The sequence below is a fragment of the Streptomyces sp. NPDC042371 genome, assembly GCF_056437465.1.
The window spans coordinates 1-54,132 of sequence record NZ_JBWKAP010000025.1 but is presented as its reverse complement, the minus strand read 5'-3'; the positions used below and the strand labels follow the sequence as shown (position 1 = coordinate 54,132).

The following is a 54,132-nucleotide window of genomic DNA, read 5'->3' as shown; positions in this document are numbered from 1 at the left end:
TGAGTCGGGGTATCAACATATCTGGCGTTGACTTTTGGCACGCTGTTGAGTTCTCAAGGAACGGACGCTTCCTTTGTACTCACCCGCAGAACATTCTCTGGGGCTTTCCTCCGGGCGCTTCCCTTCGGTGTTTCTTTTGTTCTTCGTTCTTGCGTTTCCAACTCTACCAGATCCGTTTTCCGTTCCGTTTCCGGTTCGGATTTCATTTCCGGTGGCCGTTGGGGGGCCTTTGCCTTTCGGCGTGTTCACTACTTTAGCGGATTCCCTCCGCAACTCATAATCGAGTTCTGCGAGTTCGAATTCGGGCATGCAAGCACGCCAAATAAGACCCCGCCGAGGGGAAGATGTTAGGTAGTGGTTGGCCGCTTCCGGCTGCTGGCAGATTGCCGTACCCGGTTCAAGCGACTCGGACTACATTACGGAGGCACCAACGCCGCGTCAAGTTCGTCGCTGCCGAGGCGTATAGGCCCGATAAGGGCTGACCGTAGGGTCGTTGGTCGTCCAGAAGCGCCATGGGTGAACGCCCCCCTCTCCCGCGACGCCCGTGCGAGGTCCGCTGCTGACCTGGTCGGACGGGACGGGAGCCCCGGTCAACACGGTGAAGGGGGAGGACGGGTCCCCGCAGACGTCGGCGCCGTCGAGCTGTCGGTCCACGTCGAGGGCGGTGGCCAGGCGTGCGGGGCCTTTGGCCAGTTCCTTGTCGTTACGGGCCGAGAGTCGACGTTTGCGGGCCAGCTCGGCCCCCTCCGTGATCTCTCCCGCGCGCAGCAGGACCGCACTGGCCATGCCCTCGGGCCCGCACACCAGGTTCATGCAGTGCCACATGCCGTAGGTGAAGTAGACGTACATGTGGCCGGGCTGTCCGAACATCACGCTGTTGCGGGCGGTGCGGCCGCGGTAGGCATGGGAGCCGGGGTCGACCTCTCCCGCATACGCCTCCACCTCTGTCAGGCGGACCTCGATCGGACCGTCCGGCGAGTCGCGTACGAGGATGCGGCCGAGCAGATCCGGGGCGACCTCCAGGACCGGTCGGTCGAAGAAGTCCCGGGTGAGAGGCGTACGGTCAGGGCTCGCGATCATGCCGTACGAGCGTAGTGCACATGGTCTACGTTCTCGGGGAGGCCCAAGGGCCGCTCGGTTGACCGGGGATGGTGCGGAACCGCGCACCGTTCCCTCGCGTATCTATCGATCAAGTATTCACGTCGAGACGAGCCACAGGCGGCGGCCTGGGGATGGAGTGTCATGGGGTTCAAGAAGCTGCTCGCGAGTCTGGGTGCCGGCGGCGCCTCGGTGGAGACCGTGCTGGCCGAGGTCAACGTGGTCCCGGGCGGCGTCGTCCAGGGTGAGGTGCGGATCCAGGGCGGTTCGGTGGACCAGGAGATCGAGGGTCTCTCCGTCGGTCTGCAGGCCCGGGTCGAGGTCGAGGGCAACGACCAGGAGACCAAGCAGGACATCGAGTTCACCAAGGTGCGGCTCGGTGGCGCCTTCACGCTGCAGGCCAACCAGGTGCACGCCGTGCAGTTCACCCTGGAGATCCCCTGGGAGACCCCGGTCACGAGCATCGACGGGCAGCAGCTGCGCGGCATGAACATCGGTGTGACCACCGAGCTGGAGATCGCACGCGCCGTGGACTCCAGTGACCTGGACCCGATCAACGTGCACCCGCTGCCGGCGCAGCAGGCCATCCTGGACGCCTTCATCCAGCTGGGCTTCCGCTTCAAGAGCGCGGACATGGAGCGCGGCCACATCCGCGGCACGCGGCAGAAGCTGCCCTTCTACCAGGAGGTCGAGTTCTACCCGCCGCAGCAGTACCGCGGGCTCAACCAGGTCGAGCTGAGCTTCGTCGCCGACGACCGCGAGATGGACGTCGTCCTGGAGATGGACAAGAAGCCCGGTCTGTTCAGCGAGGGCAGCGACTCGTTCCGTTCGTTCAAGGTCGGGCTGAACGACTTCCAGGGCACCGACTGGGCGGCGTACCTGAACGAGTGGCTGTCCCAGGTCGGCAGCAAGCGCAACTGGTTCTAGGCTCGGGGAGGATCACCGAGGACCAGCAATCAACCAGGAGGTGCCGACGTGAGCGAGCTCAAGAGGCCGCCGCTGCCCCATGACTTCCATCCGCCCGTGCCGTCGTTCACGGTCGTGAGCGAGGACTTCGAGCCGGGTGCGGTCCTCAAGGACGCTCAGGTCCACGCGGCCGGGAACACCTCGCCGCAGCTGCGGTGGGAGGGCTTCCCGCCGGAGACCAAGAGCTTCGCCGTGACGTGCTTCGACCCGGACGCCCCTACGGGCAGCGGGTTCTGGCACTGGACCGTCTTCGACATCCCGGTCTCCACGACCGAGTTGCCTGGCGGTGCGGGGAGCGGGAAGTTCGAGGGGCTGCCCGAGGGTGCGGTGCAGGTGCGCAACGACTTCGGGACGAAGGACTTCGGGGGTGCGGCGCCGCCTCCGGGCGACCGGCCGCACCGCTATGTGTTCACCGTCTACGCGGTGGACCAGGAGAAGCTGGGTCCCGACTCGGACGCCCCTCCCGCGTTCGTGGGCTTCAACCTCCGGTTCCACACGCTGGCGCGCGCCCAGGTGATCGCCGAGTACGCGGCTCCCGCGGAGAGCTGAGCGGCTCTCGAGTACTGAGCGTTCACCGATTGTTTGCCCGCCTCTGGTCATGGAAGTGATCAGAGGCGGGCATTTTTTATTGCGTTGTCCATCTCGGCGTGCCCGGCCAGAGTTGATCCCAGCCCGCCAGGCGGTGGGCCGGTGCATACGGGAGGTGGGCAGGTTGATGCGGGACACGCTGGTGCTGAACGCGAGCTTCGAGCCGCTCTCGACGGTGTCGCTCAACCGGGCCGTCGTTCTGGTGCTCCAGGACAAGGCCGTGGTCGAACACGCCCACCCCGGACTCCGTGTGCGCGCCGCGGCGATAGACATCCCCGTGCCCAGGGTGATCAGGCTGTGCAGATACGTGCGGGTGCCGTTCCGAAGACAGGCGCCGTGGTCGAGGCGGGGTGTGCTGGTCCGGGACCGGCACCGGTGTGCGTACTGCGGCAGGCGTGCCACGACGGTGGACCACGTGGTGCCGCGGTCGCAGGGCGGCGCCGACTCCTGGCTGAACACGGTGGCTTCGTGCGCGATGGACAACCACCGCAAGGCGGACCGTACTCCGGAGGAGGCCGGTATGCCGTTGCTGCGGCAGCCGTTCGAGCCGACGCCCGCCGACGCGATGCTCCTGTCGCTCGGCAGGGACGAGTTGGCCTCGCTGCCCGATTGGCTGGCCCAGCCCGCCGCGTAGTCGCGATGCCGGACGGCAGGGCGGCCGGTGGACGTACGACGAACCCCGCGTTCCTCCTCGGAGGGGCGCGGGGTTCGTCGTACGCCGGGTCGGACGTTCTGCGTATCAGTCGATCGGCGGCTGCTCGCGGCGCTCGGTGGCGGGGGCCGATCCGCCGGAGCCGCCGCCCAGCGGGCCGAAGTTGCCGAGCGCCCCGCCGAGGCCCTTGAGGGCGTCGCCGATCTCGCTGGGCACGATCCAGAGCTTGTTGGCGTCGCCCTCGGCGATCTTCGGGAGCATCTGGAGGTACTGGTAGGAGAGGAGCTTCTGGTCGGGGTCGCCCGCGTGGATGGACTCGAAGACCGTGCGGATCGCCTGGGCCTCGCCCTCGGCGCGCAGGGCGGCCGCCTTGGCCTCACCTTCGGCGCGCAGGATCGCGGACTGCTTCTCGCCCTCGGCGCGCAGGATCTCCGACTGCCGGACACCTTCGGCCTGGAGGATCGCCGCGCGCTTGTCACGGTCGGCGCGCATCTGCTTCTCCATCGAGTCCTGGATGGAGGTCGGCGGCTCGATCGCCTTGAGCTCGACGCGGTTGACGCGGATGCCCCACTTGCCGGTCGCCTCGTCGAGGACGCCGCGCAGGGCCGCGTTGATCTCCTCGCGGGAGGTCAGGGTCCGCTCCAGGTCCATGCCACCGATGATGTTGCGCAGGGTGGTGACGGTGAGCTGCTCGATCGCCTGGATGTAGCTGGCGACCTCGTACGTCGCGGCCCTGGCGTCGGTCACCTGGTAGTAGATGACGGTGTCGATGTTGACCACCAGGTTGTCCTGGGTGATCACCGGCTGGGGCGGGAAGGGGACGACCTGTTCACGCAGGTCGATGCGGTTGCGGATCGAGTCGATGAACGGGACGACGATGTTCAGTCCGGCGTTCAGCGTGCGGGTGTAGCGGCCGAAGCGCTCGACGATGGCCGCGCTGGCCTGTGGAATGACCTGGATGGTCTTGATCAGGGCGATGAAAACCAGCACCACCAGAATGATCAGGACGATGATGATTGGTTCCATCGTGGCTCCCCGTACCCTTCGTGCCTCGGTGTTCCCGGAAGATCCCGCGCGTCGCGAAGATCTTGCTGGTCGAGTCTGTCAGACCGTCGTACTGACCGTGGGTCATTCACATGACGACGGCCGTCGCTCCGTCGATCTCGACGACGTCGACCTCTTGGCCCGCTTCGTAGGCACGGTCGGTGTCGAGTGAGCGGGCCGACCAGATCTCGCCCGCCAGTTTGATGCGGCCGCCGGAGCCGTCGACCCGTTCGAGCACGAGGGCCGATCTGCCCTTCAGCGCCTCGACGCCCGTCGCCAGTTCGGGCCGTTGGGAGCGGTGCCTGGTCGCGACCGGGCGCACGACGGCGATGAGCGCCACCGAGACCGCGGCGAAGACCACGACCTGCAGCACGGTGCCGCCGCCGAGACCCGCGGTCACGGCGGCCGCGACGGCACCCACGGCGAGCATGCCGAGCTCCGGCATCGCGGTCAGTACGAGCGGGATTCCGAGCGCGGCCGCCCCGATCAGCCACCACACCCATGCGTCGATGTCCACGTGGTCATGGTAGGACCGCAGGTCCCTTTCGGGACAGGGCACCGATCAGCTGAGCGGAAGACCCGTGGCGGTCCAGCGGTCGTTCTTCTGCTCGACGACCAGCGGGAGGCCGAAGCAGAGGGAGAGGTTGCGGGAGCTGAGCTCCAGCTCCAGCGGGCCCGCGGCGAGGACCTTGCCCTGGCGGATCATCAGGACGTGCGTGAAGCCGGGCGCGATCTCCTCGACGTGGTGGGTGACCATGATCATCGAGGGGGCGATCGGGTCGCGGGCGAGGCGGCCGAGGCGGCGCACGAGGTCTTCGCGGCCGCCGAGGTCGAGGCCCGCGGCGGGCTCGTCGAGGAGCAGCAGCTCGGGGTCGGTCATCAGGGCGCGGGCGATCAGGGTGCGCTTGCGCTCGCCCTCGGAGAGGGTGCCGAACCTGCGGTCGAGGTAGTCGCTCATGCCGAGGCGGTCGAGGAAGGCGCGGGCGCGCTGCTCGTCCACGTCCTCGTAGTCCTCGTGCCAGCCTGCGGTCATGCCGTACGCCGCGGTGAGCACGGTCTGCAGGACGGTCTGCCGCTTGGGCAGCTTCTCCGCCATCGCGATGCCTGCGACGCCGATGCGCGGGCGCAGTTCGAAGACGTCCGTGCCGGGCTTGCCGAGGGTCTCGCCGAGGATGGTGGCGGTGCCGGTGCTCGGGTAGAGGTAGCTGGACGCGAGGTTGAGGAGGGTGGTCTTGCCCGCGCCGTTCGGTCCGAGGATGACCCAGCGCTCGCCCTCCTTGACCGACCAGGAGACCTGGTCCACCAGAGCCCGGCCCTCGCGGACCACAGATACGTCCTCAAGCTCCAGTACATCGCTCATGAGCGCGCTGTCTCCCATTGCAGTCTCGGTCGTCGCTCGCGCCTGTGGACGCGGCCCCCGGATAAAACCTACGCCACCGGCCGACCGTTCCTGTCGTGAGCCCGGTCCTTAGGCTGTGTGCATGCTCTCGGAACCACGCTCAGGACGCCTGGCCGCATGGGGAAATGCCCTTTTGGCCGGACTTGTTTCTCCGGATGACGCCGTGCTCGCGATGGTCGGCGACGACGCGGTGCACCGGGTCGAAGGACTTCCCGGGGAGCCGGGCCCGGTCGGGCTCACGCTCGCGATGGGGCGGCTGCGCTCCCTGGGGGTGACCGGTCTGCGGGTGGCGCTGCCCGCACCGGGGCATCCGCTGGGGCTGAGCGGGCCGCCCGAGTTCAATGCGCGTGCTCTGGACGCGGAGGAAGCCGTCGTCGGGTTCGGCGCGCCGTACGGGCTCGTGCCCGAGGTGTACGAGGCGGGGCCCGACGGCGACGTGCACGTGGAGGTCGTCTGGCACTGCCTGCCCGTGCGCGAGGCGCCGCCCGCCGATGTGCCCTCGCTCGGCGAGGCGGAGCGTGAGCTCGCGGAGGCGCTGCGGGAGGCGACGGAGGTGCTGTCCCGGCTGGACGTCGCGGGGTCGGGGCCGGTGGCCGAGGCCGCGCTCGACGCGTACCGGGCGCGGGCGGAGCGGGGGCGCGAGCTGCTGGCGCCCGGCTATCCGCCGCGCGCGGTAAGGGTGTTGGAGCTGGCTCAGCGGATCGGCCTGCTGATCTCACTGGCGTACGAGAACGGGCCCGGCGGCGCCGTGAGCGCGTCGGAGATGGCGGCGCGGGGCCAGGCGCTGCGGCCGGTCGAGCGGACGGCGCGGAGGGCGCAGGTGGCCGCGTACAACTCGAGCGTCGAGGAGCGGGAGCGGGGCGGGCGCTGAGGCCACTGCCGTGACCTGCTGGGCCTGGAACGGCGCGGGCCCCGCGGACCGGTGAGGTCCGCGGGGCCGTGCTGGGGCGTGTGCCTCAGTGGTTCACCGTGTGGTTGGCGAACGCCGGGTTGAGAACGCCGATGACGTTCACGCTGTTGCCGGTGGCGTTGACCGGGATGTCGATCGGCACCTGGACGAGGTTGCCGGAGCCGACGCCCGGGGAGTTCGTGGCGACGCCGTCGGCCTGGGCGTCCGAGGTGGCGGACGCGACTCCGGCGGACGCGCCCGCGGCGAGACCGGCGGCGACGACGGCCAGGGCGGCCTTCTTGGCGATGCTGTTCATGGGACGTGCTCCTCCTGCTGACATGGGCGACCCCGGGGATGGCGGGGTCAGGGGACGTGCTGCTCGCAGGATGCGATCAGAGGTTCTTGCAGACGTTGCCGAACACCGGGTTGAGGCCGCCGATGACGGTGACGGTGTTGCCGCAGACGTTCACCGGGACGTGGACCGGGGCCTGGACCAGGTTGCCGGAGACGACGCCGGGCGAGTTCTTGGCGACTCCGTCGGCGTGCGCGCCACCGTGGGCGGAAGCCATACCGGCACCGGCCGCAACCAGGCCACCGGCCACCATCGTGACGGCAGCGGCCTTCTTCAGGTTCTTCACTTCTACGATCCTCCTGAGCAGAAGCTGCGGCCAGCCGCCGCAGCACGCACTGGAGAACGCTCGACCGCCCCGGGGGATACGCCATCCGGGGGACATCCACACGACGGTATGAATCTCAGACCGCAAGTCGACGCTCCTGGCGCGCTCCGGAGCCGCCCCCGCACCGGGCTCGTGGCCTGCTCAGCCGGTCACACCGTGCCGTACGGCCCAGAGCGCGGCCTGGGTGCGGTCGGCCAGGTCCAGCTTCATCAGGATGTTCGAGACGTGTGTCTTGACGGTCTTCTCGGAGAGGACGAGGGCGCGGGCGATCTCCCGGTTCGAGCGGCCGTCGGCGATCAGGCCGAGGACCTCGCGCTCGCGCTCGGTGAGCGAACCGCCCCTGCCCTGGCCGCCGCCCGTCTCCTCCTGGGAGAGCAGCGCGCCCGCCACCTCGGGCTGCAGGAGCACGTGCCCCGCGTGCACGGAGCGGATGGCTCCGGCGAGGGCGTCCGGGTCGACGTCCTTGTACACGTACCCCGCTGCGCCCGCACGCAGGGCCGGGACGACCGTGCGCTGCTCGGTGAAGCTGGTGACGATGAGCACGCGCGCGGGGTTGGCCAGTTCGCGGAGCTTGCGCAGCGCCTCGACGCCGTCCATGCCGGGCATCTTGACGTCCATCAGGACGACGTCCGGCTTCAACTCCTCGGCCTGCGCGACTCCTTCGGCGCCGTCCGAAGCCTCCCCGACGACGTCGATGTCGTCCTGGATCTCCAGGAACGTGCGCAGGCCTCGGCGGACCACCTGGTGGTCGTCGACCAGCAGCACCCGGATCCCAGTCTTCGCATTGAGCACCGCGTCAGCCACCGGGGACCTCCATCTCGATCGTTGTGCCCTTGCCGGGCTCCGATTCCACGGTCAGCCGTCCGCCGACCCCGCTCGCCCGGTCCCGCATGGAGACCAGGCCGAGGTGGCGCCCCGCGCGGCGTATCGCCTTCGGGTCGAAGCCCGAGCCGTCGTCGACGACGCGCAGGGCGGCACCGGCGCCGCGCTTGTCCAGGAGCACGGCGACGTGCTCCGCGCCGGAGTGGCGCAGAGCGTTGTGCAGGGCCTCCTGGGCGACCCGCAGCATGGCTTCTTCCTGGGAGGCGGGGAGTGCCCGCACTCCGTTGCTCTCGAAGGTGACCCGGGCGGAGTGCGCGCGGTGCAGCACCTGGATGTGCGTGCGCAGGGTGGCCACCAGGCCGTCCTCGTCGAGGGCCGCCGGGCGCAACTCCACGACGGCCGCGCGCAGTTCGTCGGCGGCCTCGGCGGCGAGCACCGCCACCTGCTGCAGCTCGTCCTTGGCCCGGCACGGGTCGCGGTCCACCAGGGCCGTGGCGGCCTGTGCCGTCAGGCGCAGGGAGAAGAGCTTCTGACTGACGGCGTCGTGCAGTTCGTGGGCGAGGCGTGAGCGCTCCTCGGCGATCGTCAGCTCGCGACTGCGCTCGTACAGACGGGCGTTGGTGAGGGCGATGGCGGCGTGCTGGGCGAGGATCGCGAGGAGCTCCGCGTCGTCCTCGGTGAAGCCGCAGGTGCCCTGGATCTTGGGGCAGTTCTTGTTGGCGAGGAAGAGCGCGCCGAGCGTCTCGTCGTCGGAGCGGATGGGCACGCCGAGGAAGTCGGACATGTCGGGGTGGGCGGCGGGCCAGCCGCCGAAGCGGGGGTCCTCGCGCACGTCGCCGAGGCGGACGGTCTCGCCCTTCTGGAGCATCGAGGCGAGGATGCCGTGCTGCCGGGGCAGCGGGCCGATGGACTTCCACTGGTCCTCGCTGACGCCGTCGACGACGAACTGGGCGAAGCCGCCGTGGTCGTCCGGGACCCCGAGCGCGGCGTACTCGGCGTCGAGCAGCTCACGGGCCGAGGCGACGATCGTCTTGAGGACGTCGCGCACCTCGAGGTGCCTGCTCATGGCGAGGAGCGCGGAGCTCACCGCGGTCAGGCCGGATCGGGGTCCTTGACTCATGGTCACACGGTACCGGCGGGGTGTGACAGTGCGTATCCGACCTGTGGAGGCCTCCGCCTAGGGCCCGGGGCCTAGGTCGATGGTCCGGTACTAGGGCGAAGGGACCCGGGGAGTTGCGGCTCCTGTACGAGGTGTCAGGGGCGTGGGCGTTCCTTCGGTGGTGGTCCGGTCGAGCCAACCGAGGGGACGGATGTCATGCCGGTAGCAATCATCACGGGGGCTTCGAAGGGTCTGGGGCGTGCGTTGGGCGCGGCCCTCGCGGAGTCGGGATGGGATCTCGTGCTCGACGCGCGGAGCGCCGTGGTCCTGGAGGAGTCGGCGCGCGGGCTGCGCACGTACGGGACGCGTGTGGAGGCGCTGGCCGGGGACATCACGGATGCGGGGCACCGGGCGGACCTGGTGGCGGCGGCGCGGCGGCTCGGGGGTCTGGATCTGCTGGTGAACAACGCGAGCGCGCTGGGTGCGGAGCCTCTCGTACGACTGGACGAGCTCGCGCTCGACGGGCTGCGGGCGGCGCTGGAGACCAATGTGGTGGCGGCGCTCGGGCTGGCGCAGGAGGCGTTGCCGCTGCTGCGGGAGTCCGCGGGGGCGGTGGTCGACGTCAGCTCCGACGCGGCCGTCGAGGCGTACGGGACGTGGGGCGGGTACGGCGCGTCCAAGGCCGCCCTCGATCAGCTCTCCGCGGTTCTCGCCGAGGAGGAGCCAGAGGTCCGGGTGTGGGCCGTCGACCCCGGGGACATGCGGACGGACCTGTACCGGGCCGCTGTGCCCGTCGACGATCCGTCCGGGAGGCCACTGCCCGAGGCCGTGGCACCGGCCTTCCTGCGGCTGCTCGCCGAGCGGCCCGCCAGCGGGCGCTACACGGCGTCCGCGCTGCTGTCCGCGGGTGCCCTGTGAACGTCCTGGGCGCGCCGCTGTGCGTGCCGGACTCCCTCGTCGCCCGGGTGCCCGCCGAGGAGCGTGGTGCGGGGCTCGGCAGGGACGCGGTGCGGCTGCTGGTGTCGCGGGGCACCGAGGTCACGCACCGCACCTTCACGGAGCTGCCCGCGCTGCTGCGGGCCGGGGACCTGCTCGTGGTCAACACGTCGACGACGCTGCCCGCGGCGGTGGACGGGAGACTCGGGCACGCGCGCGTGGTGGTGCACTTCTCCACCCGGGGCGCGGACGGGCGGTGGGCGGTGGAGCTGCGCGATCCGGACGGGAAGGGCACCACACGCGCGCGTGGCGGTGGTCCGGCCGGTTCGGTGGTGCGGCTCCCCGGAAACGTACGCCTTGTATATGAGGAGCCGATGGCGGCTCAGAGCCTGCGGCTGTGGTGGGTGCGGGTGTCGGCCGACGTGCTCGCACTGCTGCGGCGGCACGGGCGTCCCATTCGTTACTCCTATACAGAGAGGGACCAGCCGCTCGCCGCCTACCAGACCGTGTTCGGACTGCCGTCGGCCGACGGGGCGGGGAGTGCGGAGATGCCGAGTGCGGGGCGGCCGTTCACGGCGTCGATGGTGGCGGAGATGGTGAGCAGGGGCGTGCAGTTCGCGCCGGTGGTGCTGCACACCGGTGTCGCATCGCAGGAGGCGCACGAGCCGCCCTACCCGGAGCTCTTCGAGGTGCCGGAGACGTCGGCGCGGCTGATCAATGCCGCGCGGGCGGGCGGGGGCCGGGTCGTCGCGGTCGGTACGACGGCCGTGCGCGCCGTGGAGTCCGCCGCGGGGGCCGACGGGGTGGTGCGGGCGGCGGCGGGCAGGACCGAGCTCGTGGTGACCCCGGAGCGCGGGGTGCGGGTGGTGGACGGCCTGCTGACGGGGCTCCATGAGCCGGAGGCGTCGCATCTGCTGATGCTGGAGGCCGTCGCGGGGCGGGCGGCGATCGAGCGGGGTTATGCGGAGGCGGTACGCCGTCTCTACCTGTGGCACGAGTTCGGGGACGTCCACCTCATCCTCCGGGATGAGGATCCTCACCGAGAGCATTGCGACGGCAACTCCTGGTGAGACTGTTACGTGTTCGATGTGAGCCCGCGCATAGGACGCACATCACGTACGAAGGTCCCTAGTGGATAAGAAATCCCTTTATGTTCGGGGGGTCCATGGCCATAAAGGGCACATCCCGACCCCCTGATCCACTATCCGGGTTCGTACGTCACGCCTTTGCCACAGAATTTTGCTGCCGCTAAGAATTGCTCCCGTCGCTCGGCGCCGCGGTCTCACCACCGCGGCGTTTGTGCCGGAGAAGCAACATGTCCCCCAGCCGGACCAGAGCGACCTCCGCTATTCGAAGAGGTCCAACTCGCATGTCCAAGCACACCTTTCCTGGTCATAGTCGCTCGACCGTGACCAAGACCCAGAAGCTCTCGATCGCCGGTGTCGCCACGCTCGGCGCCGCCGCCCTCGCGTTCTCCCTCGTGCCGGGCAATTCCGAGGCCACCACCCAGGCCGCGAGCGACGTCTCCCCCGTGGCCTTCGCCGCGGGCGCCAACGCGCAGCAGGCCGTCCACGCCAACGTCTCGAAGCAGCAGTCCAACGCCGACAAGCAGGCCAAGGACGCCGCCGAGAAGGCCGCCGCGGAGAAGAAGAAGGCCGACGAGGCCAAGAAGGCCGCCGACGAGGCCGCCGCGAAGAAGAAGGCCGAGGACGAGCGCAAGGCCGAGGAGGCCGCGAGCCGCGCCGCCGCCCGCAAGCCCGTCTACGCCAACAACCTCGACGGCTGGATCCGCCAGTCCCTGGACATCATGAAGTCCAAGGGCATCCCCGGCTCGTACGAGGGTCTGCACCGCAACATCATCCGGGAGTCCGCGGGCAACCCGCAGGCCGTGAACGGCTGGGACATCAACGCCATCAACGGCACCCCGTCGATCGGCCTGCTCCAGGTCATCCAGCCGACGTTCAACGCGTACCACGTCGACGGCACCTCGACGAACATCTACGACCCGGTCGCCAACATCACGGCCGCGGCCAACTACGCCGCCGACCGGTACGGCTCGATGGACAACGTGAACGGCGCCTACTGAGCCTTGATCGCCTGATCACTGGACCTCTTCAGCCGAAGCCGAGGTTCTCAAGACGCCGAAGGGCGGCACCCCACACGGGGTGCCGCCCTTCTCGTACGCCGTGACGCACTTACTTGCGCATGACCTCCGGCTCGTGGCGGCGCAGCAGACGCGCGACCGCGAGGCCGCAGATGACACCGAGCAGGATCAGGACCGTGATGTTCAGGCTCCACTGGCCGACCGAGTGGTCCCACAGCGGATCGAGGTCGCCCGGCTTCTTCGGGTCCCACGGCGGCATGAGGTGTGCCAGGTCGAGCGTGGAGCCCGCGCCCGCGATGGCCCAGCGGGACGGCATCAGCCAGGCGAACTGCTCCAGGCCCGGCGAGCCGTAGATCTGGAAGAGGACACCGGTGAAGACGACCTGGACGATCGCGAACATCACCAGGAGCGGCATGGTCTTCTCGGAGGTCTTCACCAGCGAGGAGATGACCAGGCCGAACATCATCGACGTGAAGCCGAGCGCGATGATCGTCAGGCAGATCTCCACGGCCGGAGGCATGATCAGGCCCTCGGCAGGCAGGTCACGCGGCGCGAAGCCGATGCCGCAGATGATGACGCCCTGGATCGCCGTGATCACGCCGAGGACGATGACCTTGGACATCAGGTACGCCGAGCGGGACAGGCCGGTCGCCCGTTCCCGTTCGTAGATGACCCGTTCCTTGATCAGCTCACGTACGGAGTTGGCCGCGCCGGAGAAGCACATGCCGACCGCGAGGATCAGCATGATCGTGCCTGCGTCGGCGTTGAACTTGACCGGCGGCTTCGGCGGACCGAGGCCGAAGTCGGCCGGGATCACGACGCTGACGATGCCGAGGACCGCGGGCAGGATCACCATCAGGCCCATGAAGCCCTTGTCGGAGGCGATCACCGAGACATAGCGCCGGATCAGGGTCCACAGCTGTGACCCCCAGCCCTGCGGTTTCGGCGGCCGCACCGCCTGGGGCGGCGCCATCTGTACGGACTGTGCGGCGACGGCGTCGATGTCCGCGGCGTACATCTGGTAGTGCTGCGAGCCCTTCCAGCGGCCCGCCCAGTCGTAGTCGCGGTAGTTCTCGAAGGCGGAGAAGACGTCGGCCCAGGTGCTGTAGCCGAAGAAGTTGAGGGCTTCCTCCGGCGGACCGAAGTACGCCACCGAACCGCCCGGCGCCATCACCAGGAGCTTGTCGCAGATCGCCAGCTCGGCGACCGAGTGCGTGACGACGAGGACCGTGCGGCCGTCGTCGGCGAGGCCGCGAAGCAGCTGCATGACGTCGCGGTCCATGCCCGGGTCGAGGCCGGAGGTCGGCTCGTCCAGGAAGATCAGCGAGGGCTTGGTCAGCAGCTCGAGGGCCACCGACACGCGCTTGCGCTGGCCACCGGAGAGGGAGGTGACCTTCTTCTCCTTGTGGATGTCCAGCTTGAGCTCGCGCAGGACCTCGTCGATGCGGGACTCGCGCTCGGCCTCCGTGGTGTCCGCGGGGAAGCGCAGCTTGGCCGCGTACTTGAGGGCCTTCTTGACGGTCAGCTCCTTGTGCAGGATGTCGTCCTGCGGGACCAGACCGATGCGCTGACGCAGTTCCGCGAACTGCTTGTAGAGGTTCCTGTTGTCGTAGAGGACGTCGCCCTGGTTGGCGGGCCGGTAGCCGGTCAGCGCCTTGAGCAGGGTGGACTTTCCGGAACCCGAGGGGCCGATGACCGCGATGAGCGACTTCTCCGGAACGCCGAAGGAGACGTCCTTGAGGATCTGCTTGCCGCCGTCGACCGTGACCGTGAGGTGACGGGCCGAGAAGGAGACGTCACCGGTGTCGACGAACTCCTCGAGCTGTCCGCCGACGAGGCGGAAGGTCGAGTGGCCGACGCCGACGATGTCGTTCGGGCCGATCAGGACCGTCGAGGACTTCGCGATCGGCTGGCCGTTGACGTACGTGCCGTTGTGGGACCCGAGGTCGTGGATCTCGAAACGGCCGTCGGGCGTCGCCGTGAACTCGGCGTGATGGCGCGAGACCTGCAGGTCGGAGACGACCAGCTCGTTCTCGAGCGCACGACCGATGCGCATCTTTCGGCCCAGAGCCAGCTGGTGGAACGTCGTCGGGCTGCGGTCGCCGTAGACCGGCGGTGCCCCCGCGGCGCCGCCGGAACCCGGAGCTTTCTGCGCGAACTGCTCGGACGGGCCACCCTGCTGCTGGGGCACGTGCGGCTGGTGCTGCTGCTGAGGCTGGTGCTGATGCTGCGGCGGCTGCTGTTGCTGCCAGCCCTGCTGCTGCGCCTGGTACGGGGCCTGCTGCTGGGGTGCCTGCTGCTGCGGGGCCTGAGCGGCCCAGCCGGGAGCTTCCTGCTGATGCTGCTGGGGCGCGTGTTGCGGCGCGGCCTGCTGCTGGGCGTGCTGCGGCGCGGAGACGGCCGCGGCCGCCGCACCCGCGGCACCACCGGATACGTTCACCAGCGGACCGTCGGTCGCGTTGCCGAGGTGCACCGCCGAACCCGGGCCGATTTCCATCTGGTGGATCCGCTGGCCCTGCACAAAGGTGCCGTTGGTGCTGCCGTGGTCCTCAATGACCCAACTGCGGCCGCTCCAGCTGATCGACGCGTGACGCCAGGACACCCTGGCGTCGTCGAGCGAGATATCCCCCTGCGGATCACGTCCGAGGGTGTACGGCCTGGACGCATCCAGCGTCCAGGTCCTGCCATTCAATTCCAGTACGAGTTCCGGCACTCCATGCCCCACTGAGTTGTCCCCCGAGCTAGCCCCCATCGATGGGGAGTCTAGGGATGTCGAACATCGGGAGGAACTATTTCAGGCGGAGGGCTCTGACCGAAAGTCGGGCCTTGTGAAGACTGCGTACGGGCGTGACGGGTTGCCCCGTTGACGGAGAAGAAATCGCCCCGGAGAGTAGTAAGCGCCCATCAGTGCATACGGATCATGCTCATTGAGAGCATTAAGTGCATTTGGGGCAACGCGCTGCGGTCCGGGGGGTCCTGATGCAGGCCGAAGAACACCACAGTGAGAGCCGGGGCGTGCGGTGGGGCGATGTGCTGCTCTCCGCGATCGCCGCGGTCAGCTGGGCACTGGTCGGCATGGCGGGGACGGCCGCGCTCGGACTGCATCTGCTCGGCGCGGACGCGGTCGGCGGGCTCGGCCCGATGACGGCGGCGACCGTCGCGCTGGGCGCGGGAGGCTCGGTCACGCCGTCCGGTGATGTCTCGGCGTTCGGCCTGGACGGCGCCGAGGCGACCACAGCAGTCGATATTGCGCCACTCGGTGTGGGTTTGGTCGGCGCACTGCTCCTCGCCCACTTCTTCCTGCGCTCCCTGCGCGGGGCGGGCGCCTTCATTCCGGTCGCCGAACTCTGCGCGCGCCTGGGCGCGGTGATCGCCCTCTTCCTGGCGATGCTCGCGGGGCTCGCCTGGGCCGGTCACGACATCATCACGATCGACGGCAAGCAGCTCGGCATCGACAAGGGCATCGGGGAGGGCATCGACCAGTTGCCGGACGGCATCACCGACAAGCTGCCCGGCGGCATCGGGGACATCGGCGGGCTGCTCCCCGACCGGCTCGGGGACCTGGCGAAGGCGAAGGCCTCGGTCGGGTTCACCGTCGACACCGGGCCGACGCTGCTCGGCGGTGCGGTCTGGGTGATCGGCGTGCTGCTCATCGCTCTCCTCGCATCACGGCGCACACCGCTGCCGCGCGCCCTCGACGGCCTGCACCGGGTGGTACGACCGGCCGTCTCCGCGCTGGTCACGGTGGTGCTGGTGGCGGTCGCCGCGGGGTTCGCCGCGGCGGCGTACGCGATGGTCGGCGACGATCACCCGAAGCGGATCGCGGGCGCGGCGCTGCTCGGGGCGCCGAACGGCGTGTGGCTCGGCATCCCGGTCGGGCTCTTCGTGCCGTGGGACGGCAGGGCGACGGGTGCGCTCACGCGCTTCCTGCCCGATCCGGTGGACGATCTCCTGACGGGTCCTTCCGACAAACCGCTCACGCTCGGGCGCCTGGCCGAACTCGACGGCAGGGTCTGGCTGTTGGGCGTCGCGGCGGCGGTGATGATGCTGTTCGCGGGGGTGCTGACGGCTGCGCGGACTCCCCGCGTCCGGGACGCGCTGTCCGCCTCTGGATCGTCCGCCTCTGAAGTGTCCGCCCTCGGGTTCGCGGGGCGGTGCGGGGTGCGGCTCGGGGTCGTGACGGCGCTCGGGCTTCCGCTCCTGGCCCGGCTGACCGAGGTGTCCGCCGACGCCTCGCTCTCCGTGTTCGGCTTCGACGCGTTCGGCGCGGGGGTCGAGCTGCACGGGCGGCTGGGGACGGCGGCGCTGCTCGGGGCGGTGTGGGGGTTCGGGGCGGGGATGGCGGGGGCGCTCCTCGCCCTGGCCACGGGGGCTGCGGGGAGCAGGGCCTCACGGTTCGCGCTGGCTTCCGGCGCGGGGGTCGTCCCTGCCGGGCCGGGTCCGGACGTGCCTGAACCTTCGGGGGCGGGACCATACGCCGCCGGGGCTCCGTACCGGCCGCCGAACCCCGACACGAACCCCTACCTGCGTACGACGGACGCGGCCCGCCCGCCCTCCCGGTCCCGGGACGACTCCCCGCCGCCCGACCGGGACGTCTCCGGCGCGCCGACGGTGATGGGCCCGGTGGCACCCCCACCCCCACCGAACCGCCGCCGCCCCCGCACGACCGACTGGCCACCACCACCGCCGCCGCCTCCCCCACCGCCCCCAAAGAAGGGCCCCTCTCGCTGACCCCGCGCAGCGAGAAGCCCCTACGGCAGGCAGACGTCACGAGGCAAACGGGTGTGGACGGGTGGGAGGAATCCGCCGCGATGCGGCGATACAGCAACCCAACGAGCCAGCAGACCGTAGGCACCAAGCCAGGGAACAACGGATGTCCGGCACTCGGACCGCAGGACACCCGCGCCAGGAGGGCGGATACCGTAGGGATCACCATGAGTGCTTCGCAGCCCCCTCAGCCCGCCGACATCCCGACGCTCCTCGTCAAGATCTTCGGCAAGGACCGCCCCGGCATCACCGCCGGACTCTTCGACACCCTCGCCGCCTACTCCGTCGACGTCGTCGACATCGAGCAGGTCGTCACCCGTGGCCGGATCGTGCTGTGCGCGCTCGTGACCGAGCCGCCCGCCGGTCTGGAGGGCGACCTGCGGGCCACCGTCCACAGCTGGGCGGAGTCCATGAAGATGCAGGCCGAGATCATCTCCGGCATCGGCGACAACCGGCCGCGTGGCCTGGGGCGTTCGCTCGTGACCGTCCTCGGCCACCCGCTGACCTCCGAGTCGACCGCCGCGATCGCCGCGAGCATCACCGCCACCGGCGGCAACATCGACCGCATCTTCCGGCTCGCCAAGTACCCGGTCACCGCCGTCGAGTTCGCGGTGTCCGGCACCGAGACCGAGCCGCTGCGCACCGCCCTGGCCATAGAGGCCGCGCGGCTCGGCGTGGACGTCGCCGTAGTCTCGGCGGGCCTGCACCGCCGCGCCCAGCGCCTGGTCGTGATGGACGTCGACTCGACGCTCATCCAGGACGAGGTGATCGAGCTCTTCGCGGCGCACGCCGGATGCGAGGAAGAGGTCGCCGAGGTGACGTCGGCCGCGATGCGCGGCGAACTGGACTTCGAGCAGTCGCTGCACGCCCGCGTCGCGCTCCTCGCGGGCCTGGACGCCTCGGTCGTGGACAAGGTCCGCTCCGAGGTCAGGCTCACTCCGGGTGCCCGCACGCTCATCCGCACCCTCAAGCGCCTTGGCTACCAAGTGGGCGTCGTCTCGGGCGGGTTCACTCAGGTCACCGACGATCTGAAGGAACGTCTCGGCCTCGACTTCGCCCAGGCCAACACCCTGGAGATCGTCGACGGCAAGCTCACCGGCAAGGTGACCGGCGAGATCGTCGACCGTGCGGGCAAGGCCCGGCTGCTGCGCCGTTTCGCCACGGAGGCCGGGGTCCCGCTGGAGCAGACCGTCGCGATCGGCGACGGCGCGAACGACCTGGACATGCTGAACGCGGCGGGGCTCGGTGTCGCCTTCAACGCCAAGCCCCTGGTCCGCGAGGCAGCGCACACCGCGGTGAACGTCCCCTTCCTGGACACCGTCCTCTATCTCCTCGGCATCACCCGCGAAGAGGTCGAGGCGGCGGACACGCACACGGACTGACCACCCCGCGCGCAGCGCGTACGTCGATCGCATACGTCAAAGGGGCCCGGCACCACTGTGGTGCCGGGCCCCTGACGGTGGACGGGGAGAGGAACTACTCGGACGGCGCCCAGTAGTCGACGAGGGTGGCCACGCCGGGCTCGAGCGCCTTCCACGAACCGGCGTACGTCAGAACGGCGAAGGCCGCGGTCGGGAAGCCCCTGCGGTTCAGCCTCGTTCTGGCGTCACCCTCGGAGTCCCCCGCGAGGACGTCGGCCAGACCCTGGACGCCGGGGTTGTGGCCGATCAGGACGAGGTTCTGCACGTCGTCCGGGATTTCGTTGAGCACGGCGATCAGCTCGCCGGGAGAGGCTTCGTACAACCGCTCCTCGTAGACGGTCTTCGGTCGCTGCGGCAGCTCCTGGACGGCGAGCTTCCACGTCTCGCGAGTCCGGGCGGCGGTCGAGCAGAGGGCCAGGTCGAAGGCGCTGCCGCTGTCGGCCAGCTTGCGCCCGGCGACGGGGGCGTCCCGGCGTCCGCGCTCGGCGAGCGGCCGCTCGTGGTCGGCAACCTGCGGCCAGTCGGCCTTCGCATGCCGGAAGAGGACAATCCTGCGGGGTTCTGCGACGCTCATGCATCCCAGCTTCGCATGAAACGCGCCACGGGGCGCAGGGAGTTGGCGCGGTCCCCCGGCGCGGGTGACGGAGCCTGCGGGAGCGGGGTCATCAGGCCGTGCGCAGGATCATCGTCTGTATGCGCTCCAGGAGGTTGGTGATCACCGGCTCGCTGGTCGCCGCGTGTGCGTCCGCCGGGTTCAGGATCAGCAGGAGCAGGGACGCGAAGGCGACGGCGGGAAGGGCGATCGCCCACCAGGGGAGCTGGACCTCGATGCTGCCCGACTTCGCCGGGTCGCGCAGGGTGTGCGATCGGGCCGACATGCCGCCTCCGTGGTCCTCGAGTGGTCGTGTCCGCGTCTTCGCGGCCACAACTCGAAGTTAGGCGATCGGCGACCCTCAACCCATCCGGAGATCCACCCACTTGACCCTGACACTGACCCCCTAGGGGATGGTGGGGCTAGCCCCACCATCGCTCCGTCGGGGGCCGGTTCACGGCAGGACGGTGCAGGCGGTCACGGCGAGGCGATGGAGGCGATGATGCCGATGATCACGGTGATGGCCAGCATCGCGCCGAGCACGATGAGCAGCTTCTTCTGGCCGTTCTGAGGGTTCGGATCGAGGACGGGCATACGGTCAGTCTCGCACCCTTTGCCCGTCCTCCCTCCGGCGGGGTCAGGCGGCCGCGGCCTTGGCGGCCACCTCGTCCTCGACCGTGCGGTTGCGGCCCGCGAGGGTGCCGATGACGATCTGCGGCACCATGAGGCCCGCCATGAGCGCGAGGGGCAGTCCCCAGCCGCCGCTGTGCTGGTAGAGCACGCCCACCAGGAGCGGGCCCGGGATGGAGATCAGATAGCCCGTGCTCTGCGCGAAGGCGGACAGCTTGGCCACGCCCATGCTGCTCTTCGCGCGCATCCCGACCATGGTGAGGGCGAGCGGGAAGGCGCAGTTCGAGATGCCGAGCAGCAGCGCCCAGGCCCAGGCGCCGCCCGCGGGCGCGAGGTAGAGGCCCGCGTACCCGGCGAGACCGCAGGCGCCGAGGACGATCACGACCGGGCCCTGGTTGGTCAGGCGCGTGGCGACCCGCGGGATGACGAACGCCAGGGGCACGCCCATGGCCATCGTGACGGCGAGCAGAACGCCCGCCTGGCCCGCGGGGACACCGGCGTCGCGGAAGATCTGCGGCATCCAGCCCATCGTGATGTACGCGGCGGTGGCCTGGAGGCCGAAGAACACGGCGAGCGCCCAGGCGGTGCGGCTGGAGGTGATGCGCAGCCCGTCGTCCTCGCGTCGCACGGCGGCGCTGACGTGCTCCGGCACCGCGGCGGCCGTGCGGCTGCGGTCGCGGACGAGCGGGATCCAGGGGATGACGGCGACGACGGCGAGCAGGGCCCACACGGCGAGGCCGGACTGCCAGCGTCCGCCGAGGCCGTCGGTGACGGGCACGGTGAGGGCGGCCGCCAGGGAGGTGCCGAGTGCGAGCGCCATCGAGTACAGGCCGGTCATCGAGCCGACCCGGTCGGGGAACCAGCGCTTGACGATGACGGGCATCAGGACGTTGCTGACGGCGATGCCCGCGAGGGCGAGGGCGGTGGCGGCGAGGAAGCCCGCGACGCCCCCGACGAAGGGCCGGAGCACCAGTCCTGCGGCGATGGCGACCATGCCGACGCAGACCACGGCGCTGGGCCCGAAGCGCTTGGCCAGGCGGGGCGCCATCACGCCGAAGATCGCGAAGCAGAGGGGCGGTACGGAGGTGAGCAGGCCCGCGAGGGTGCCGCTCATGCCGAGGCCGTCGCGCACCTCTTCGAGGAGGGCGCCGAGGCTGGTGATGGCCGGGCGGAGGTTCATGGCCGCGAGGACGATGCCGACGATGACGAGGCGCGTCGCCCACGCGCGCGTGGGGGCCTGTTTCTCCGGCGCCTCGGTGGGTGCGGGGGCTGTCGCTGTCGGGGTCATCGTCGGGGTTTTCTCACTAGCCATGGAGCCATCATAGAATCATGGGATGATTGGCTGTCCAATCCGATTACGTCACACTGCTCATCCGCACCGCTCATCCACAGGGCTCACCCCCAGGCCACGCACGAAGGAACGTCATGCCGCTGACCACCCCTCGCCGTTCCGCACTCTCCGAACAGGTCATCTCCGAGCTGCGCAACCAGATCTCCTCGGGCGAGTGGCCGGTCGGTTCCCGCATCCCCACCGAGCCGGAGCTGGTCGATCAGCTGGGCGTGGCCAGGAACACGGTCAGGGAGGCCGTGCGCGCCCTCGCGCACAACGGCCTGCTCGACATCCGGCAGGGCTCGGGGACCTACGTGGTCGCGACGAGCGAGCTCGCGGGCGTGATGCAGCGCAGGTTCGCCGACGCGGACCCGCGGCACATCGCCGAGCTGCGCAGCACGCTGGAGTCCAGCGCCGCCAAGCTCGCCGCCGAGCGCCGCACCGAGCGCGACCTCAAGCAGCTCGACGCGCTGCTGGTGCGCCGCGAGGAGTGCTGGGCGTCCGGGGACACCGAGGCGTTCGTGACGGCCGACGCGACGTTCCACATGGCCGTCGTCGCCGCCTCGCACAACGACGTCATGACGGCGCTCTACGCGGACCTCGGCGAGGTGCTGCGGGACTGGCTGCGCGAGGACATCGGCGAGGAGCTGACGCCCGAGGCGCACATGGACCACACCCGGCTGGTCGACGCGATCCGTGTGGGCGACGCGGAGGCCGCAGCCACGGAGGCGGCGGGCTACCCCTTCATGTGCCGCCCGGAGCGGCTCAGCAAGGGCGACGGCAGGGACCGGGCGCTCACTTCTGGTGGCTGACCCAGACCGAGCGGACCGCTTTCCAGCACCGCCCCGTGAGCCGCACCGTCATCGCGGGCCCCGCCTCGACGGGCCGGGAGTCGGTATCGATGTCCCACCACTGGTCGCACTCCACGTGGAGGCGGACCCGGTCGGTCTCGGGGTAGGGGTTGTGGCAGTACGCGACGACCTGGGAGCCCGCGACACCGGTGCGGCACTCCGAGCCGAAGGGCCGGGGTTCCTCCTCCTCCGCGCGCGCGGAGGAGGGACCCTGCGGCACGCCGCTCGGCGCGGCGACCACAAGAGCGAGAGCCACGAGCACCGCACCGGTAAGACGCACACTTCAGAGTGCGCGGCACTCCCCCGTCGCCGCCCGGCCAGGGGGCCGAACGGGTGAGGCCCCGCCACCCGCGCGCTGCGGGGGACGGGGCCTCGAAAACGTACCCACTGCCGGGGCGAGTGCCTGGTCAGGCACCCATCATGTGCACGCCGCCGTCGACGTGGATGATCTCGCCGGTGGTCTTCGGGAAGAAGTCCGAGAGCAGGGCGACGACACCGCGGCCCGCGGGCTCCGGGTCGGCCATGTCCCAGTTCAGCGGGGAGCGGGAGTCCCAGACCTCCGCGAGCTCGCCGAAGCCCGGGATGGACTTGGCGGCCATGGAGCCGAGCGGCCCCGCGGAGATCAGGTTGCAGCGGATGTCCTCCTTGCCCAGGTCGCGGGCGAGGTAGCGGCTGGTGGCCTCCAGGGCGGCCTTGGCCGGGCCCATCCAGTCGTACTTCGGCCAGGCGTACTGCGCGTCGAAGGTGAGGCCGACGACCGACGCCCCGCCCTCGAAGAGCGGGCGGCAGGCCATGGTGAGCGACTTCAGGGAGTACGCCGAGACGTGCATCGCCGTCGAGACGTCCTCGAAGGTCGCCTCAAGGAAGTTGAAGGCACCCTGCGGCGCGAAGCCGATGGAGTGCACGATGCCGTCGAGGCCGCCGAGCTCCTCCTTCACGACGCCCGCGAGGCGGTCCAGGTGCTCCTGGTTGGTCACGTCGAGCTCGATGACCTTGGCGGGCTTGGGGAGCTTCTTGGCGATGCGCTCGGTGAGCGTGGGCCGCGGGAAGGCGGTCAGGATGACCTCGGCGCCCTGCTCCTGGGCCACCTTGGCCGCGTGGAAGGCGATCGAGGCCTCCGTCAGCACACCGGTGACGAGGATGCGCTTGCCGTCGAGAATTCCGCTCATGTGATCAGTGACCCATGCCCAATCCGCCGTCAACGGGGATGACGGCTCCAGTGATGTAAGAAGCGTCGTCCGACGCGAGGAACTTCACCGCGGCGGCGATCTCCTCGGGCTGCGCGTAACGGCCGAGCGGCACCTGAGAGACGATGCCCTCACGCTGCTCGTCCGTCAGCACCTTGGTCATGTCGGTGTCGACAAAACCGGGGGCGACGACGTTGAAGGTGAGGTTGCGCGAACCGAGCTCGCGGGCGAGGGAACGCGCGAAGCCGACCAGACCCGCCTTGGAGGCGGCGTAGTTCGCCTGTCCGGCGCCGCCCGTCAGGCCCACGACCGAGGAGATGAGGACGACGCGGCCCTTCTTGGCGCGCAGCATGCCGCGATTGGCACGCTTGACGACGCGGAAGGTGCCGGTGAGGTTGGTGTCGAGGACGGACGTGAAGTCCTCCTCGGTCATGCGCATCAGGAGCTGGTCCTTGGTGATGCCCGCATTGGCGACCAGGACCTCGACGTTCCCGTGCTTCTCCTCGATCTCCTTGTAGGCCTGCTCCACCTGCTCGGCGTCGGTGATGTCGCACTTGACGGCGAGGACACCGGCGTCGGTGAGGAGCTTCGGCGGCTCACCCGAGCGGTAGGTGATCGCGACCTTCTCGCCGGCGTCGGCGAAGGCGCGGGCGATGGCGAGGCCGATGCCCCGGTTTCCTCCGGTGACGAGAACCGAGCGGCTCAACGGATCACCCTTTCGATAGCGGTCTGGTACCTCGAAAACCTATCGGTACCTGTCGCGATACGGAGAATCGACGACCGACAGTGGCGAAGAGGACTCCCTGTCGGATCCCTACAGAAAACCCTGGCCGCCGGGGCGTCGGGCGCGACATGATCGGACCTGACCGGAGCCGAAAGCAGGGAGACATCCGTGCCTCATTCCATCGATGAAGCCTTCACGGCACTGCCGCTGCGGGCTCTCGCCGACGCCGCGCTCGCCCGCGCGCGGGCGCTCGGCGCCGACCACGCGGACTTCCGCCTGGAGCGGGTGCGCAGCGCGTCCTGGCTGCTGCGCGACGCCAGACCGGCGGGCACCTCCGACACCACCGACCTCGGATACGCGGTCCGGGTCGTGCACGGCGGCACCTGGGGCTTCGCCTCGGGCGTCGACATGACGATGGACGCGGCGGCGCGCGTCGCCTCCCAGGCCGTCGCGATGGCGAAGCTGTCCGCGCAGGTCATCAAGGCCGCGGGCGCCGACGAGCGCGTCGAGCTGGCGCAGGAGCCGGTGCACGCCGAGAAGACCTGGATCTCCTCGTACGAGATCGATCCGTTCGCCGTGCCGGACGAGGAGAAGGCGGGGCTGCTCGCCGACTGGAGCGCGCGGCTGCTCGCCGCCGACGGGGTCACGCACGTCGACGCCTCGCTGCTCACCGTGCACGAGAACAAGTTCTACGCGGACACGGCGGGGACGACGACCACGCAGCAGCGCGTGCGGCTGCACCCGCAGCTGACCGCGGTGGCCGTCGACGGTTCGACCGGTGAGTTCGACTCGATGCGGACGATCGCGCCGCCGGTCGGCCGCGGCTGGGAGTACCTCACGGGGACCGGCTGGGACTGGGAGCGGGAGCTCTCCGAGATTCCCGAGCATTTGGCGGAGAAGATGCGGGCGCCGAGTGTCCGGGCGGGCGCGTACGACTTGATCGTCGATCCGTCCAACCTCTGGCTGACGATCCACGAGTCCATCGGCCACGCCACCGAGCTGGACCGCGCGCTGGGCTACGAGGCGGCGTACGCGGGCACGTCGTTCGCCACCTTCGACCAGCTCGGCAAGTTGGCGTACGGCTCCTCGCTGATGAACGTGACGGGCGACCGGACGGCCGAGCACGGGCTCGCGACGATCGGGTACGACGACGAGGGCGTGGCGGGCCAGTCCTGGGACCTGGTCAAGGACGGCACGCTGGTCGGGTACCAGCTGGACCGGCGCATCGCCAAGCTCACCGGCTTCGAGCGCTCCAACGGCTGCGCGTACGCCGACTCCCCCGGCCACGTCCCGGTGCAGCGCATGGCGAACGTGTCGCTCCAGCCCGACCCCGGCGGGCTCTCCACGGAGGACCTGATCGCGGGCGTCGACCGCGGGATCTACGTGGTCGGTGACCGGTCGTGGTCCATCGACATGCAGCGCTACAACTTCCAGTTCACGGGACAGCGCTTCTACAAGATCGAGAACGGCCGCCTCGCCGGGCAGCTGCGCGACGTCGCCTACCAGGCGTCGACCACCGACTTCTGGGGCTCGATGGCCGCGGTCGGCGGCCCGCAGACGTACGTCCTCGGCGGCGCCTTCAACTGCGGCAAGGCCCAGCCCGGCCAGGTCGCCGCGGTCTCGCACGGCTGCCCGTCCGCCCTGTTCCGGGGCGTGAACATTCTGAACACCACGCAGGAGGCCGGTCGATGAGCCGCAGCGCCACCAAGCCGCACGAGATCGTCGAGCGCGCCCTCGAACTGTCCACCGCGGACGGCTGTGTCGTGATCGCCGACGAGGAGTCGTCGGCGAACCTGCGGTGGGCGGGCAACGCCCTGACCACCAACGGCGTGACCCGCGGCCGCACCCTCACCGTCATCGCGACCGTCGACGGCAAGGAAGGCACCGCCTCCGGTGTCGTGACGCGCGCGGCCGTGACAGCGGACGACCTGGAGCCGCTGGTGCGGGCCGCCGAGGAGGCCGCGCGCGGGGCGGGGCCCGCCGAGGACGCGCAGCCGCTGGTGACCGGCACGGCGGCCTCCGCCGACTTCACCGAGGCGCCCGGCGAGACGTCCTCCGCGGTCTTCGCGGAGTTCGCCCCGGCGCTCGGCGAGGCGTTCGCCCGGGCCCGCGCGGGCGGGCGTGAGCTGTACGGCTTCGCGAACCACGAATTCGTGTCGAGCTACCTGGGTACGTCGACGGGGCTCCGCCTCCGGCACGACCAGCCCAACGGCACCCTGGAGCTCAACGCCAAATCGCCCGACCGCACCAAGTCTGCCTGGGCGGGACGCGCCACCCGCGACTTCAAGGACGTCGACCCGGCCGCCCTCGACACCGAGCTCGCCCAGCGCCTCGGGTGGGCGCAGCGGCGCATCGACCTGCCCGCCGGGCGGTACGAGACGCTGCTGCCGCCGACCGCCGTCGCGGACCTGCTGATCTACCAGCTGTGGCAGTCGTCGGCCCGCGACGCCGCCGAGGGCCGCACGGTGTTCTCCAAGCCGGGCGGTGCCACGCGCCTGGGCGAGCGGCTCGCCGAGCTGCCGCTGACGCTGCGCAGCGACCCGCACGAGCCGGGCCTGGAGTCGGCGCCCTTCGTGCTCGCGCACGCCTCGGGCGGCGACGCCTCGGTCTTCGACAACGGCCTGCCGCTGACCGCCACCGAGTGGATCCGCGCCGGTGAGCTCGCTCACCTCGCCACCAGTCGGCACAGCGCGGAGCTGACCGGGCTCCCGGTGACACCGGCCGTCGACAACCTCGTCCTGGACGGCGGCGGCGACCGCACGCTGGACGAGATGGTCGCGGCCACCGAGCGCGGGCTGCTGCTGACCTGCCTCTGGTACATCCGCGAGGTGGACCCGGCGACGCTGCTGCTCACCGGGCTGACCAGGGACGGCGTGTACCTCGTCGAGAACGGCGAGGTCGTGGGCGAGGTGAACAACTTCCGGTTCAACGAATCGCCCGTGGACCTGCTCGGGCGGGCCTCCGAGGCGGGCCGCACGGAGAAGACGCTGCCGCGCGAGTGGGGCGACTACTTCACCCGGGCCGCGATGCCCGCGCTGCGCGTCCCGGATTTCAATATGAGTTCGGTCAGCCAGGGCGTATAACCTCGGACCCTGCACCTACGTGCAACGTCTAAGCACACCCAAGGAGACACGAGACCCGTGACGGACATCGTCGACGAGCTGAAGTGGCGCGGGCTTTTCGCCCTGTCCACCGATGAAGACGCACTGCGCAAGGCGCTCGCGGACGGTCCCGTCACGTTCTATTGCGGCTTCGACCCGACCGCGGCGAGCCTGCACGTCGGGCATCTCGTGCAGGTTCTCACCGTCCGTCGGCTCCAGCAGGCGGGGCACCGCCCGCTGGCGCTGGTGGGCGGGGCCACGGGCCAGATCGGCGACCCGCGGCCGACCGCGGAGCGCACCCTGAACGACCCGGAGACGGTCGCGAACTGGGTGGCCCGGCTGCGCTCGCAGATCGAGCCCTTCCTGTCCTTCGAGGGCGAGAACGGCGCGACGATGGTGAACAACCTCGACTGGACCGCGGGCCTGTCCGCGATCGAGTTCCTGCGCGACATCGGCAAGCACTTCCGCGTGAACAAGATGCTGACCAAGGACTCCGTGGCCCGCCGCCTGGAATCCCAGGAGGGCATCTCGTACACGGAGTTCAGCTACCAGCTCCTCCAGGGCATGGACTTCCTCGAGCTCAACCGGCGGTACGGCTGCACGCTGCAGACCGGCGGCAGCGACCAGTGGGGCAACCTCACGGCGGGCATCGACCTGATCCACCGCCTGCAGCCGGACGCCACGGTCCACGCGCTCGGCACCCCGCTGATGCTCAAGTCGGACGGCACCAAGTTCGGCAAGTCCGAGGGCGGCGCCGTCTGGCTCGACCCGGCGATGACGACGCCGTACGCGTTCTACCAGTTCTGGCTGAACACGGACGACCGGGACATCTCGACGTACATGCGGATCCTCTCCTTCAAGTCCCGCGAGGAGCTCGAGGAGATCGAGAAGCAGACCGAGGAGCGTCCGCAGGCGCGGGCCGCGCAGCGTGCGCTCGCCGAGGAGCTGACCACGCTGGTGCACGGCGCGGACCAGTGCGCCGCGGTGATCGCCGCGTCCAAGGCGCTCTTCGGGCAGGGCGACCTGGCCGAGCTGGACGAGGCGACGCTGGCCGCCGCGCTCTCCGAGCTGCCGCGCGTCGAGGTCGCCGAGCTCGGCCCGGTCGTGGATCTGCTCGCCGAGGTCGGCCTGGTGGCGAGCAAGTCCGCCGCCCGGCGCACGGTGAAGGAGGGCGGTGCCTACGTGAACAACGTGAAGGTCGCCGCCGAGGACGCCGTCCCGGCCCGCGATGAGCTGCTGCACGGGCGGTGGCTGGTGCTGCGCCGCGGCAAGAAGAACCTGGCGGCGGTCGAGGTCACCCGATAGTCGTACCCGCACGTGAAAGAGGGGCCGGTCCACCAGGACCGGCCCCTCTTCGCGTCCTCGCGTCTTCGCGTCCTCGCGCGAGGCGGCTATGCCCTGCGTTTGTTGCCTCGGACCATCGTGTACGCCGCGTCACCGAGGCCGACGACGACGAGCGCCGCGACCAGCTGGAGCGCATGGCGGCCCCAGTCGATGCCCTTGGTCTCATTGATGCCGAACTTCGTCGCGAGCCAGTTGCCGAGGACCGCGCCGATGATGCCGAACACCGTGGTCAGCCAGAGCGGACTGTGCTGCTTGCCGGGCAGGATCGCCTTGGCAATCAGACCCAGCACGAATCCCACGATGATTGCCCACAACCAGCCCATAGCTGCCTCCTAGTCGGCTCTACACGAGCGTTACCGCCAGTGTCGACCCGTCCTCCATACGGCGCATGTCGGGCACCTCCATACGTGGCACGGCGCAGGCAGGGCACCGAGGTGAAGGCTCCCCCGGTCTCGTAGGCGGCGCAGCCGCGGCGTAACGTTGACCGGGCCGGACCGGGGCGCTCGACCAGGGAGAGTCCGGCACAGCGGACAGGGCGGTGGAACGTGATGCGGAAGCAGAGCAGCGGCCAGGTCTTCCGGATCACTGGGGCCCGGCAGGGTCTCGCGGAGGACGTGCGGGGCAGGCAGCGGCGTTATGTGATCTCTATGTCGGTCCGGACGGTGTCCGTGGTGGCCGCCGCGGTGCTGTGGAACGTCGAGCGACACGTCGCCCTCGTCGCACTGGTGCTCGGCATCCTCCTGCCGTACATCTCCGTCGTGATCGCCAACGCGGGCCGGGAGACGCCCCCTTCGCTGCCGTCGACGTTCACACCCGCTCCTTCTCGGCCAATGCTGGCGCCGCCCGCCGCGGCCGCCGCCGCGGAATCCGTCCCGGAAGATCCCCTGGGGCCCGCGTACGACCAGCGGCGCGGCAGTTCAAGCGGACAGAACTGACCGTCGACGTTGCGCCAAGCTCAAGAAAACCTCAGATCAATCATGTAGTTCCGGTGCCAGTAGCCGGGTCCCCCATGACATACTTCGTACGCGCTCCGCATCCCCCGTCGGAGCGACAGACCGACGCCGGGCAGCTCCCCCCGTGGCTGCTCGGCGTCGCCTTGTTTGCAGCACTTTGGACGCGACTGTGAGTGACGAAAACCCGATCTGTTCCGCCAAGGGCTGCCGCGTCGACGCGGTCTGGGTGCTTGCCTGGAACAACCCCAAGATCCACACCCCGGAGCGGCGCAAGACGTGGCTCGCGTGCGACGAACACCGCGAGCACCTCTCCCAGTTCCTGGGCGTACGCGGCTTCCTGAAGGACGTCGTGCCGCTGGCGGAGTGGCAGGCGCGCGAGACCCCGGACGCCTAGGGCCCTGCCCTAGCCGCCGATGGCCGACATCGGGCGCTCCGGCTGCAGGAACGACGGGTCGTCCAGGCCCGAGCCCGCCTTCTTGCCCCACATCGCGAGCTTCCAGATGCGGGCGATGGCCTCGTCCGAGCCGTCCGTGCTGTCTTCGGGAGCTGCACGCAGCGCCCCGCGCAGGTCGGTCTCCTCGGTGGCGAACAGGCAGGTGCGCACCTGGCCGTCGGCCGTCAGCCGGGTCCGGTCGCAGGCCGAGCAGAACGGGCGGGTGACGGAGGCGATGACGCCGACGCGGTGCGGGCCGCCGTCCACGATCCAGCGCTCGGCGGGTGCCGAGCCGCGCTCCTTGGAGCCCTCTTCGGTGAGCTCGAAGCGGGTGCGCAGGGACTGCAGAATGTCACCCGCGGTGATCATGCCGTCGCGCTTCCAGCCGTGCTGGGCGTCCAGGGGCATCTGCTCGATGAACCGCAGTTCGTAGTCGTTCTCCACGGCCCAGGCGAGCAGGTCGGGGGCCTCGTCGTCGTTCAGGCCCGGCATCAGGACGGTGTTGACCTTGACCGGGGTGAGGCCCGCGTCGCGGGCGGCTTCGAGGCCTTCCAGGACGTCCTTGTGGCGGTCGCGGCGGGTGAGCGTCTTGAAGACGTCGGGGCGCAGTGTGTCCAGGGAGACGTTGACCCGGTCGAGGCCTGCCGCCTTGAGTGCCTTGGCGGTGCGCTTGAGGCCGATGCCGTTCGTCGTCAGGGACATCCTGGGGCGGGGCTCCAGCTGGGCGCAGCGCTCGACGATGCCGACGAGACCGGGGCGCAGCAGCGGCTCGCCGCCGGTGAAACGGACCTCGGTGATGCCGAGCTGGGTGACGGCGATGCGCACGAGACGCACGATCTCGTCGTCCGTGAGCAGGTCGGGCTTGGCCAGCCACTGCAGGCCCTCTTCCGGCATGCAGTACGTACACCGCAGATTGCAGCGATCTGTCAGTGACACGCGCAGGTCAGTGGCTACACGGCCATAGGTGTCGATGAGCACTGCGGCCCCTCCCCGGCGGTTGGATGCAGATGGAACCGACTTGTTGTTCCAACTGCTTTCGACCTTACGTCAGACCTCTGACAACGCCATGGGCCATTTGCCACGAGGAACGGTGCGGCCGCGTCGTAGGACTCTACGACGCGGCCGCTACAAACGTGTGAACAATGCCCGATCAGTGGGCTCCGACGCCGGTGAGGGACTTGACCTCCAGCTCCGCGTACTTGCCCTTGTCCGGCTCCTCCTTGGAGAGGATCGAGCCGAGCCAGCCGAGCAGGAAGCCCAGCGGGATAGAGATCAGGCCCGGGTTCTCCAGCGGGAAGAAGTCGAAATTCGCATCGGGGAACATCGAGGACGGCTTGCCCGAGACGACCGGCGAGAACAGCACCAGGCCGACCGCGGCGATCAGGCCGCCGTAGATGGACCAGAGTGCGCCCTGTGTGGTGAACCTCTTCCAGAACAGGCTGTAGAGGATCGTCGGCAGGTTCGCGGAGGCCGCGACCGCGAAGGCGAGGGCGACCAGGCCTGCCACGTTGAGATCTCGGGCCAGGGCTCCCAGGGCGATGGAGACGATGCCGATGAACACGGTCGACCAGCGGGCCGCCTTCATCTCCTCCTTCTCGGTGGCCTTGCCCTTGCGGATGACGTTCGCGTAGATGTCGTGCGCGAACGAGGACGACGAGGCCAGGGTGAGTCCCGCGACGACCGCGAGGATCGTGGCGAAGGCGACCGCGGAGATCACCGCGAGCAGGATCGCGCCGCCGGTCGAGTCGCCACCGCCGCCGATCTCCATGGCGGCGAGCGGTGCCGCCGTGTTGCCCGCCTTGTTGGAGGCGATGATCTCGCCGGGCTTGAGCAGGGCCGCGGCGCCGAAGCCGAGGACGATCGTCATCAGGTAGAAGGCGCCGATGATGCCGATGGCCCAGTTCACGGACTTACGGGCGGCCTTGGCGGTGGGCACCGTGTAGAAGCGGATCAGGATGTGCGGCAGGCCCGCGGTGCCGAGGACCAGGGCGATGCCGAGCGAGATGAAGTCCAGCTTCGAGGTGCCGGAGGCGCCGTACTTGAGGCCGGGCTCCAGGAAGGCCGATCCCTTGCCGCTGTTGGAGGCGGCCGTGCCGAGCAGGTCGGAGACGTTGAAGTTGAACTTCAGCAGGATCAGGAAGGTGATGAGGATGGTGCCGGTGATGAGCAGGACGGCCTTGACCATCTGCACCCAGGTGGTGCCCTTCATGCCGCCGATGGTGACGTACACGATCATCAGGACGCCGACGAGGGCGACGATGAGGATCTTGCCCGCGTCGCTGGTGATGCCGAGCAGCAGCGAGACCAGGACGCCCGCGCCCGCCATCTGCGCGAGCAGGTAGAAGATCGAGACGACGATGGTGGAGGTGCCCGCTGCGGTGCGGACCGGGCGTTGGCGCATGCGGTACGCGAGGACGTCACCCATCGTGTAGCGCCCGGAGTTGCGCAGCGGTTCGGCGACCAGGAGGAGCGCCACGAGCCAGGCGACCAGGAAGCCGATGGAGTAGAGGAACCCGTCGTAGCCGAAGAGGGCGATGGCGCCCGCGATGCCGAGGAAGGACGCGGCGGACATGTAGTCGCCGGAGATCGCCAGGCCGTTCTGGAAGCCGGTGAACTGGCGGCCGCCCGCGTAGAAGTCGGCGGCGCTCTTGGTCTGGCGGCCGGCCCAGACGGTGATGAAGAGGGTCGCGACGACGAAGGCCGCGAAAAGGCTGATGATCAGCGTCCGGTGCTCGGAGGCGTCGGACGCGGCCGCCAGCTCGATGACGGCGGGATGCGCGGGGCTCATGCGTCGCCCTCCAGGCGGGTCTGCGGGCGGTTCTCCATACGGGACCTGATCGCCTCGGCCTTCGGGTCGAGCTTCGTCGCGGCGTGGCGCGAGTAGAACCAGGCGATGAGGAAGGTGGTCAGGAACTGCCCGAGACCGAGGACCAGGGCGACGTTGATGTTGCCGAAGAGCTTGGTGCCCATGAAGTCGCCCGCGTAGTTGGAGAGCAGGACGTACACGAGGTACCAGGCGATGAAGGCGACGGTGAGCGGGAAGGCGAACGAGCGGTGCGCGGTGCGCAGTTCACCGAATTCCGCGCTCTCCTGCATCTCGGTGAACTCCTCCGTGGAGGGCGCGTGGGGAGCGGGTTCTTTTCCTCCGCCGCCCTTCGGAGGGGGCGGTGCGTCGGTGGCCACGGAGTCTCCTCGTGGTGCGGGTGGGGTGGGGACGGACAGTTGTTCCATGGGCTCTCTGGTCTCACATCCAGCGTGACGCGGATCACGTGAGCCACGGATGGCGATGCTAAGGCCATGGGACGTGATCCGACAGGGGGTTGATGTTGCTTCCGTTGTCTGCTCAACGTCCCCACGACGTGTGCGACGTGGTCGAACTCCCCCATTTCTTCGGTAAGTCATTGCTGGCCTGGGAGCTTCGGGGTTAGCTTCACCCTGAACGGCCCGTCATGTACCTGCCCGAGCACCAGTCGTGTTCGGGCAGTTCCGTATGCAATTCCGCATACGGTTCCGTCTCCGGATGATGTGGAGATCCCATGGCTCATCTGCGTTCCAGACGTCGCGCGGCACTGATCGTGCCGCTCGGTCTCGCGCTCGCCGCCTCGGTCGGCTTCGTGCCCGGCGCCGCGACCGCGGCCACCGGCGAGTCGCCCGCCCCCGTGTCGGCGAAGGCCGCGGCGGACGCCCCCGTCTTCGCGTACGTCGTCAACACCCGCACGGACCGCAAGACGCTCGCGTACGTCAAGAAGGCGATAGCCAGGGCCGGTGGCTCTGTCGTCGTCACGCACGAGAAGATCGGCGTCATCGTCGCGCACTCGTCGAACCCCGATTTCGGCAAGCAGATACGTGACGTACGCGGTGTCCAGTCCGCGGGCGCGACCCACACGTCGCCGCTGAAGGCCGCGGGAACCACGGACGACGGCAAGGCGAAGCTGCTCTCGAAGGCCGAGGCCAAGGCCCTGAAGCGGAGCGCCGCCCCGGGCGCCGAGCCGATGGAAGCGGACCAGTGGGACCTGCGCGCGATAGGCGCCGACAAGGCCGCGAAGATCAACCCGGGCAGCAAGAAGGTCACCGTCGCCGTGATCGACACCGGCATCGACGACACCCACCCCGACCTCGCGGCCAACTTCTCGCCCTCGCAGTCCGCGAGCTGTGTCGGCGGCAAGGCGGACACCTCGGCGGGGGCCTGGCGCCCGTCGTCGAAGGACAGCTACCACGGCACGCACGTGGCCGGTGAGATCGCCGCCGCGCGCAACGGCGTCGGCGTCGCGGGCGTGGCGCCCGGCGTCAAGGTCTCGGCCATCAGGGTGGCCGACCCGGTCGACGAGCTGTTCTACCCGGAGAACGTGGTCTGCGCCTTCGTGTTCGCCGCCGAGCACAGCGTCGAGGTCACCAACAACAGCTACTACGTGGACCCGTGGCTGTACAACTGCAAGGACGACCCGGACCAGAAGGCGATCCTCGACTCGGTCAACCGCGCGCAGCTGTACGCCCAGAAGAAGGGCACCCTGAACGTCGCCTCCGCGGGCAACTCCAACCACGACCTGGACTCCGACGCGATCGTCGACGACTCCAGCCCGGACGACTCCACTCCGGTGCCCCGCACCATCGACCCGCACGAGTGCCTCGACGTGCCGACCCAGCTGCCGGGCGTCGTCACCACCAGCGCGACGGGTGTGCAGAACCTGAAGTCGATCTACTCCAGCTACGGCAAGGGCGTCGTCGACATCGCCGCCCCTGGCGGCGACAAGTTCCAGATCCCGGCCGACACCCCGTCGAAGAACGGCCGCATCCTCTCCACCATGCCGGGCGGCGAGTACGGCTGGCTGCAGGGCACCTCGATGGCCGCGCCGCACGCCTCGGGCGTCGCCGCGCTGATCAAGTCCACGCACCCCAAGGCGAGCCCCGCCGAGGTGCAGCGGCTCCTGAAGAAGCAGGCCGACAAGCTCGACTGCCCGTCCGGTCCGTACGACCCCGACGGTGACGGCGACGTCGACGCGGTCTGCCAGAGCGGCGGCAAGCACGACAACAGCTTCTACGGCAGTGGGCTCGTCGACGCGCTCGACGCCGTGAAGAAGAAGTGACGGGGAGACAGAACGTGAACAAGTCCCACATATCGGCGGCGGCCTTCCTGCGCTCGCGCCGCGCGCTGGCCCTGCCGCTCGGCGTCGCGATGGTCTCGGCCGTCGCCTTCCTGCCGGGGACGGCCTCGGCCAGGCCCGCGGCGATGCCGGACGCCCCTGCCTCCGCCTCGGCGGCCGCGGGGTCCACCGCATCGGATGCCGCGTCGATGAGCTACGTCGTGAACGTCCGCCCCGGCAAGGGGAGTTCGGAGCGCGCGAAGAAGGCCATCGCCAAGGCGGGCGGTGACGTCGTCATCGCGTACGACCGGATCGGCGTCATCGTCGTCCACTCGGCGAACCCCGACTTCGCGAAGACGATCCGCAAGGTCAAGGGCGTCGACTCGGCGGGCGCGACGCGGACTGCCCCGCTGTCGGCGCAGGCCGACGACGCCCTGGAGTCGGAGCGGCCGCTGACCGCCGATGAGGCGAAGGCCGCGGCGGGCAAGGCGTCGGCGGGCCAGGACGAGCTCGAGCCGCTGCAGTGGGACCTGCCCGCCATGAAGGCGGACAAGGCGCACGAGATCTCGCTCGGCAGCAGCAAGGTCACCGTCGGCGTGCTCGACTCCGGGGTCGACGACACGCACCCCGACATCGCGCCGAACTTCGACCGCCGGGCGTCCGCGAGCTGCCTGGGCGGCGTGCCCGTCCAGAAGGACGACGCGTGGCGTCCCGTGGCCAACGAGAGCGACCACGGCATGCACGTGGCGGGCACCATCGCCGCGGCGAAGAACGGCACCGGCGTCACCGGCGTCGCGCCGGGCGTCAAGGTCGCGAGCCTGAAGGTGGCCGAGCCCGCCACCGGCATGTACTACACGGAGGCCGTGGTCTGCGGCTTCGTGTGGGCCGCAGACCACGGCGTCGACGTCACCAACAGCAGCTACTACACCGACCCGTGGCTGTTCAACTGCAAGACCGACGACGACCAGAAGGCGCTGGTCGACGCGGTCGGGCGGGCCTCCAAGTACGCGGAGCGCAAGGGCGCGGTGAACGTCGCGGCCGCGGGCAACGCCAAGACCGACCTCGCCCAGGACGAGATCCTCGACGAGTCGAGCCCCGACGACACCACCCCGGTGCCGCGGACCGTCAAGACCAAGGACTGCCTCGACCTTCCGTCGCAGCTTCCCGGTGTCGTGACGGTCTCGGCCACCGGCGCGAAGGGCCTCAAGTCGTCGTACTCGAACTACGGCAACGGCGTCGTCGACATCACGGCGCCCGGCGGTGACTCCACGAAGTACCAGGCGCCGAACGCACCGGCCGTGGACGGCAGGATCCTGTCGACGCTGCCGGGCGGCAAGTTCGGCTACAAGGCCGGTACGTCGATGGCGTCGCCGCACGCCGCGGGCGTGGCCGCGCTGCTGAAGTCGACGCATCCGCACGCCTCGGCGGCGCGGATCAAGGCGCTGCTCTACCGCCAGGCGGACGCGATGGCGTGCACCGATCCGTACGACTACGACGGTGACGGCAAGGTCGACGCGGTCTGCGAGGGCGGCAGGAACAAGAACGGCTTCTACGGCGCGGGCATGGCCGACGCGCTGGACGCCGTGCGCAAGTAGCACCACGGCGCGACGGGTCGGGCCGGGCGGCTTGGGGGCCGCCCGGCCCTTTCCTGTCGCTCCACGAGAGGATCCTGTGTCATGTACGAGTACAGAAACTCCGAGTTCGTCGTCTCCGGCACGGAGCACTGGGTGGCGTGGCCCACCCGCCCCCGGTGGCAGCTGGTGACCCGGTTCGTCGGCACTGTGCTGCTCATGCCGTTCTGGGTCGTGTTCGGGATCGCGATGTTCCTCGGCACCCTCGCCATCGGCCTGGTCACCGAGGTGATCGCCGCGGTGAGCTCGTCGCACGAGAAGGCGTTCGACCGGTTCATGGACCGGACGCTGGGCCGCGTCTTCACCCTGCCCCGCTGGTGCGTGCTCTGGTCCGAGGTACGCCACGAGGGGGACGCCGACCACTACCGCGCGGAGGTCGACAAGCTGCTCGCCAAGTGGACGGCCAAGGCGACGGCCCCTCGCGTACCCAACAAGTCGATGCCGGTCTCCGAGTGCGAGATCCCGCGGCGCGCCTACCGGGGCTGCGGCGGGCACTACGTCGTCCAGGCCGCGACCGCGCAGGGATGGGAGCTGCGGCCCTCGGAGCCGGAGAAGTCGGTCAGGCTGTGGTGGTCGGCGAGCAGTTGACCCGAGAGGGACTCGGGTGGAGATGAGTGACTCGGTCCGATCGGAACACCTTTGCGCCAGTTGTCCCTCAGGACTTGCCCGCCGCCGGGAGCCCTGGTGAAGATCTTGTAGTGAGCCCCATACGACCGTCCGTCGAGCCCGGAGGCGATGCCGCGCCCGGTATACCGGCCACCGCCCCCGTCCCGCACCGCGCCCCGCGCCACCGCCCCTCCGTGGGCCGCGCCGCCGCCGTGCTCGTCCTCGTGGCCGTCGCCGCGCTGATCCCCCTGCTCGGCCCTTCGGTGGCGCTGCAGGGCACCGGTGAGGCCCGCGCGCCCGGCACGGCCGGGATCACGCTCCTGCGGGCGGTCCTGTTCGCCGCCCTGTGCGTGCAGCTGGGCGAGGTGTTCGCGACCCGGCTCGCCCGCCGGGTGCCGGGGGCGCCGCTCGACCGGGCGCCGCGCAGCTGGTCGTCGTACGCGGCCTGGGCGGGATGCGTCGCGGCGCTGGGGCTCGCGGCGATCGTGGCGAACGGCAACCTGGTCCCGCAGGAGCTCTCCGACCTGGACATCGGGCGGCTGTACGACACCCGGGACGGGCGGCTGGCCCTCCTGGAGGTCAACGCGTTCATCGTGGCCGCGCTGTGCGCCCGTTCACGGCGTCCGTCGGGGGCGGTGCTCCCGTTGGCCGCGGTGATCGTCGCGGAGGCGCTGCGGGCCCACCCTCCGGTGGAGGACAGCCCGCTCCTGGGCAGCGGTCTCACGCTCGTCCATCTGACGTGCGGTGCGCTGTGGGCGGGCGGTCTGCTGTACGTCCTGCGCATGCTGCGCCGGTGGCGGACGTCCTCTCCGGAGCAGGCCGTCGCGGTACTGGGGCTCTACGCGCGCGTGGCCGCCGTCCTGTTCGCCGCGATCACGGCGACGGGGGTGTGCAGCACGCTGCGCCGGATGCCCGCGAGCACGGTCGTCGACCAGCTCACCGGGACGGCCTACGGCCGCACCCTGCTCGCCAAGGTGCTGCTCGTGCTGGCCGTCGCGCTGCTCGCGCTGCTGGCCCGCCGCAGGCTGCGCCGCACGGCGGACCGCGTCTCCGCCTACGTTCCCGCGCGCGGGGAAGTGATCGCGCTGGGCGTCGTCGTGGTGCTGTCCGCGCTGCTCACCGCGGTGCCGGTACCGATTCGCTGGTGACCTCCGGCGCGGTCCGCCCGGCCGCCGCAAGCACTCCCCCGGACAGCAGGTACTGGGCCGCGATGTACGTGAGCATGATCGCGAAGTCGGGCCGGGGCAGCTGGGGCCACTCGGCGACGCCGGTCGCGATGAGGGTGTCCGAGAGCAGGAACAGCGCCCCGCCCGCGCCCGCCGTGGGTCCGAGCGTGGTCGCGCCGAACGCCATGGCGGTGAGCAGCAGGCTGTAGCCCGCAACGGGCCCCCGCATGTCGGCAGGGAGGTCGGGCCAGAGCAGCGCCACGGTGCCGATGAGCGCGAGGGCGTACACGGCCACGAGGCCCGCCCCACGCGCGCGGGGCGCTCCGGTTCCGTACCGCTTGAAGAGCACGAGGTAGCAGACGTGCCCCGCGGCGAACGAGCCCATCCCGGCCAGGAAGGCCGGCTCGGCGTCGAAGAGCAGGAAGGTGTCGCCGCCCCAGCCGAAGAGGAGGGCGGCGACGAGCAGCCGGGGCCCGCGCCGGGCGGCCACGTACGCCGCAAGGAGCGGCATGAGCAGCGGCTTGCAGACGGCGTGGCCGGGGCCGAAGTCCGCGAGGAGCGCGAGGAGGTCGCCGAGCGCGGCGACGCCGAAGGCGCCGAGGAGCAGCCGCGGCGAGGGCCGTCCCGTCACGCCGCGCGCTCCGGGACGGCCGCGTCGGAGGCGGGCAGGGCGGCCTGGGGCGCCTCAGGGGCCTCAGCGGTCGCGGGCGCCGCGGGCTGCCAGCCGGGGCCGCGGAAGATCCGTCCGGCCCGCTCGCGCCAGCCGGTGGCCGCCTTCAGGTCCTTGGCGATGGCGGCGTACTCGTGGGTCGCCACGCGCAGGGGGTTGTACGTGTGGATGTTCTTCGTGAGGCCGTACACGGGGCGGTCGGTCTCGGCCACCCACGAGCCGAACACGCGGTCCCAGATGATGAGGATGCCGCCGAAGTTGCGGTCGAGGTAGCCGCCCTGGGAGGCGTGGTGCACGCGGTGGTGCGAGGGCGTGTTGAAGACGTACTCGAAGGGGCGGGGCAGCTTCCCGATGCGCTCGGTGTGGATCCAGAACTGGTAGACCAGGTTGGCGGACGAGCAGAACGCGAGCGCCGCCGGGTGGACGCCGAGGGCGATCAGCGGCAGGTAGAACGGCCACACCGTCAGGCTCGTCCAGGGCTGGCGGAGCGCGGTGGTGAGGTTGAACTTCTCGCTGGAGTGGTGCACCACGTGGCAGGCCCACAGGACGCGGATCACGTGGTGGCCTCGGTGCGACCAGTAGTAGAAGAAGTCCTGTCCGAGCAGCATCAGCGGAACCGTCCACCACAGGACGGGCACGCTCAGCGGTGTCAGTGCGTAGACGCCCGAGTAGATCGCGACGATGGGGATCTTCCACAGGAAGTCGAAGACGAGGCTGCCGAGCCCCATGGTGATGCTGGTCGCGGCGTCCTTGGTCTCGTACCCCACGGCATCGTCGTCGGGATGGATCCGGTGGCTCACGATCTCGACGACGGTGAGCAGCACGAAGGCCGGGATGGACCACAGCACGACATCGGGCAGGTTCGGGGACATGCGTGCACGGTAGAACGGCTGTCGGCCCACGACTAGGGGTTGTTACCGACAAGTATTACCGACGGTACGTGTGTGGATGTTGGTGATCCTCACCAAAGGCGCCGCCTCAAACACCGACCGCACCCAGCAGTGCCCCGGCCCCATAGGTGACCGCCATCGCGAGCGCCCCGCCCGCCATGTTCCGCAGCACCGCGCGGCGCACGTCCGCCCCGCCGAGGCGGGCACTGCTCCAGCCCGTGAGGGCAAGGGCCGCGAGGACGGAGAGCACCGTGACGCCGAGCCGCCAGTCCGTGGGCGGCAGCACGATGGCGAGCAGCGGAAGCAGCGCGCCCACGGTGAAGGCGACGAAGCTGGCCCACGCGGCGTGCCAGGGGTTGGTGAGCGCGTCCGGGTCGATGCCGAGCTCCACGCGCGCGTGGGCCCGCAGCGCGTCCCGCTCGGTGAGCTGCTCCGCGGCCTCGCGCGCCACCTCACGGCTGAGCCCGCGCTCCGCAAGCAGCTCGGTCAGCTCGGCCAGTTCCGCCTCCGGCTGCTCGCGCAGCTCGCGCTTCTCCATGGCCAGGGCGGCCTTCTCCGAGTCGCGCTGGGTGGAGACGGAGACGTACTCGCCCGCGGCCATGGACATGGACCCCGCGAGCAGCCCGGCGAGGCCCGCGGTGAGCAGTGCGCCGCGGTCGTCGGTGGCACCCGCGACACCGACGACGAGTCCCGCGGTGGAGACGATGCCGTCGTTGGCGCCGAGGACGGCGGCCCGCAGCCAGTTGAGCCGGGATCCGAGGGCGCCGCCGTGCGCCTCGTCGTGGTCGGGAGGTTCTGTCCGGTCACTCACCCGGGGAGGGTCTCACCCCGGCCACCACCCGTCCGCCGGGGCACGCCGTCCCGCACTCAACACCGCGGGACGGCCGTGACCGAGCGCACCTCGTCGGCGGGGATCCGCTGCCGGGAAGGCCCATCGGACTTCGCCGCCCTCTTGGAGACCAGCAGCACACCCCGGTCGTCGCTCGCCACGAACTCCCCACAGCGGGTGCCGTGCCGGGTCTCCACGAGGACGTACGGCGCCGTCGGCCTTCCCCGGCCCGCCGCCCCCTTCCCACCCGTCGGTTCCTCCAGGGGCACGGTCCAGCTCACCGCGATCGCCGCGACGATCGCGCACAACCCGGCCACGGAGCAGCGCCGCGCGGTCGTAAGCGCATCCTGGGTCCGCTCGACCTCGTCGAGTACGGCCGTGAAGAGCCGGTCGCCGGTGAGCCAGGTCTGCGCGCCCAACTGGCCGTGCGCGGCCCGCACCGCGCGGAGGGCCCCCGCCAGGAGCAGCGCGAAGGCCGACACGAGCAGGGCGGCGGTGCACCAGCGCCAGGCCGCGGGAAGGCCCGCGACGGATTCCCGCCCCTTCAGTACGAAGACGACGCCTACCAGGCCCGTGAGTCCGGCGAGCCCGTTGCGCCAGCCCTCGGCCTGCGTGCGGACGGCGCTCAGCTGGTCGAGCTGGAGCTGCTGCCCGAGTTGGGCGAACCGCTTCTTGGTGAGGTCGGTCATGGCGCGTCACCGCCCTCGGCGGGTGGCGGCACTGGGACGTCCCAGAAGGCACCGCAGCCCGCGTCCGGCGACTCCGGGGGCCGGTCGGGGTGCGGGTAGCCGCACTGGCAGTAGACCGGGATCGCCCCGGTGAGCGGCTCGGGCGGCACGCGCCGGTGGCGCAGGCGCCTCTTGAGCGGGCCGAGCACTCCGTGGGCCACCCGGAAGACGGTGCGGGCCCGGCAGGTCGGACAGAGGCCGGTCACGGTGTACCAGCGGCCGTCCGGCGAGCGCACCACGGTGAAGTCGTCGACGGGCTGGACTTCCGCCTCCTGGAAGGGAGTCGGCTGATGGTCGGGCATACGGGCCTTCCGGAGACTCAGTCCGCGTCGCGCCGGTACGGGAGCGCGGGCGGGTAGGGGGCGGGCTCGGCGGGGCAGTCGGCGGGCAGGGCCAGGCCGAACAGCGGGGCGTACAGGGCGAGCCGGTCGCGTACCCAGTGCGTGGACTCCTCGACCTCGCGGGCTGCGACGGCGATGTGGCCGGGCGGGACCTGTCCGTCGAGGGCGGGGGCGCGGCCCGTGTACCGCGCGGTGAGCAGGATCAGGTCCTGCCAGCGCGGCACGGTCGTCATCTCGGGGCGCGCCATGGTGAGTTCGATGCCGAAGGGGCGGTAGAGCGCGAGCCTGTCCCAGGCCCGGTCCACGGGCCAGCCGAAGCGGGCGGCCACGCGGACGAGGGTGAGGGGGGTGACAGGGCCGCTGTCGCCGACCAAGTCGTCCTCGAAGAGGGCGCTGTCGTGCGCGGTGGGCCGGTGGTCGCGCCACGCCTGATCGTCTCCCTCGACCGCACGCCAGGGGGCGCCCAGTGCGGCGTACTGGACGAGCGTGTCCAGGCTGTCCCCCAGCGTGTGGTTCAGCTCGCGCGCGTGCTTGATCAAGGGGCGCACGCCGGTTTCCGTACGCCAGACCACGCCCCGGTCACCGCGCAAGCAGCAGGCGACGGCGTCCGCCCTGGAAGGCCGCACTTCGGCGAGTCGCTCCGGGGACGTCAGGCGCAGTGGCGCGGGGTAGCCGGTGAGCGGGCCGAGGACGGCCAGTCGGCCGAAGGCCGGTCCGAGCGGCAGCCCGGCCGTGGCCGCTGCCAGGAGCCCGTAGGGGGTGTCGAATTCCTCCTGCGCATCGGTGTACCCGGTTTCGTTCACCCGCTCCAGAAGACCGGACGTACCCAGTTCGTGCGGCAGGAGGGTGAGGTCACCGTGCGACAGCTCCCGCCAGCTGTCGACGAGTCCGGGGGCGGAGGGCTGTACGAGCCCGCCGTCCGCGAGCCGTGCGAGGGCCCGCCGGACCTGCTCGGCGTCCGCCTGCACGCTCTGCACCGCGAGCGCGGTGCCGAGCAGCGGGGCGGGGGTGTCGCCATCCCGCGTCTCGAAGAGGCGGAGGCGGTGCCGAGGGGCCTGCAGCAGCTCGCAATCGAGCCTGCTGGGCGTGTACCCGGCGAGGTCCCCGAGGTCGGGCACCCGCATTGCCAGCACCTCGAACGTGGCGGCGAAGCGCTCGACGACCTCGGCGAACGTGAGGGACAGCGCTCCCGCCGCGACAGCCACCTTCACGAGCGAGACCTCCGTGTCGGACACGTACGGGCTGAAGTGCTGGGAGTAGGCCTTCTCCTCCTCGTCGGTGAGCTCCCTGCGCCGGCGTTCCCCGGGCGCCTCGGGCAACCCTTCGACTGCGGGTAGTTCGGGCATCCCCAGCCAGGCGTAGCGGCGCAGCACCTCGGCGTAGAACCCGGGGGGCGGGCCGCTGCCTCGCAGGGGCCAGCCACCGGATTCCGCGAACCACGGGTGCCAGGTGAGGGCGTCGAGCTCCTCATGGGTGGCCCGCTGATCGCCGGGCGGCTCCGCCGCGGCGTCCGGGACGTGGAAGGCGAAACCGGCGGCGGCGAAACGCCGCGCCCGCGCCAGCGCTTCGCACACGGGGAGCCCCGTGCCCGCGGAGAACCACCGCAAAAGCCACACTATGTCCTGGATACCGCCTTCCTCGGTGTCGGTCAGCCAGTACCTCCACAACCCGCTACGGGGCCTTCCGCCGAGCAGCAGACGCCGGTCGACGGCGTCCAGCGCCATGGAGTGAGCGGCGTCGAGGTCGGGCGCGGCGGGCACGTCGATGCCTGTGATGGCGTGCCGCCTGGACCGCATGAGCAACTGGCCGAAAGTGCACGCCTCGGTTTCCGGTGGCAGGGCGGCACGGAACAGGAATTCGGTTCCATACAGGGCGCGCCCATGGACACCGGCCTCCCAGGCGCGGGGGCGCGGATAGCCCTCGATCGAGTCCGGAACCGGCAGGTTCAGCGTCCGTTCCTCCCGCCTGATCCCGGCGTCCCGCAGGATGCCGGACCGCCAGGCCAGGTAGCGGTCGTCCCCCACCAAGTAGCTGGATCCTTCCGCCTCGCGCTTGGCGGCGATCGCCGGATCGCTGGCGAAGAAGCCCAGCTGGCGGAAGGGGATGAGGGTCGTCCGATCCCAGGTGAGCACGGACGTTACCTGGGCGTCCGCGGCCATGAGCCGCTCCGTCAGCCGTACGGCACCCTCTGGCACCCACTGGGCGAAGTCCCAGAGCCATTCCAGGTAGAACCACTCCGGAGCCTCGAACTGCGCGCAGGCCCGCAGGATCTCGCCGGTCGCCCACACCTGGTCGTAGGAGAGGACGCGAGTTCTACTGGTACTGAGCTCCGGCGCGTGTGTCTCCCTGAGGTCCATCGCACAGCCGAACGGGAAACTGTCGCGGCGGAGGTCGCGGGGCCCCCTGTCATCGTTCCTGTCCCACCGGGGCAGATGGAACTCCAGCTGCCCCGGCCCCTCGCCCGCCTCGCCCACCAGCACCCCGTCCGCCAGCAGTCGGCCCGGCCCCGGCACCCACCACAAGTCCCGTGTCGCCCGCACCGCCCGCGAGGCGTCGCCTTCGTAGTAGAGGGTGTCCGGCTGCCAGCTCCGCACCGTCGTCCCGTGCCGCTCGACCCGCAGCGCGAAATCGGTGCGCCACACCAGCGCGCCGAGTTCCTTCGCCACGTCGACGGTGTCGTCCTGGAGGTAAAGGCGCACCGTGGTGCCGCCGCCCGGCTGGGACTCGTCCGCGCCCTTGATGCGGAACAGGCTGCCACTGGAGGCGATGTCCACGCGCAGTCCTCGGCCCGACTCGGGGCGGCCGTAGTCGTCCGTCGCACGTGTGCGGATGCTGATCTCGTCGGCCAGCATGAAGTAACTGAACACCCCTACGCCGAAACGGCTGTTGGGGTAAATGCGCAACGTGTCGTCGGCGCGACGCCAGCGCGCCTGTTCCCTGCGATACTCACGGGACTGCTCGAAGCGGCGCCCCGCGCGCGAGAAGGTGCCCCGCAGGGCGTCACGTCCCATGCCGACGCCGTTGTCCGCGCACTCCACGTAGGGACGGCCCGCGTCGTCGACGCCCTGCCGGAAGACGATCTCGCCCTCCCAGGAGTACGGGATGCCCTTGAGTGCCTTGCCGTACCGCAGCCGCGCCTGGCGGTAGCGGCAGGCATCCAGCGCGTTCTGGTAGAGCTCGCGCAGGGCGAGATGGGGGTCTCCGTAGAGCTGCGTGCCCATCAGCAGCTCCCGCATCTCGTCCTCGGCGAGGCCGAAGCGCATCAACGGCACGCCGTAGACGGTGTTCTTGGTCGCGGTGTCCCACGCAGGTCCGAGCCGACGGCAGGTGACTCGCTCGGGGAGGTACGCCAGGAGGTCGTCCGGCGTCGGTCCCGCATGCTCCCGGACACGCTGCACGGCGTCGTCGGTCCAGCCGGTCAGCGTCTCCAGGGCCGCGTGGACGGCGGGGTGCGGGCACTGGAGGTCGAGGTCGACGGTGCGGGTGTAGCGGTCCCTGACCCACCGCAGCTCCCGCATGCTCGCGACGGCCTGCGCCGGTAGGAGCCCGTCGGTGACACCGATGTTGTCGACGAGTACGCCGGGCAGCTCCCGCAGATCGCCGCCGAGGAGTCCGGCGACGGCGGTCAACCAGGCCAGCTCCCGGGGGCGCCAGCGCTCGGTCACCTCGCTCGTGCCCGGCGACGCCGCGCGGACCAGCTCGGTGAGGCGGTAGGGCGGTTCCCGGTCGTCGCCTCCGGGCTGGGGAGGCACGACCCCGGTCTGCCGGCAGACGCGCACCATTTCGTCGGCGAGTTCCTCGACGCGTCCGGTCGGCGTGCTGTCGCCGAGCAGCGCCCTGGCCAGTGGACGCAGAAGCTGGGTGACGTACAGGTCGTCCCACAGCTCCTCCTTGCCCCGCACATGCCGGTGCATGAGCCAGGCGGCGACGGCCCGTGCGTCATCGTCGCGCCCGCGTCCCGCCAGCTCGCGGCCCTTGCGCCAGATCAACGCATGTGCGGCAAAGGTGTGTTCGAGGTCCGCGCGCTCCGTGTCCGCCCCGGAACCACCGACCGCGGGTTCGAGCCGGAAGGTGTCGGCCGCGACGGCCGCCTTGACGCCGAGGGCGTACAACGCCTCCCGCACGAACGGAGCCGCGGCGAGCACGGCGAACTCTCCCGCATCCAGGACCGGCCCTCCTTGGGTTTGTGAGGGCGCGAGGAGCGGCCGCAGGCCCTTCGTGAGGACGCGTACGGGATAGTCGTCGTCCGCCCACGGGTCGTGCACCCCGGCAGTCGCGGCGCCGCACCACCGGGCACACTCCCGGGTGAGCTGGACCAGGGCCCGCTGGAGCGTGGCGCGGCGTTCGTCGTCACAGCGCACGGCTGCCCACAGTTCGGGGTCACGGACAGCCGTGGACCACGACTCCTGGAGGGTGCGCCCCGAGCAGAGCAGCGCGGAGGCGATGGCGTCGGGGCCGCTCGGCGCGTAGTGCGGGTTGGGGGTCTGCTCGTGCCGGGCGGCGCGGGCCAACTCGGTGGTGCGGGTGGTCGTGTACGCGATGACCTCGGCCACAGTGCGCGGCGCGGTGTCGGCGTCGAGCGCTTCGGCGAGCGCACGTGTGAAGTGACTGCCGTGCTCGTCGTCGGAACCGCAGGTCTGGCCGGACCCGCAGCCGAAGAGAACGGCGACGCGGTCGCGCCACGATGGAAAGTTGGTGGCGGGGCCGCCGTGCGAACCGCCGTCCGGCCCTGCCGAGTCGCGGCAGGCATCGACGGTCAGCAACACCGTGCCGGCCCGGCACCCCTGGAGCAGCGAGGTCAGGTCCAGGTCGATAAGGCTGTCGAGCGCCACCTCTGGCGGCTCGGCGGCCCAGCTCAACTGGGCATCGGCGGGTACGAGATGGTCGGCACCCCCGACAGAGAGCCCGTGCCCGGTGAAGTGGATGAGTACGGTGCCGTCCCCCGGAGTGGTGCAGCAGATCCGACTGATCGCGCTCCGGATGCGGGAGCGTTGGGCGGGCTTGTCGGGCGCGAGCCCGAGCACCTCGACGCTGTATCCGGAGGAGTGCAGTGCCGCGCCGATGAGCTCCGCGTCGCGGTGAACGGCCTGGGTCAGGTCCGGGAACTCCTCCTCGAGTTCGTAGCGCGGCACGGCGACGATCAGCGCCCGCTTGCTCTCCCCCATGGCCCGCGCCTCCCAGCTGAACGAGCTCGACGCGGGCCAGGATTCCACAAGGAACCCGAGGCGGGGGGCGTATCCGGGTACCGCCCCGAAGCGCTACGCGCTCACCAGACCCGTACCGACCCTCCCGTCGCGAACACGGGGCTCGTCGCGTCGGCGGGTGTCTCCTTGAGGGGTTCGTCTAGTTCCGCGGTCGTGGGGCCCACGCGCGCGGCGATCTGACCGAGCCGCTCCAGGTCGAAGCCGTAGACGCGGGCCGCGTTGCCGCCGACCATGGCGGCGATCTCGTCCCTGGGGAGACCTGCGTAGGAGATGCGCAGGCCCTCGCGCGAGTAGGGATAGGTCCCCTCGTCGTGCGGGTAGTCGCTGCCCCACATGATCTTGTCGAGGCCGATCCGGTCGCGCATCGCCGCCTCGTGCGGGCGCATGAAGCTGGCCCCCACGAAGCAGTTCTCGCGCCACACCTCGGAGGGGCCCTTGCCCATCGAATCGGCGAGGCCCGCACCGAACTTCGACTCCGCCGTGTCCGCCTTCGTGGCCGCGGCGACCAGGCGCTCGTGGTAGTAGTCCAGCATGTCGAGCACCCCGGGGATCCATCCCGAGCCCTGCTCGGTGAGGACCAGCTTGAGCTCCGGGTGGCGGCGGAAGGCCCCGCCGAAGGCGAGGTGCCACAGCGCCCGGTGCGAGAACCACGTCGTCTCGACCATGAACACCGCGCGCGCGGCCGGTTCCTCGCCGAGCGGCGGCGATGCCGAGCCCGCGTGGTGGTTGACCGGCACGCCCAGTTCGGCGCAGGCCGCCCAGATCGGGTCGTACGCCGCCGAGTAGAGCTCGGGCAGCCCCGACCCCGGTGGGGTGCCCGGCAGCATGAGGCCGCCCGTCAGGCCCGCCTCCACCGACCGGTGGATCTCCTCGACGGCCCGCTCGACGTCGTTCAGGAGGATCTGGAAGACGCCCGCCCTGCGGCCGGGCGCGGCGGCGCAGAAGTCCGCGAGCCAGCGGTTGTGGGCGCGCAGACCGGCCCAGCGCTGCTCGAACTCCTCGCGGGTCGGGGCCGGGGCCATCAGGGACGCCGAGGGGAAGAACGGCGGGATGGTGTTGGGGAAGACGACCTCGGCGACGATGCCGTCCGCCTCCAGTTCGGCGACGCGGCGGTCGGAGTTCCAGTTGCGGTCCGCGGTGTCCGCGAGGAGGTCCTCGTACGGATTGACGTAGGTGGCCGCCCAGTCGTCGAACGCGTCGTGGTGGCGCGACTCCAAGTACGGCCGGTAGTCCAGGAGATCGGCTCCCGCGTGACAGTCCGCGGAGATGACGGTGTAGCGGTCCTCGCTGCTGTGCCGTGAACTCATGTGTCCGCCCCCAGTACCGGGAAGTCGTGGTCGGTCAGCCAGTGGCGGCCCACCTCGCGCGAGCGCGCCCAGGAGGCCTCCACGGACACCTGGTCGGCGTCCTGGCCGAGGTCGGCGGGTGTCGGGCCGATGCGGTGGGCCAGCGGCGTGAGCTCCGCCGTGTCGAAGCCGAAGACCTCGGCGGCGGCGAGGCCCAGCATGCGGCGGCTCTCCGCCACGGGAATGTCGTGGAAGGTCTTGCGCAGCCACGCGCGCGTGTCGGGCCAGGTGCCCTCGGGGTGCGGGAAGTCGCTGCCCCAGAGGATGTTGTCGACGCCTATCTCGTACCGCTGGGCGAGCTCGCGCCGCTTGGTGTTGGTGGCGCAGACGAAGAGCTGCCGGTCCAGGTACTCGTGCGGCGGGCGCTTCAGCTCCTCGAACGGGGAGAGCTTCTTGCCGCCGTGCGCGCCCAGGTAGAGGCGGTCCATGAACCACAGGAGGTTCGGCAGCCACCAGCAGCCCGACTCCGCGACGCCGAACTTCAGCCCCGGGTGGCGTTCGAAGACACCGGACCAGAGCATGAACCACAGGGGCCGGGCGGGCCACCAGGTCACTTCGGAGACGTAGATCCCGAGGTGGTCGCCGTACTCGTGGCGGGGCGCCGCTCCGGAGTGGGTGACCACCGGCATCGCGCACTCGGCCGCCGCGGCCCACACCGGGTCGTAACGCCGGTCGTGGTAGGGCGCCTTGTCGACCCACATGGAGGGGATCATCAGCGCGCCGAGCCCCGACTCCTTGGCCCGGTGGACCTCGGCGACGACCCGGTCGACCTCTCCGGTGATGGGCAGCAGGGCGACACCGCAGTGCCGTGCCGCATTTTCGGCGTGCCCGCCGACGAATTCGGCGAGCCAGCGGTTGTGCGCCTGCGCGCCCGCCATGCCGAGCTCCGGGTCCTGGTCTCCGGAGAGGCCGAGCCCGACCCCGAAGGGCGCGGCCGTCTGGCTGTCCACGGCGTCCGCGTCGGGGAAGACGACCTCGGCGGCCACCCCGTCGCCGTCCAGCTCCTTGAGGCGCTGCGCGGAGTCCCAGCCGCCGCGCAGGCCCTCTTCGTTGTCGTTGAACCACTTCTCGGCGAAGGCGTCGTTGCGGATGCCGAGGCGGGTCGACTCCTCGCGGCGGGCCTGCGCCTGGCCGAGGAATTCGTCGAACTGGCGGTGGAAGCGGCTGTCGAGGTAGGGCCGGTACTCCGCGGTGGGGAGCCCGGCGTGGCAGTCGGAGGAGATGATCAGATAGGGATCGAGTTCGTTCTGGTGGTCCTGGTCGGTCATCGGTCACACGCCCCTTCAGTCCAGGATGAAGCTCTCCAGGTACGCCGGGTCGGCCCGGTCCAGCATCGAGCGCGACCTCGCCTTGATCTGCCGGTCGCTGTGCTCGCTCTCCGGAAGCAGCCAGAAGCGGTCGGCCGCGATGCCCTCGGCCACGAAGTCCGCGACCTGCTCGACCGGCGTGAACTCGATCTCCTGGCCCGCCTCCTTCATGGCGGCCTCCCACTGGTCGAGGCTGCGGTAAGGAGTCCTGCGGGGGCGGGACTTGGCGTACCGGCCCGGCCGGTTGCGGTGCGACTCCCACAGGCCGGTGCGGAGCATGTGGGGGCCGGGGAAGAGCACCGAGGCACCCACGCGCGCGTGCTCCGCCTTCAGGTGCGCGTACAGCGACTCGGTCATCGTCACCACGGCGGCCTTGGTGACCGCGTACACGGAGGCGGTGGGCAGCGGCGCGATGCCGCCGTCACCGGACGAGGTGTTGACGACGTGGCCCGCCTCGCCGCCCGCGATCATCCGGGGCACGAAGGCCTGGATGCCGTGGAAGACGCCCCAGACGTTGACCTCGAAGGCCCACTTCCAGTCGTTCGGCTCGTGCTCCCACATGCGTCCCTCGGCGCCCGAGCCGACCCCCGCGTTGTTGCACAGCACATGGACGGCGCCGAACCTGTCGTACGCCTCGTCGGCGAGGGCGAAGACCTGCTCGCGCACCCCGACGTCCACCACGCGCGCGTGCACGGCCGCGCCGTCCTCCCGCAGGGCGGCGGCCGCCTTCTCCAGGGCGCTCTCCTCGACGTCCGCGAGGACCACCCGCAGGCCGTCCGCCGCGAACCGGCGCGCCATGGCGAGCCCGATGCCGCTCGCCGCGCCCGTGACGACGGCGACCTGCCCCGTGCGCAGCTCCATCTCAGGCGCTCCCCTCGGGCGGACCGTCGAGGATCTGTGCGGGGTCGTCGTAGCGCTGGTGGATGTAGGGCAGCAGGGCCTGCGCGTCGACGCGCTCGACGACGCGGCCCTGCTGGTCGGTGGTCTTCTCGCCGATGGTGATCTCGACGAGCGAGCGCACCGGCAGGTCAGCCACCGGGTCGTACATCGACTCGCGCAGCACCACGTCCCCGGTGACGGCCTCCAGCTTGCGGACCTTCTCGTTGCGCACGCAGTGCACGAGCACGGGGTCCGCGTCGAAGCCCGAACCGTCCACCGCGGGCAGGAACTTGAAGTAGAAGTCGGTCTTCCTGGTCGGCTCCGGCAGCGGCAGGGGGCCGCTGACCGCGCCGCGCACCTCCACGAAGGCGATGCCGTGCCGGGCGAGGCGGGCGCTCACCACCAGGCCGTCGCGCTCGACCTCCACCTCGCCGAGCTTCTTCGGCTCCCCGAAGACCTCGCGCCCGCCGATCAGGGCCCGCTCGTGGGTCATCGGCATCACCAGCGGGTACCAGCCCCGCACTCCCCCGTGCTCGGCGGCGACGGCGACCGAGCCCGCGCCCAGCGGATAGCCGGGCAGGTCGACCTTGCTGATGTTCACCCGCACCAGGGGCTGCCCGGTGGGCTTCAGCGGTGGCGGCAGGACCGCCGCGACCGCATCCGGATCGCTCTCCCAGACGGCCACGACACCCGTGGACCAGATGTCGGGGAGCTTGGAACTCGCGGTGCGCGCGGCGGCGATCTCCGCCTCGTCGCGCGCTCCATAACGCATGCGTGCCATGTCGTACCACCCTTCGTCGGCGCGGACCGAGGGGTCCGCGGGCGGGACTTGCGGCGGTTCTGTAACACAGTTACAACAGGACTCGTGAAGGGTAAAGAGACGCAACGCGAAGAGGCACGGAACCAGCCGCCCCAGGAGCCCCGCGCGCATCTGGACCGGGAGACGGTCCTCGCCACCGCCGCCCGCCTCGTCAAGCGGCACGGCCCGCAGGCCCTGACGATGCGCGCGCTCGCCGCCGAGCTCGGCACCGCCGTCACCTCGATCTACTGGCACGTCGGCAACCGCGAGTCGCTCCTGGACGCCCTCGTCGAGCGCACCCTCGCCGACCTCGGTGAGATCCGCGCCACCGGCCGCACCCCCGCACAGCGCGTCGCCTCCGTGGCCCGCGCCCTGCGCCGCCAGCTCCTGGACCACCCGCACCTCGTCGCGATGGTCCACGAACGGGGTCTGACGGAGAGGATGTTCCTGCCCGCCCAGCGGACGCTGGTGCACGAGGTCCACGAGGCGGGTCTGCGCGGCGTCCGCGCCGCCGAGGCCGTACGCGCCGTCCAGGTCCACGTCGTCGGCCACGTGCTGGTCGAGCGCAACCGGGAGCGGGCCCCCTTGCAGCGGCCCGGCGAGGACGAGTTGTGGACGGCGCAGGCGGCGGAGCAGGACGGTGCGCTCGCCCGTGCGCTGGCGGGCCCCCTCGATCCGGAGGCACTTTTCGCCACCTCGGTCAGGGCTCTGGTGGCCGGGCTTCTCGGACCGGCGCCCTGACTGTCGGTCGTGGCCCGTATCCTCATGGACCATGCTCGAAGACCGCACGACCGCAGCGTCCGCAGTGCCCTGGCCGGCCGCGTATCCAACGGGGTACGCGGTCGTCGACGTGGAGACCACCGGCCTGGCCCGCGACGACCGCATAGTGTCGGCCGCCGTCTACCGCGTGAGCGCCCGGGGAGACATCGAGGACCACTGGTACACGCTGGTCAACCCCCAGCGCGACCCGGGCCCCGTCTGGATCCACGGCCTCACCAGCGAGATGCTCGCGGACGCCCCGCTCTTCAAGGACGTCGCCGAGGAGTTCGCGGCCCGGCTCGACGGCCGCGTCCTCGTCGCGCACAACGCCGTCTTCGACTGGTCGATGATCGCGAGGGAGTACGCGCGCGCGGAGCGCACGGCCCCCGTGCGTCAACGCCTGTGCACCATCGCGCTCTCCAAGGAGCTGGCGCTGCCGCTGCCCAACCACAAGCTGGAGTCCCTGGCCGCGCACTTCGGCGTGGAGCAGCGCCACGCGCACAACGCCCTGGACGACGCGCGCGTGCTCGCCGAGGCGTTCCGCCCCAGCCTGCTTGCGGCGGCCGGGGACAACGTCCGCCTGCCGCTCCTGGAGTGCCGGCCGCTCACCGAGTGGTCGGACGGCGCGCCCCGCATCGGCCGCCAGCAGACGGGCCCGACGCCCGCCTCGTCGTACCGGCCGGGAAGTTGGCGCCCCTCGCGCAAGCGCCAGCCGTGCCCGTACCCGAACCCGGGGCGGTACGAACCGGGCAAACCACTCAAGCAGGGCATGCGGGTCGCGTTCTCCGGAGACACCTCCGTGGAGCGCGAACTCCTGGAGGACCGCGCGGTGGACGCCGGGCTGCACATCGCGACGAGTGTGTCCCGCCTCACCAGCCTGCTCGTCACGAACGACCCGGACTCCGGCACCTCCAAGACGGTCAAGGCCCGCTCGTTCGGCACCCCGGTGATCGACGAGGCGGCCTTCGGACAGCTCCTCCAGGACGTGACTCCCGCTATGGAGTCGTAACCGCACAGGCGTCAGACGGGTGATTGCCGCACGACTCGCCCGCCGACCGCTCGCCCCGCACCGCCGCGGCGTCCCACCCTGTGGCGCATGGCACGTTGCGAGGTCTGCGGAAACGACTACGGCATGTCTTTCGAGGTGCACGCCCAAGGGGCCGTGCACGTCTTCGACAGCTTCTCCTGCGCCATCCACCGCATGGCGCCCATCTGCGAGCACTGCCGGTGCCGCATCATCGGCCAGGGCGTCGAGGCGGACGGCCACTGGTACTGCGGCGCCCACTGCTCGCGCGCGGAAGGGCGGGTGGGCATCGTCGACCGGGTGTGATCACGGCGGATACCGGCCCTCGTCGGGACCCACCCGACAAGGGCCGAACCATGCCGGGGTACCGTCAATGCCGTGTACCGCTTCCTGTTGTCCCGGCAGTGGGTGATCCTCACCCTCATCGCTCTCGTACTCATCCCCGTGATGATCGAGCTGGGTTTCTGGCAGCTGCACCGGCACGAGAACCGTGTCGCGCAGAACCAGCGGATCTCCGACGCCCTGGCCGCCGACCCCGTCCCGGCCGAGAAGCTCACCTCACCCGGCCACGAGGTGCCCAAAGGCGATCTCTACCGCCGGGTGAGCGCCAAGGGGACGTACGACACCGAGCACGAGGTCGTCGTGCGGCGCCGCACCAACTCCGACGACGCGGTCGGCTTCCACGTCCTGACGCCGTTCGTCCTCGACGACGGCAAGGTCCTGCTCATCAACCGCGGCTGGATCCCCGCCGACGGCCCGCAGACCGCCTTCCCCAAGATCCCCGCGCCCCCCAAGGGCGAGCTGACCGTCACCGGCCGCCTGATGGCCGACGAGACGTCCGCCGCCAGCGGCATCAAGGACGTCCGCGGGCTGCCGGACCGTCAGATCATGCTGATCAGCAGCGGCCAGCAGGCCGACGCCCTCGGCAAGCAGGTCCTCGGCGGATACGTCGAGCAGTCCGCGCCCGAGGGGAAGGACGGCTCCCCCGAGCTGATCGGCGAGCCCGACCACAGCAGCATCGGCCCGCACATGGCGTACGCCGTCCAGTGGTGGCTGTTCGCCTCGGGCGTCCCGATCGGCTGGGTCGTCCTGGTCCGCAGGGAGAAGCGCGACCGCGCGGCAGCCGCCCAGGCCACCACTTCGGAGGAAGCGGCCCCGGCAGCCGTCTAGGGCCCTAGGTGTATTGATCACGAGCGTTGTTAACGCTGGCGGGGCTTGATCATGGCGAAGACCTCCGGTGTGGTGGAGCTGTCTAGGACTGCACC

The 54,132-nt window shown here is 70.5% G+C and carries 53 protein-coding genes; 23 read left to right on the top strand and 30 right to left on the bottom strand.

Going from position 1 to position 54,132, the window contains the following annotated elements:
- Window positions 1–438 precede the first annotated feature (438 nt).
- On the bottom strand, window positions 439–1,080 hold the full coding sequence (locus tag AC068B_RS40530; protein WP_478676463.1) for a DNA-3-methyladenine glycosylase: 642 nt from the start codon (window positions 1,078–1,080) through the stop codon (window positions 439–441).
- A 162-nt stretch (window positions 1,081–1,242) separates the two neighbouring features.
- On the opposite strand from AC068B_RS40530, the gene AC068B_RS40525 reads away from it, so the two are divergent.
- The 3 genes from AC068B_RS40525 to AC068B_RS40515 all read left to right on the top strand — a co-directional run bounded on the left by AC068B_RS40525 (window position 1,243) and on the right by AC068B_RS40515 (window position 3,286).
- Entirely contained in the window at window positions 1,243–2,025 is a 783-nt protein-coding gene (locus tag AC068B_RS40525; protein ID WP_356268531.1) for a sporulation protein, read from the top strand.
- A gap of 48 nt (window positions 2,026–2,073) precedes the next feature.
- Window positions 2,074–2,613, top strand: a complete 540-nt coding sequence (locus AC068B_RS40520; RefSeq protein WP_468560738.1) for a YbhB/YbcL family Raf kinase inhibitor-like protein — start codon at window positions 2,074–2,076, stop codon at window positions 2,611–2,613.
- A gap of 166 nt (window positions 2,614–2,779) precedes the next feature.
- The gene (locus AC068B_RS40515; RefSeq protein WP_356268527.1) at window positions 2,780–3,286 is read left to right on the top strand and encodes an HNH endonuclease; all 507 of its coding nucleotides are present in this window, start codon (window positions 2,780–2,782) and stop codon (window positions 3,284–3,286) included.
- 105 nt (window positions 3,287–3,391) lie between these two features.
- Here AC068B_RS40515 and AC068B_RS40510 read toward each other — a convergent pair whose 3' ends face one another.
- From AC068B_RS40510 to AC068B_RS40500, 3 genes are all read right to left on the bottom strand, one after another.
- On the bottom strand, window positions 3,392–4,330 hold the full coding sequence (locus AC068B_RS40510) for an SPFH domain-containing protein (protein ID WP_055569440.1): 939 nt from the start codon (window positions 4,328–4,330) through the stop codon (window positions 3,392–3,394).
- A 106-nt stretch (window positions 4,331–4,436) separates the two neighbouring features.
- Complete coding sequence (locus tag AC068B_RS40505) at window positions 4,437–4,865, bottom strand: NfeD family protein (RefSeq protein WP_478676462.1); 429 nt, start codon at window positions 4,863–4,865, stop codon at window positions 4,437–4,439.
- Window positions 4,866–4,910: 45 nt separating this feature from the next.
- Window positions 4,911–5,708, bottom strand: coding sequence for an ABC transporter ATP-binding protein (locus AC068B_RS40500; protein WP_478676461.1), 798 nt, complete (start codon window positions 5,706–5,708; stop codon window positions 4,911–4,913).
- Between the two features lie 121 nt (window positions 5,709–5,829).
- On the opposite strand from AC068B_RS40500, the gene AC068B_RS40495 reads away from it, so the two are divergent.
- Window positions 5,830–6,618, top strand: coding sequence for a hypothetical protein (locus AC068B_RS40495; RefSeq protein WP_356268521.1), 789 nt, complete (start codon window positions 5,830–5,832; stop codon window positions 6,616–6,618).
- A gap of 85 nt (window positions 6,619–6,703) precedes the next feature.
- On the opposite strand, the gene AC068B_RS40490 is transcribed toward AC068B_RS40495, so the two are convergent.
- The 4 genes from AC068B_RS40490 to AC068B_RS40475 all read right to left on the bottom strand — a co-directional run bounded on the left by AC068B_RS40490 (window position 6,704) and on the right by AC068B_RS40475 (window position 9,255).
- Window positions 6,704–6,952: a chaplin gene (locus tag AC068B_RS40490; RefSeq protein ID WP_356268520.1), complete on the bottom strand. Its 249-nt coding sequence runs from the start codon at window positions 6,950–6,952 to the stop codon at window positions 6,704–6,706.
- Window positions 6,953–7,028: 76 nt separating this feature from the next.
- Window positions 7,029–7,274: a chaplin gene (locus tag AC068B_RS40485; protein WP_150219425.1), complete on the bottom strand. Its 246-nt coding sequence runs from the start codon at window positions 7,272–7,274 to the stop codon at window positions 7,029–7,031.
- 180 nt (window positions 7,275–7,454) lie between these two features.
- A complete protein-coding gene (locus tag AC068B_RS40480; protein WP_478676460.1) occupies window positions 7,455–8,117 on the bottom strand; it encodes a response regulator in 663 nt (220 codons plus the stop codon).
- Window positions 8,110–9,255: a GAF domain-containing sensor histidine kinase gene (locus AC068B_RS40475; protein WP_478676459.1), complete on the bottom strand. Its 1,146-nt coding sequence runs from the start codon at window positions 9,253–9,255 to the stop codon at window positions 8,110–8,112. Before AC068B_RS40475 ends, AC068B_RS40480 begins: the two co-directional genes overlap by 8 nt.
- A 195-nt stretch (window positions 9,256–9,450) precedes the next feature.
- On the opposite strand from AC068B_RS40475, the gene AC068B_RS40470 reads away from it, so the two are divergent.
- From AC068B_RS40470 to AC068B_RS40460, 3 genes are all read left to right on the top strand, one after another.
- On the top strand, window positions 9,451–10,152 hold the full coding sequence (locus AC068B_RS40470; protein WP_478676458.1) for an SDR family NAD(P)-dependent oxidoreductase: 702 nt from the start codon (window positions 9,451–9,453) through the stop codon (window positions 10,150–10,152).
- A 5-nt stretch (window positions 10,153–10,157) separates the two neighbouring features.
- Entirely contained in the window at window positions 10,158–11,240 is a 1,083-nt protein-coding gene (locus AC068B_RS40465; RefSeq protein ID WP_478676466.1) for an S-adenosylmethionine:tRNA ribosyltransferase-isomerase, read from the top strand.
- A 299-nt stretch (window positions 11,241–11,539) separates the two neighbouring features.
- Entirely contained in the window at window positions 11,540–12,256 is a 717-nt protein-coding gene (locus tag AC068B_RS40460) for a transglycosylase SLT domain-containing protein (RefSeq protein WP_478676457.1), read from the top strand.
- A gap of 109 nt (window positions 12,257–12,365) precedes the next feature.
- Here the strand turns inward: AC068B_RS40460 and AC068B_RS40455 are convergent, their stop codons facing one another.
- The gene (locus AC068B_RS40455; RefSeq protein WP_478676456.1) at window positions 12,366–14,987 is read right to left on the bottom strand and encodes an ABC transporter ATP-binding protein/permease; all 2,622 of its coding nucleotides are present in this window, start codon (window positions 14,985–14,987) and stop codon (window positions 12,366–12,368) included.
- Window positions 14,988–15,253: 266 nt separating this feature from the next.
- Here AC068B_RS40455 and AC068B_RS40450 point away from each other — a divergent pair, with 266 nt between their 5' ends.
- Both AC068B_RS40450 and serB read left to right on the top strand, forming a co-directional pair.
- A complete protein-coding gene (locus AC068B_RS40450) occupies window positions 15,254–17,005 on the top strand; it encodes a streptophobe family protein (protein WP_478676455.1) in 1,752 nt (583 codons plus the stop codon).
- Between the two features lie 203 nt (window positions 17,006–17,208).
- A complete protein-coding gene (gene serB, locus AC068B_RS40445) occupies window positions 17,209–18,423 on the top strand; it encodes a phosphoserine phosphatase SerB (RefSeq protein ID WP_478676454.1) in 1,215 nt (404 codons plus the stop codon).
- A gap of 94 nt (window positions 18,424–18,517) precedes the next feature.
- On the opposite strand, the gene AC068B_RS40440 is transcribed toward serB, so the two are convergent.
- From AC068B_RS40440 to AC068B_RS40425, 4 genes are all read right to left on the bottom strand, one after another.
- Window positions 18,518–19,036 carry a SixA phosphatase family protein gene (locus AC068B_RS40440; RefSeq protein WP_478676453.1) on the bottom strand — a complete coding sequence of 173 codons (519 nt, stop codon included), beginning with the start codon at window positions 19,034–19,036 and terminating at the stop codon, window positions 18,518–18,520.
- A 91-nt stretch (window positions 19,037–19,127) separates the two neighbouring features.
- The gene (locus AC068B_RS40435) at window positions 19,128–19,340 is read right to left on the bottom strand and encodes a hypothetical protein (protein WP_356268502.1); all 213 of its coding nucleotides are present in this window, start codon (window positions 19,338–19,340) and stop codon (window positions 19,128–19,130) included.
- Window positions 19,341–19,531: 191 nt separating this feature from the next.
- On the bottom strand, window positions 19,532–19,648 hold the full coding sequence (locus tag AC068B_RS40430; RefSeq protein ID WP_107059069.1) for an SGM_5486 family transporter-associated protein: 117 nt from the start codon (window positions 19,646–19,648) through the stop codon (window positions 19,532–19,534).
- 43 nt (window positions 19,649–19,691) lie between these two features.
- Window positions 19,692–20,996 carry a CynX/NimT family MFS transporter gene (locus AC068B_RS40425; protein WP_478676452.1) on the bottom strand — a complete coding sequence of 435 codons (1,305 nt, stop codon included), beginning with the start codon at window positions 20,994–20,996 and terminating at the stop codon, window positions 19,692–19,694.
- Between the two features lie 113 nt (window positions 20,997–21,109).
- Here AC068B_RS40425 and AC068B_RS40420 point away from each other — a divergent pair, with 113 nt between their 5' ends.
- Window positions 21,110–21,826: a FadR/GntR family transcriptional regulator gene (locus tag AC068B_RS40420; protein ID WP_478676451.1), complete on the top strand. Its 717-nt coding sequence runs from the start codon at window positions 21,110–21,112 to the stop codon at window positions 21,824–21,826.
- On the opposite strand, the gene AC068B_RS40415 is transcribed toward AC068B_RS40420, so the two are convergent.
- The 3 genes from AC068B_RS40415 to fabG all read right to left on the bottom strand — a co-directional run bounded on the left by AC068B_RS40415 (window position 21,810) and on the right by fabG (window position 23,758).
- Window positions 21,810–22,127, bottom strand: a complete 318-nt coding sequence (locus AC068B_RS40415; protein ID WP_478676465.1) for a hypothetical protein — start codon at window positions 22,125–22,127, stop codon at window positions 21,810–21,812. The two genes, AC068B_RS40420 and AC068B_RS40415, sit on opposite strands and share 17 nt — an antisense overlap.
- 145 nt (window positions 22,128–22,272) lie before the next feature.
- Window positions 22,273–23,034: an enoyl-ACP reductase FabI gene (fabI, locus tag AC068B_RS40410; RefSeq protein ID WP_055566510.1), complete on the bottom strand. Its 762-nt coding sequence runs from the start codon at window positions 23,032–23,034 to the stop codon at window positions 22,273–22,275.
- Window positions 23,035–23,038: 4 nt separating this feature from the next.
- Complete coding sequence (fabG, locus tag AC068B_RS40405) at window positions 23,039–23,758, bottom strand: 3-oxoacyl-[acyl-carrier-protein] reductase (RefSeq protein WP_356268497.1); 720 nt, start codon at window positions 23,756–23,758, stop codon at window positions 23,039–23,041.
- Between the two features lie 186 nt (window positions 23,759–23,944).
- Here fabG and AC068B_RS40400 point away from each other — a divergent pair, with 186 nt between their 5' ends.
- From AC068B_RS40400 to tyrS, 3 genes are read left to right on the top strand one after another with little or no spacing between them, the layout of a single operon-like run.
- Entirely contained in the window at window positions 23,945–25,468 is a 1,524-nt protein-coding gene (locus AC068B_RS40400) for a TldD/PmbA family protein (protein ID WP_478676450.1), read from the top strand.
- Entirely contained in the window at window positions 25,465–26,859 is a 1,395-nt protein-coding gene (locus AC068B_RS40395) for a metallopeptidase TldD-related protein (RefSeq protein WP_478676449.1), read from the top strand. The genes AC068B_RS40400 and AC068B_RS40395 overlap by 4 nt, the downstream gene beginning before the upstream one ends.
- 57 nt (window positions 26,860–26,916) lie before the next feature.
- Window positions 26,917–28,182: a tyrosine--tRNA ligase gene (tyrS, locus tag AC068B_RS40390; protein ID WP_478676448.1), complete on the top strand. Its 1,266-nt coding sequence runs from the start codon at window positions 26,917–26,919 to the stop codon at window positions 28,180–28,182.
- Between the two features lie 86 nt (window positions 28,183–28,268).
- Here the strand turns inward: tyrS and AC068B_RS40385 are convergent, their stop codons facing one another.
- Window positions 28,269–28,544 (bottom strand): GlsB/YeaQ/YmgE family stress response membrane protein, encoded by a 276-nt coding sequence (locus AC068B_RS40385; RefSeq protein WP_478676447.1) that lies wholly within the window; start codon window positions 28,542–28,544, stop codon window positions 28,269–28,271.
- Window positions 28,545–28,769: 225 nt separating this feature from the next.
- On the opposite strand from AC068B_RS40385, the gene AC068B_RS40380 reads away from it, so the two are divergent.
- Complete coding sequence (locus AC068B_RS40380; RefSeq protein ID WP_356268488.1) at window positions 28,770–29,156, top strand: DUF3099 domain-containing protein; 387 nt, start codon at window positions 28,770–28,772, stop codon at window positions 29,154–29,156.
- A 187-nt stretch (window positions 29,157–29,343) separates the two neighbouring features.
- Window positions 29,344–29,568, top strand: coding sequence for a hypothetical protein (locus AC068B_RS40375; protein WP_468560697.1), 225 nt, complete (start codon window positions 29,344–29,346; stop codon window positions 29,566–29,568).
- 9 nt (window positions 29,569–29,577) lie between these two features.
- On the opposite strand, the gene moaA is transcribed toward AC068B_RS40375, so the two are convergent.
- The 3 genes from moaA to AC068B_RS40360 form a co-directional block, all read right to left on the bottom strand.
- Window positions 29,578–30,585 carry a GTP 3',8-cyclase MoaA gene (gene moaA, locus AC068B_RS40370; RefSeq protein ID WP_356268484.1) on the bottom strand — a complete coding sequence of 336 codons (1,008 nt, stop codon included), beginning with the start codon at window positions 30,583–30,585 and terminating at the stop codon, window positions 29,578–29,580.
- A 172-nt stretch (window positions 30,586–30,757) separates the two neighbouring features.
- The gene (locus tag AC068B_RS40365) at window positions 30,758–32,395 is read right to left on the bottom strand and encodes a solute symporter family protein (RefSeq protein ID WP_468560695.1); all 1,638 of its coding nucleotides are present in this window, start codon (window positions 32,393–32,395) and stop codon (window positions 30,758–30,760) included.
- Entirely contained in the window at window positions 32,392–32,790 is a 399-nt protein-coding gene (locus tag AC068B_RS40360) for a DUF485 domain-containing protein (RefSeq protein WP_478676446.1), read from the bottom strand. Before AC068B_RS40360 ends, AC068B_RS40365 begins: the two co-directional genes overlap by 4 nt.
- Window positions 32,791–33,143: 353 nt before the next feature.
- Between AC068B_RS40360 and AC068B_RS40355 the strand changes: the two genes are divergently transcribed.
- The 4 genes from AC068B_RS40355 (at window position 33,144) to AC068B_RS40340 (ending at window position 38,073) form a co-directional block, all read left to right on the top strand.
- On the top strand, window positions 33,144–34,691 hold the full coding sequence (locus AC068B_RS40355) for a S8 family peptidase (RefSeq protein WP_478676445.1): 1,548 nt from the start codon (window positions 33,144–33,146) through the stop codon (window positions 34,689–34,691).
- A gap of 89 nt (window positions 34,692–34,780) precedes the next feature.
- Entirely contained in the window at window positions 34,781–36,283 is a 1,503-nt protein-coding gene (locus AC068B_RS40350) for a S8 family peptidase (RefSeq protein ID WP_478676464.1), read from the top strand.
- Window positions 36,284–36,364: 81 nt separating this feature from the next.
- Window positions 36,365–36,907: a hypothetical protein gene (locus tag AC068B_RS40345; protein ID WP_478676444.1), complete on the top strand. Its 543-nt coding sequence runs from the start codon at window positions 36,365–36,367 to the stop codon at window positions 36,905–36,907.
- Between the two features lie 110 nt (window positions 36,908–37,017).
- Complete coding sequence (locus AC068B_RS40340; RefSeq protein ID WP_478676443.1) at window positions 37,018–38,073, top strand: CopD family protein; 1,056 nt, start codon at window positions 37,018–37,020, stop codon at window positions 38,071–38,073.
- Here the strand turns inward: AC068B_RS40340 and AC068B_RS40335 are convergent.
- The 10 genes from AC068B_RS40335 to AC068B_RS40290 form a co-directional block, all read right to left on the bottom strand.
- A complete protein-coding gene (locus tag AC068B_RS40335; RefSeq protein ID WP_478676442.1) occupies window positions 38,042–38,722 on the bottom strand; it encodes a lysoplasmalogenase in 681 nt (226 codons plus the stop codon). The two genes, AC068B_RS40340 and AC068B_RS40335, sit on opposite strands and share 32 nt — an antisense overlap.
- On the bottom strand, window positions 38,719–39,633 hold the full coding sequence (locus AC068B_RS40330; protein ID WP_478676441.1) for a sterol desaturase family protein: 915 nt from the start codon (window positions 39,631–39,633) through the stop codon (window positions 38,719–38,721). The genes AC068B_RS40335 and AC068B_RS40330 overlap by 4 nt, the downstream gene beginning before the upstream one ends.
- A gap of 106 nt (window positions 39,634–39,739) precedes the next feature.
- Window positions 39,740–40,462 (bottom strand): VIT1/CCC1 transporter family protein, encoded by a 723-nt coding sequence (locus tag AC068B_RS40325; RefSeq protein WP_478676440.1) that lies wholly within the window; start codon window positions 40,460–40,462, stop codon window positions 39,740–39,742.
- A gap of 56 nt (window positions 40,463–40,518) precedes the next feature.
- The gene (locus tag AC068B_RS40320) at window positions 40,519–41,169 is read right to left on the bottom strand and encodes a hypothetical protein (RefSeq protein ID WP_478676439.1); all 651 of its coding nucleotides are present in this window, start codon (window positions 41,167–41,169) and stop codon (window positions 40,519–40,521) included.
- Entirely contained in the window at window positions 41,166–41,510 is a 345-nt protein-coding gene (locus tag AC068B_RS40315) for a hypothetical protein (RefSeq protein ID WP_478676438.1), read from the bottom strand. Before AC068B_RS40315 ends, AC068B_RS40320 begins: the two co-directional genes overlap by 4 nt.
- A 17-nt stretch (window positions 41,511–41,527) precedes the next feature.
- Window positions 41,528–46,714 (bottom strand): HD domain-containing protein, encoded by a 5,187-nt coding sequence (locus AC068B_RS40310; protein ID WP_478676437.1) that lies wholly within the window; start codon window positions 46,712–46,714, stop codon window positions 41,528–41,530.
- 101 nt (window positions 46,715–46,815) lie between these two features.
- Entirely contained in the window at window positions 46,816–48,060 is a 1,245-nt protein-coding gene (locus AC068B_RS40305) for an amidohydrolase family protein (RefSeq protein ID WP_478676436.1), read from the bottom strand.
- Window positions 48,057–49,367 carry an amidohydrolase family protein gene (locus AC068B_RS40300; RefSeq protein WP_478676435.1) on the bottom strand — a complete coding sequence of 437 codons (1,311 nt, stop codon included), beginning with the start codon at window positions 49,365–49,367 and terminating at the stop codon, window positions 48,057–48,059. The genes AC068B_RS40305 and AC068B_RS40300 overlap by 4 nt, the downstream gene beginning before the upstream one ends.
- 15 nt (window positions 49,368–49,382) lie before the next feature.
- Entirely contained in the window at window positions 49,383–50,267 is an 885-nt protein-coding gene (locus AC068B_RS40295; RefSeq protein ID WP_478676434.1) for an SDR family NAD(P)-dependent oxidoreductase, read from the bottom strand.
- 1 nt (window position 50,268) lies between these two features.
- A complete protein-coding gene (locus AC068B_RS40290) occupies window positions 50,269–51,066 on the bottom strand; it encodes an acetoacetate decarboxylase family protein (protein WP_478676433.1) in 798 nt (265 codons plus the stop codon).
- Window positions 51,067–51,150: 84 nt separating this feature from the next.
- Here AC068B_RS40290 and AC068B_RS40285 point away from each other — a divergent pair, with 84 nt between their 5' ends.
- The 4 genes from AC068B_RS40285 (at window position 51,151) to AC068B_RS40270 (ending at window position 54,037) form a co-directional block, all read left to right on the top strand.
- Complete coding sequence (locus AC068B_RS40285) at window positions 51,151–51,825, top strand: TetR/AcrR family transcriptional regulator (protein ID WP_478676432.1); 675 nt, start codon at window positions 51,151–51,153, stop codon at window positions 51,823–51,825.
- A gap of 31 nt (window positions 51,826–51,856) precedes the next feature.
- The gene (locus AC068B_RS40280; RefSeq protein WP_478676431.1) at window positions 51,857–52,852 is read left to right on the top strand and encodes a DEDDh family exonuclease; all 996 of its coding nucleotides are present in this window, start codon (window positions 51,857–51,859) and stop codon (window positions 52,850–52,852) included.
- A gap of 87 nt (window positions 52,853–52,939) precedes the next feature.
- Window positions 52,940–53,173 carry a hypothetical protein gene (locus AC068B_RS40275; protein WP_356268456.1) on the top strand — a complete coding sequence of 78 codons (234 nt, stop codon included), beginning with the start codon at window positions 52,940–52,942 and terminating at the stop codon, window positions 53,171–53,173.
- 72 nt (window positions 53,174–53,245) lie between these two features.
- A complete protein-coding gene (locus tag AC068B_RS40270; protein ID WP_478676430.1) occupies window positions 53,246–54,037 on the top strand; it encodes an SURF1 family cytochrome oxidase biogenesis protein in 792 nt (263 codons plus the stop codon).
- Window positions 54,038–54,132: the final 95 nt, after the last annotated feature.

Excerpts from the sequence above, each read along its gene's own strand:
- AC068B_RS40450 (WP_478676455.1), top strand. The coding sequence starts at position 15,254 with ATGCAGGCCGAAGAACACCACAGTGAGAGCCGGGGCGTGCGGTGGGGC.
- AC068B_RS40365 (WP_468560695.1), bottom strand. The coding sequence starts at position 32,395 with ATGAGCCCCGCGCATCCCGCCGTCATCGAGCTGGCGGCCGCGTCCGAC.
- AC068B_RS40430 (WP_107059069.1), bottom strand. The coding sequence starts at position 19,648 with ATGCCCGTCCTCGATCCGAACCCTCAGAACGGCCAGAAGAAGCTGCTC.
- AC068B_RS40500 (WP_478676461.1), bottom strand. The coding sequence starts at position 5,708 with ATGAGCGATGTACTGGAGCTTGAGGACGTATCTGTGGTCCGCGAGGGC.
- AC068B_RS40530 (WP_478676463.1), bottom strand. The coding sequence starts at position 1,080 with ATGATCGCGAGCCCTGACCGTACGCCTCTCACCCGGGACTTCTTCGAC.
- AC068B_RS40350 (WP_478676464.1), top strand. The coding sequence starts at position 34,781 with ATGGTCTCGGCCGTCGCCTTCCTGCCGGGGACGGCCTCGGCCAGGCCC.
- AC068B_RS40305 (WP_478676436.1), bottom strand. The coding sequence starts at position 48,060 with ATGAGTTCACGGCACAGCAGCGAGGACCGCTACACCGTCATCTCCGCG.
- AC068B_RS40385 (WP_478676447.1), bottom strand. The coding sequence starts at position 28,544 with ATGGGCTGGTTGTGGGCAATCATCGTGGGATTCGTGCTGGGTCTGATT.
- AC068B_RS40295 (WP_478676434.1), bottom strand. The coding sequence starts at position 50,267 with ATGGAGCTGCGCACGGGGCAGGTCGCCGTCGTCACGGGCGCGGCGAGC.
- AC068B_RS40425 (WP_478676452.1), bottom strand. The coding sequence starts at position 20,996 with ATGGCTAGTGAGAAAACCCCGACGATGACCCCGACAGCGACAGCCCCC.
- AC068B_RS40510 (WP_055569440.1), bottom strand. The coding sequence starts at position 4,330 with ATGGAACCAATCATCATCGTCCTGATCATTCTGGTGGTGCTGGTTTTC.
- AC068B_RS40380 (WP_356268488.1), top strand. The coding sequence starts at position 28,770 with ATGCGGAAGCAGAGCAGCGGCCAGGTCTTCCGGATCACTGGGGCCCGG.
- AC068B_RS40345 (WP_478676444.1), top strand. The coding sequence starts at position 36,365 with ATGTACGAGTACAGAAACTCCGAGTTCGTCGTCTCCGGCACGGAGCAC.
- AC068B_RS40420 (WP_478676451.1), top strand. The coding sequence starts at position 21,110 with ATGCCGCTGACCACCCCTCGCCGTTCCGCACTCTCCGAACAGGTCATC.
- AC068B_RS40330 (WP_478676441.1), bottom strand. The coding sequence starts at position 39,633 with ATGTCCCCGAACCTGCCCGATGTCGTGCTGTGGTCCATCCCGGCCTTC.
- AC068B_RS40300 (WP_478676435.1), bottom strand. The coding sequence starts at position 49,367 with ATGACCGACCAGGACCACCAGAACGAACTCGATCCCTATCTGATCATC.
- AC068B_RS40310 (WP_478676437.1), bottom strand. The coding sequence starts at position 46,714 with ATGGGGGAGAGCAAGCGGGCGCTGATCGTCGCCGTGCCGCGCTACGAA.
- AC068B_RS40290 (WP_478676433.1), bottom strand. The coding sequence starts at position 51,066 with ATGGCACGCATGCGTTATGGAGCGCGCGACGAGGCGGAGATCGCCGCC.
- AC068B_RS40490 (WP_356268520.1), bottom strand. The coding sequence starts at position 6,952 with ATGAACAGCATCGCCAAGAAGGCCGCCCTGGCCGTCGTCGCCGCCGGT.
- AC068B_RS40525 (WP_356268531.1), top strand. The coding sequence starts at position 1,243 with ATGGGGTTCAAGAAGCTGCTCGCGAGTCTGGGTGCCGGCGGCGCCTCG.
- AC068B_RS40475 (WP_478676459.1), bottom strand. The coding sequence starts at position 9,255 with ATGAGTCAAGGACCCCGATCCGGCCTGACCGCGGTGAGCTCCGCGCTC.
- AC068B_RS40280 (WP_478676431.1), top strand. The coding sequence starts at position 51,857 with ATGCTCGAAGACCGCACGACCGCAGCGTCCGCAGTGCCCTGGCCGGCC.
- AC068B_RS40275 (WP_356268456.1), top strand. The coding sequence starts at position 52,940 with ATGGCACGTTGCGAGGTCTGCGGAAACGACTACGGCATGTCTTTCGAG.
- AC068B_RS40355 (WP_478676445.1), top strand. The coding sequence starts at position 33,144 with ATGGCTCATCTGCGTTCCAGACGTCGCGCGGCACTGATCGTGCCGCTC.
- AC068B_RS40395 (WP_478676449.1), top strand. The coding sequence starts at position 25,465 with ATGAGCCGCAGCGCCACCAAGCCGCACGAGATCGTCGAGCGCGCCCTC.
- AC068B_RS40440 (WP_478676453.1), bottom strand. The coding sequence starts at position 19,036 with ATGAGCGTCGCAGAACCCCGCAGGATTGTCCTCTTCCGGCATGCGAAG.
- AC068B_RS40515 (WP_356268527.1), top strand. The coding sequence starts at position 2,780 with ATGCGGGACACGCTGGTGCTGAACGCGAGCTTCGAGCCGCTCTCGACG.
- serB (WP_478676454.1), top strand. The coding sequence starts at position 17,209 with ATGAGTGCTTCGCAGCCCCCTCAGCCCGCCGACATCCCGACGCTCCTC.
- AC068B_RS40315 (WP_478676438.1), bottom strand. The coding sequence starts at position 41,510 with ATGCCCGACCATCAGCCGACTCCCTTCCAGGAGGCGGAAGTCCAGCCC.
- AC068B_RS40470 (WP_478676458.1), top strand. The coding sequence starts at position 9,451 with ATGCCGGTAGCAATCATCACGGGGGCTTCGAAGGGTCTGGGGCGTGCG.
- AC068B_RS40435 (WP_356268502.1), bottom strand. The coding sequence starts at position 19,340 with ATGTCGGCCCGATCGCACACCCTGCGCGACCCGGCGAAGTCGGGCAGC.
- fabI (WP_055566510.1), bottom strand. The coding sequence starts at position 23,034 with ATGAGCGGAATTCTCGACGGCAAGCGCATCCTCGTCACCGGTGTGCTG.
- AC068B_RS40460 (WP_478676457.1), top strand. The coding sequence starts at position 11,540 with ATGTCCAAGCACACCTTTCCTGGTCATAGTCGCTCGACCGTGACCAAG.
- AC068B_RS40320 (WP_478676439.1), bottom strand. The coding sequence starts at position 41,169 with ATGACCGACCTCACCAAGAAGCGGTTCGCCCAACTCGGGCAGCAGCTC.
- AC068B_RS40495 (WP_356268521.1), top strand. The coding sequence starts at position 5,830 with ATGCTCTCGGAACCACGCTCAGGACGCCTGGCCGCATGGGGAAATGCC.